The sequence below is a fragment of the Sporomusaceae bacterium genome (genome assembly GCA_031460455.1).
GTDB lineage: Bacteria > Bacillota > Negativicutes > Sporomusales > UBA7701 > Anaeroselena.
This window is the reverse complement of the sequence record JAVKTQ010000013.1, coordinates 57,672-108,428: the sequence shown is the minus strand read 5'-3', so window position 1 is coordinate 108,428 and position 50,757 is coordinate 57,672. Positions and strand designations below refer to the sequence as shown.

Sequence of the window (50,757 nt, the reverse complement as noted above, 5' to 3'; positions counted from 1 at the left end):
GTGACCAATCTGGCTGTTTTCATCCGCGACAAGCGGGGCCTGGTGCTGACCGAGACCGCCCCCGGCGTCACCGTCGAGGAGGTCAGGGCCGCTACCGCAGCTGCCTTTACCGTCGCGCCGGACGTGAAGGAGATGGCTGTATAAACTGCGCCATGATGCAAGGATAACGCCGGCCCGCGGCTCGAAACAGACCGCGGGCCGGCTGTTTTTTTGCGGCTGCCGGCGGGGTGAATTAATAAGGTTTTTAAAGTGAAGCCGCACTCTTGACAGTGAGCGAATCCGATGATAAGTTGAATGTAACCGTTTCCTACGGAAAACAATTTAGGAGGCTGTCAAAGGGAAATTTTAGAACAAGGAGTCAAAAAATGGAGTTCTTAGTCGCACTATCCAAAATCATGATGGTAAACATCGTTCTCAGCGGCGACAACGCGGTAGTCATAGCCATGGCAAGCCGCTGCCTGCCGTCCAAGCAGCAGAAGATGGCCATCCTGTGGGGCAGTGCCGGGGCGATAGGGCTTAGGATCATCCTCACTATCGTTGCGGTTGTCTTGCTGCAGATTCCTTATCTCCAATTCGCCGGCGGCCTGCTGCTCGTCTGGATCGCCGCCAAGCTCCTCGTTGAAGACAGCCACTGCGACAATATCAACGCTTCCGACAATCTCTGGGCGGCGGTGAAGACGATCATCATCGCCGACATTGTGATGAGTCTCGATAATACGCTGGCGATCGCGGCGATCGCGAACGGCGATTATCTCCTGCTCGGCGTCGGCCTGGCGCTGAGCATCCCGCTGATTATTTTCGGCAGCAAGATTCTTGTCTTGCTTATGGACAGGTTCCCGATCATCGTTTATATCGGCGCCGCGCTCATCGCCTGGACGGCGGGGGAGATGATCAACGCCGACCCCATGATCGGCCCCCATGTCGTCGCCTACACGCCCCACTGGCTTGTGCCGACGGTGATCACCGTCGGAGTAGTCGGCTTCGGCTACTGGAAGCAGCAGCAGCGCAAGCAGGCGAAAGCCGCGGAGCCGGAAAACGAAGGCTGAGTGAAACGAGAAAAGCGAGTCTGAAGAGACTCGCTTTTTTGACGCGGCGCTAAAGGAACACCGGGCTAAGGCCGTTTAGAAGCGCCCAGATGCTAGGCAGCCCGAGGACGCGAAGCGACGCGTACTCGGAACGTACGCTAGCAAGCGCCCGGAGGGCTAACAACGCAGATGGGCGCTTATCAACGGCCGTGTTAATCGGTGTAGGCGGCGACGATTTCGCCGACGTATACGGTATGATGGTCGCCGTCCTTGTACCACTGGGCGTTGAAGTTCTTGTCGAGCTGGCCGGGAACCATGTCGTACTGGTAGGCGACCCGGCATTCGTAGTAGAGGCCGCAGCCGTCGACGACCGGCGTGGCGACCTTGCTGCCTGCCCGGAGGGTGAGGCCGGCCGCCTTGACTTTGTCGATATCCCGCCCCGATTTGCTGCCGCAGAGGGCAAGGGCGTCTTTCATGCCGGCGAGCGGCAGGCTGACGGTGAATTCGCCGCCGGCCATGAATTTGTGGGTGTGGCGGGACGGCCGCACCATTACGGTGAAGACGGGTTTGCCCCACATGAAGCCTATGCCGCCCCAGGCGATGGTCATGACGTTGTTTTGGCCGCTGTCGCCGGCGGTGAGGAAGGCGCCCTGGCTGAGCACTTCCATGGCTTTGTTCGCCTGGTCGCTAAAGCTGATTTCTTTCATGACAAAACCTCCTTGTCGGCGGCCCGCTGGCTGAATACGCCTGCTGCGCGCCGTTTATTCAGTTATATTCTGCCCGCAGGGCGCGTTTCCTGGCGCGGGGAGATAAGGATATAAAAATTTTCCGTCTGGCTTGCTCCGGGACTCGGCAGTATAATGATTATAGCTTGTTACTAGGGGAGTATGATCTGTGGCCGATTTTAGCACCGCGAAGGAAAAATATGTTCACGGCGTGTTTGCCGCGATTGCCCGCCGGTACGATCTGATGAATACGCTGCTGAGCTTCAACCGCGACAAGTACTGGCGGCGGTTCGCGGTCGCCAGGACGGGTCTGGCGGCGGGGGGGCGGGCGCTCGATGTGTGCTGCGGGACAGGCCTCCTTTCTCTGGAGCTCGCCAGGGTAGCGGGACCGGACGGACGGGTGACGGGCCTGGATTTTTGCCGCGAGATGCTGGAGGTGGCCGCGGGCAATGTCGCGGCCAGCCCCTTCGGCCGGTCTGTCGAGCTGGTGGAGGGCAACGCGATGGCGCTGCCTTTTCCTGACGACAGTTTTGACTGCGCCACGATCGGCTTTGCGCTGCGCAATGTGCCGGATATCGCCGCCGTGCTGGCGGAGATGCGGCGGGTGGTGCGGCCGGGCGGCATGGTGGTTTCGCTGGAGCTGGCCAAGCCGGGCGCGCCGGTGTTCAAACAGCTTTATTATCTGTATTTCGAACAGCTTCTCCCCTTGCTGGGCAAGGCTGGGGTCGGCGTGGACGGTCCGTACCGCTGGCTGCCCGAGTCGCTGCGGCGTTTCCCCCATCAGGCCGAGGTCCGCGAGATTTTCCGGGCGGTCGGTCTTAAGGAAGCCGTTTATCACGAGCTGACGGGCGGCATCGTCGCCGTCCATACGGGCAGAAAATAGGGGGGAGAGTGCGTGCGCCTGGGGAAGCTGGCTGTTTTCCTGGAAATGATCAAGTTCGAGCATACCGTTTTCGCGCTGCCGTTCGCTTATATCGGCGCACTGCTCGCGGAGCTGCGGCTGCCGAGTGTTCACGATTTTGTATGGATAACGCTGGCGATGATCGGCGCCCGGACGGCCGCGATGTCGCTCAACCGCATTATCGACCGCCATATCGACGCCGCCAACCCCCGCACGGCGGCGCGGGCCCTGCCCCGCGGCCTGCTGCCGCTGGGGACGGTGTGGCTGTATACTGTCCTGTCGCTGCTGCTGCTGGCGGTGGCGGCTTATAATCTCAGCGAGCTGGCTTTCCGGCTTTTCCCGGTGGTGCTGGTTGCGCTCACTTTTTATTCGTATACCAAACGGTTCACGTGGCTGTGCCATCTTTTTCTCGGCGGCACGCTGGCTCTCGCGCCGCTGGGGGCCTGGGTGGCGATTACCGGCGCGGTGGATGCCGCGGCGCTGACGCTGGCTGCGGCGGTGATGGTGTGGGTGGCGGGGTTCGATATTATTTACGCGTGCAACGATTATGACTTTGACCGCACGGCCGGTATTTACTCCGTCCCGGCGCGCTTCGGGATCGCCGCCGGGCTGCGGCTGGCGAAGGTTCTTCACTTGTTCGCCGCCGGGCTGTTCGCCCTCTTCGGCCATATGCTCGGCCTCGGGCTTTTCTACTGGCTGGGAGTGGCCGTCGCCGCCCTGCTGCTTTTTTGGCAGCATCGCCTGATAAGCCCGGCCGATCTTTCCCGCGCCGGGGTGGCGTTTTTCAGTCTGAACGGAAGCCTGAGCGTGGTGATGCTGGCGGCCGTTTTTTTGGATGTTGCGCTGAGGTGATTTATGACTGCCGTGGAACAATTAAGGGCCGGACTAATTAGTCCGGCCCTTAATTGTTCTTACGCGTCGGCTTTGAGTTTCTGAAGGGCGAGGTATTTCTTCTGGAGCTCGTTTTCGAGGACGCCGATCTCCTTGAGGAGGGAGTCGACGGCCGGGCCTTCGCACTGGCCGGTCAGGAAGACGGTTTTGCCGTATTCCTTGAACAGCCGGTCCTGCTTGGTCTCGAGAAATTCCATTTGCAGGCGGATTTCGGTGACTTCCTTGGCCCATTTCACTTCGTCGCCGAGGTCGTCCCACATTTCCCGGGCCTTTTTCGCGAAGAGGTCGCGGTATTCTTTGATGCGGTCCTTATCCATGGTCATTCCTCCTTTTTTGGCGTTAAATAAGTATTCTGGGCGGCGCTGGCCGTATTCCTGCCAAAAGCGGCCGCTATGTCGCGCGGCGGGGAAAATTTTTCTTTCTTTCGCGACAAATGTTTTCGTCCAAAATACACTTGACTTTGCCGGAGGGATGGACTATAATCAAAACTAAATTTATACGGCAACGCGTTGAAAGGGAAGCCAAGTGTTGTGTGCCTACAGAGAGCCGGCGGATGGTGCGAGCCGGTGGCCGGGCAGGCGGTTCCGCCCCGGAGCGGCTGGTGAAGAATCATGACGGGCGCCGCCCGATAAAGCGGCATAAGTTGGCTGTATGGCAATGTGGGTGGCAACGCGGGAATTCCTCTCGTCCCTGGCGGGATGAGGGTTTTTTGTTAGCCGGATCACGGCGTCGGCTTAAGCTGGGTGGCACCGCGGGAAAATCCCGCCCCAATTTTGGGGCGGTTTTTTTATAACCAAGAATATTTTTCTGGAGGGAATACACATGAAAATACTCGTATCCGACCCGGTATCCGATAAGGGTGTAGCGATCCTGCGCAAAGAGCACGAGGTGGATGTGAAACTGAAGCTGGCGGCCGAGGAGCTTGTCGCTCTTATCCCCGGCTACGACGCGCTGGTTGTGCGCAGCGAGACTAAGGTCACAAAAGCCGTTATCGAGGCGGCCGATAGTCTCAAGGTCATCGGCCGGGCCGGCGTAGGCGTGGATAATATCGATGTGGAGGCGGCGACGAAGAAGGGCATTATCGTGCTGAACGCCCCGGAGGGGAATACGATCGCCGCGACCGAGCACACGATGGCGATGATGCTTTCCCTGGCCCGTAACATCCCCCAGGCCCATCAGTCGGTGAAAAGCGGCGAGTGGCAGCGGGGCAAGTTCGTGGGCGTGGAGATGCGGGGCAAGACGCTCGGTGTGCTCGGTCTCGGCCGCATCGGCACCGGCGTGGCCAAACGGGCGCTGGCGATGGAGATGAAGGTGCTGGCGTATGACCCGTTTATCAGCGCCGAACACGCCCGGACTCTCGATATCGATCTCGTGGAGCTCGACGAGGTGCTGGCCGGCGCCGATTTTATCACGCTGCACCTGCCGCTGACCGCCGATACGAAGGGGCTGTTCGACAAGGAGCGGTTCAAGAAGGTCAAGCCGGGGGTGCGGATCGTCAACTGCGCCCGCGGCGGGGTGATCGACGAGGCGGCGTTGGCCGCGGCAATCAATGAGGGGATCGTGGCCGGCGCGGCTATCGACGTTTTCGAGAAGGAACCGATTGACGCCGCCAACCCGCTGCTCGGCGTCGACAAGGTGGTGCTTACCCCGCATTTGGGCGCTTCGACGGCCGAGGCTCAGGTGGGCGTGGCGGTGGATGTGGCGGAGGGCATTCTTGTCGCCCTGCGCGGCGAGCCTGTGACGACGGCGGTCAACATTGCCCCCGTGCCGGCGCATGTGATGAAGGTTATCAAGCCGTACCTGGGTGTGGCCGAGAAGATGGGCTGCCTGGCCGTCCATCTGGCCGACGGGCGCATCGAGACGGTCGAGGTGGAGTATAACGGCCAGATCAGCGAGGTGGATACCCGCATGCTTACGACGGCCGTGCTGAAGGGCCTGCTCGGCCCCATCCTCCAGGAGACGGTGAATTACGTCAACGCTCCCGGCGTAGCCAAGGCGCGCGGCATAAAGGCGAAGGAGATCAAGAGCAAGGAGACGGCTAACTTCGCCAATCTTCTTACCGTCCGCATCCGCACGGATAAGGGCGCCCATATGGTGGCCGGCACGCTGTTCGGCAAGGAGGAGGCCCGCATCGTGATGATCGACGGCTACCGGGTGGATGTCGACCCGACAGGCTGGCTGCTGATCGGTCCGCATATCGATAAGCCGGGGATCATCGGCAAGGTGGGCACGATCCTCGGCGAAAGCGGCATCAATATCGCCGGCATGCAGGTGGGCCGCACCGCGACCGCCGGCACGAGCATTATGGTTATGACGGTCGAGGCCGATCTGCCGACGCCGGTTATGCTGAAGATCAAGGCGGTGGACGGTATCCTCGGCGCCAAACTGGTCAATTTCAACCTCGGCTGAACGAAAGGAAGGTCCCGATGGCAACAGTAAAACCGTTCCGCGGCCTGCGGCCGGCCCCCGAACTGGCCGCCAGCATCGCCGCTCTGCCCTATGATGTGATGGATTCCGAGGAGGCGCGGCGGATAACGGCCGACAACCCTTACAGCTTCCTGCGGGTGACGAAGGCGGAGGTCGATCTGCCGGCCGATGTCGATCATTATTCGCCGGCGGTGTATGCCCAGGCGCGCGCTACGCTGGACGATTTCGCCGCCAAGGGGTACCTGCGGCAGGATCCCGCTCCCTGCTTTTATATCTACAGGCAGAAGATGGGCGACCATACCCAGGTCGGCCTGGTGGCCGCGGCGTCGGTCGACGAGTATGAGCAGGGTATCATCAAGAAGCACGAATTCACCCGTCCCGACAAGGAGCTCGACCGGGTGAACCATATCGCCGCGACGGGCGCCCAGACAGGGGCGGTGTTCCTGACTTACCGGGCCGACCGGGGCATCGACGCGCTGATCGAGCGCTGCCGCCGGAAGCCGCCGGTGTATGATTTCACCGCCGCGGACGGGATAAGCCACACGCTGTACGTGGTGGACGGGGCGGCCGATATCGCCGCTCTCGAAGAGGCGTTCCGCGCGGTGCCGGCCTTGTATATCGCCGACGGCCACCACCGTTCGGCGGCGGCGGCGCGGGTGCGGGAGAGGTGCCGGGCCGCGAACCCCGGCCATACGGGGGACGAGGCTTATAACCGCTTCCTGGTGGTGATCTTCCCCCACGAGCAAGTGCGGATAATGGATTACAACCGCGTGGTGGCCGATCTTGCCGGCTTTACGCCGGACGGGTTTCTGGCCGCCGCCCAAGAGAAGTTCGCCGTCGAGGAGCACCCCGCCGGCGCCTTGAAGCCGACCGCGGCCCATACGTTCGGCATGTACCTCGGCGGCCGCTGGTACCGGCTGACCGCCCGGCCGGGGAGCTTCGGCGGCTCCGACCCGGTGGCTTCGCTGGATGTCAGCATTCTCCAGGATAATCTGCTGGCGCCGCTGCTGAAGGTGGGCGACCCCCGCACCGACAAGCGGATCAATTTCGTCGGCGGCATCCGCGGCATGGCCGAGCTGGAGCGGCTGGTGGACGGCGGTAGGTACGCCGTGGCCTTCTCCCTCTTCCCCACTTCGGTGGCGGAGCTGATGGCGATTGCCGACCGCGGCGCGATCATGCCGCCGAAGTCGACGTGGTTCGAGCCGAAGCTGCGGGATGCGATGGCGGTGCATCTGACCGGCTGCCGGTAAGCCTGCGCGGGACTGCGTAGATTACGCCCTGTTTTGACAATCGGGAGGCAAAGCAATTTTGCCTCCCGATTTTTGCCCTAAACGCGCCAAAAAACAGGAACAATCCACCACTACGTCGAATTTTTTTGAAAAATAGCATAATTGTCCGCTCCAGTCGGATGGGGAGGCACCCTGATGAGAACGAATGCTTTCCTGATTGCCGCCAGAGTCGCTTTTTCGTATGCTGTAATCGCCGGTTTATGGATTGTGTTTTCGGACACTGTTCTGTTTTCGGTCGCTCGGGATCCGGCTACCATCACCGCCCTGCAGGTCGCCAAGGGCTGGTTTTTTGTCGCCGCTACGGCAGTCCTGCTTTTTTGGGTCATCCGCAAGAACCTCGATTCGATCGTCCGCGCGGAAAGGGATCTGCAAGAGCGCAACGAAACGCTCACCCAGACGAACGAGGAACTTACCGCCGCGGAGGAGGAACTGCGCCAGCAGTTCACCGAGATCGTGGCGAGCCAGGACAAGATCCGCCGCCAGAACGAGTGTCTCCTGATGTTGCGGGAGACGGCTTTTTCTCTTATGCACGAGCGCGATGTGGACGCCCTGCTGCGCCTGATCGTCGAGAAGGCCGCCACGCTGGGGGAGTCTTCGCACGCTTACCTTTACACTCTGGACGACGACGGCCAGACGATGGAGCTGAAAGTGGTGATCGGCACCGCCATCCGGGAGATAGGCTTTCGCCAGCGCCGCGGCGAGGGTGTGGTCGGCCAGGTATGGAACTCCGGTATGCCGCTCGTCATTCATGACTATGACAAGTGGGACAGCCGGATGGGCGACAAGGGCTTCGACATCATCCGGACCTCGACCGGTTTTCCGCTGATCGTCGGCGGCGAGGTGGCAGGGGTGTTCGGCGTGAATTATTTCGACCACCGCGAGCTGGACGAACACGCCCGGGATCTGCTCGCCAGCTTTGCCGAGCTGGCTTCGATCACCCTTGCGAACGCCCGCCTCAACCGCTCGCTGCGGGAGGAGCTGACGGAGCGCGCGCTTATGGAGGCCGACCTGGAGCTGCAGCGGGCCCGTACCCAGGCTGTCCTGGACGCGCTGCCGGATATTATTCTCCGCCTTAGCCCGGACGGGTTCCTGCTGGAATTCAAACAGGGCGGCAGCATCGAGTCGGTCGCCCCGCTGGACGACTATATCGGCAAGCACCTCCGCGAGTTCACCCCGCCGTATCTTGGCGAGAAGATGACTTTCGGCATAGCTGAGGCTGTCAGGACGCGGTCCGTCCATGAGTTCGACTATGAGATCGTAGCCCCGGAAGGCAGGCTGCTGTATCGGGAGATGCGCCTCGTGGCCTCAGCCGACGACGAGGTTATCGCGATCGTCCGCGATATTACCGAGCGCCGCGAGATGGAGCGCGAGCTGAAAAAGATGAGCCTGACCGACCAGGCCACCGGGCTTAGCAACCGCGCGTTCTTTGAGACCGAGCTGCGGCGGCTGAACGACGGGCGGTTCCTGCCGGTAGGGGTGATTGTCGGCGATATTGACGGCCTGAAGTTCATCAACGACACTCTCGGCCACGACACCGGCGATAAGCTGATCGTCACCGCGGCGGAGATGATTGCCGGCTGCTTCGGCGACGGCGACGTGGTGGCCCGCATCGGCGGCGGCGAGTTTGGGGTGATTATGGCCAACAGTGACGCGGCCGCGGTGAAGAAGGCCTGCGACCGAATCCAGCAGGCGGTCGCCGCCTATCGTGAATCGACCCGGACGCCGCTCTCCATATCGCTCGGCCGCGCCCTCCGTTTCTGCGTCGACGAGACGCTGGCCGACACCTTCAAGACGGCCGATCGCAATATGTACCGCGAGAAACTCCACAGCAAGCAGAGCGGCCACAGCGCCATTGTCGCCACTCTCGCCCAGGCTCTCGAGGCGAGGGATTTCGTGACCGACGGCCACGCCGACCGCCTCCAGGAGCTGATGGAGCGGCTGGCCGTAGCCGTGGGGCTGCCCAACAGCGAGCTGCCCGACCTGCGGCTGCTTGGCCGGTTCCACGATATCGGCAAGGTCGGCATCCCCGATCATATCCTTTTCAAGCCCGGCCGGCTGACCGCCGAGGAGTTCGAGGTGATGAAGCGGCACTCGGAGATCGGCTACCGTATCGCTTTGGCTTCCCCGGAGCTGGAGCCGATCGCCGACTGGATTTTGAAGCACCAGGAATGGTGGAACGGCGAGGGCTACCCGCTCGGCCTGGCCGGCGAGGATATCCCCCTCCCCTGCCGCATTCTCGGCATTGTGGACGCGTATGACGCGATGACTAACGACCGCCCCTATCGCAAGGCGATGACGCACACCGACGCGGTGAGCGAGCTTGTCCGCTGCGCCGGCCGCCAGTTCGACGCCAGCCTGGTGGCGTTGTTCGTGAAGCTTTTACAGCCAAATTGACGCCTACAGCCCGTGCGCAACGCACGGGTTGTCTTTTTTGCGGCCAGGCCGGCGGCGGTCTGTGCATAATTTTCTTCCGCCCATATAAAGCTAGCATTGGCAAGACTCCGGTGCAAGGCCATTAAGAAAACCGATGGCACCGGGGGAGGATTGTCCGGGCCGCAGACCGAAATAAAATCGGGAAGGGGTGATAATTTTGGAAAAAAGAATTCTCGGCCGCACCGGCCTGGAAGTGACCGCCATCGCTTTCGGCGGCCTGCCCATGCAGCGCTGCACGCTGGCTGAGGCTGGTCCGGTGCTTAACGCGGCTCTGGACGCGGGGATTAATTTTATCGATACGGCCCGCGCCTATACCGACAGCGAGGAGAAGATCGGCTGCCACGTTTCGTCCCGGCGGCGGGAGTATTATCTGGCTACCAAGAGCATGGCCCGCGACCGGGCGAGCATGGCCAGGGATATCGATATAAGCCTGGCGACCATGAAGACGGATTATATCGATCTTTATCAAGTCCACAATGTTAAAAACCGCCCCGATCTCGATAAGGTTATGGGGCCCGGCGGCGCGCTCGAGGCGCTGCAGGAGGCGCAGGCGGCCGGCAAGATCGGCCATATCGGCATCACCGGCCACAGCATGGAGTTGCTTACCGAGAGCCTCAGGACCGGCCGGTTCAGCACTGTGCAGGCACCGTTCAACTGTATCGAGTCCAAGGCGGAGGAGGAGCTCTTTCCCCTGGCGAGGAAGGAGAATATCGGCATTATCGTGATGAAGCCGCTGGGCGGCGGTCAGATCGACAAACCGGACCTGGCCCTCAGGTACATCCTGGAGCACGACATCACGACCGCGATCCCCGGCATGGACGAGGTAAAGCATGTCGAGGAGAATCTGGCCGCGCTGAAGAATTTCCGGCCGCTGACCGCCGCGGAACGCGAGGAGCTGGGTCGCCTGGCCGCCGAGATCGGCGCCAATTTCTGCCGCCGCTGCGGCTACTGTATGCCTTGCACCGTCGGCATCGATATCCCGCAGTTGTTTATTTTCCATCTGCAGTACACGCGCTATAACATGAAGACCGCCATCCCCGGCCGCTACGCGGGGGTGCCGGTGAAGGCGTCGGCCTGCACCCAGTGCGGGGCGTGCGAGAAGCGTTGCCCTTACGATTTGCCCATCCGCGAGCGGCTGAAGAAGGTGGCCGAGGACTTGGGCTAATCGGCAGGCTGTTGTCCGGGAGGTTCGGCGGGGTCCGGCGGGACTGCGGGGACGGGATCGAGCCACACCGCGACGCCGCCAAGATATGGGACAAGCAGGTTGAAGACGACCGCGCCGGCGAAGGCAAGGGCTCCTGCGCCAAGGCCGACCGCCAGACCGAGGAAGGCGCCGCCGAAGATGCCGACGGCGCTGCGCTCAAGGATACCAAGCGCGACGCCGCAAATTCCGCCGATGCAGACGCCGGCCGCGAACGCCATCCGGAATACGGCGCCACAGGCTATTTTGGTGAGCATATGGTTATACATGCCGTCACCCCTTGTTCCGAAGGAGGTATTTAAAATGGCCGAGAAAGTATTCGATATCGCCGTGATCGGCGGCGGGCCGGCAGGCCTGTCGGCCGCGCTGACCGGGCGCATCCGCAACAAGAGCGTGGCCTTGTTCGAGCATCTCGATTTCAGCCAGAAGCTGCAGAAGGCTCATCTGGTGGACAATTATCCCGGCTTGCCTCAGATCACCGGCAAAGGCCTGATGCAGCAGATGTCCGCCCATTGTCTGGCCCACGAGCCAACCCTTATCAAGGAGAAGGTCCTTAATATCTACCCCGGCGAGGTGTTTACGCTGCTGACGCCTGCGGCCACTTACGAGGCGCGGGCGATCATTCTGGCGACCGGCGTGGTGGCGACGGTGCTGTTCGCCGGCGAGAAGGATTTCCTCGGCCGCGGGGTGAGCTATTGCGCGACTTGCGACGCGATGTTTTACAAGGATAAGAATGTGGCGGTGATTTCTTATACGACGGAGGGCGAGCATGAGGCGACGTATCTCGGCGAGCTGTGCCGCCAGGTTTATTATCTGCCGCAGTATAAGGGCGAGCTGCCGCGCTTTTTGGACAATGTGAAGGTGGTGAGCGACAAGCCGCGGGCGATCAAGGGCGACACTCAGGTGGAGTCGCTTGCGACCGAGCAGGGGACGCTGGATGTCGACGGCGTGTTCATCCTCCGCCAGTCGGATCCGGTGGAGAATGTGCTCCCCGGCATCGAGCTGGACGGCGAGGTTATAAAGGTTAACAGGGATATGTCGACAAGCATTCCCGGTGTGTTCGCCGCCGGCGACTGCACGGGCAAGCCCTGGCAGATCGCGAAGGCTACCGGCGAGGGCCTGGTGGCGGTGCTCAGCGCCATCGGCTATCTCGAAGCGAAAGCCAGGCAAGCCGCGCCGTGAACCACAGCGTCGCGTAGCCGAACACAGGGAAGAGCACTTTGATAAGTTTGGCAAAACCGAATTGACCGCATATGACGGCGGCGACGGCGACCAGCACTACGGCTACGGCCGGGTGGAGGCCCGTCGCCGCCGCCGCTTTGCCGGCACAGCCGTAGAGGCTGGCGAGGGCGGTGGTGTACATTGCCGCGAGCAATATGGCGGTGTAGATTATGCTGGCGAGGGGGTGCTGGCGGCTGGCGATTTCGAGGATGGGCACTTCCTGGGTGAGGCTGACAGGGTGGTGGAGCATGACGACGAGGGTGAGGAACGCCGCCAGACCGCCGAGGATGAGGCCGCCGAGCGCCCCGCCGACGGCACGGGCGGCGTAGCGGGCCACGGTGCCGCCGAGCGGGACGAGCACGGTGGCGCCGACCATGAGGTTGTATGAGACGTAGATGAGGGTGGCGAGCAGCCAGTGGGGGGCGGATTGGCTGGCGGGGGCGGGCGGCGCCGCGAGGGGCCCCGGGTCGGCGGCGTGGTAGGCGAGGGAGTAAAGGCCGACGGCGGCGATGCAGAGAATGAGGAGCGGCGCGATGGCCATGTTGGCGACGGCGACGCCGCGGATGCCGCCGAGTACGGTGACGGCGACGGCCGCTCCGGCGGCCGCGAGGCCAAGGTAGTAGGGCAGGCCGAGGTAGTCGCGGCCGACGGTGGCGATGCCGGCGATCATGACGGACAGCATGACGAACAGGAAGAGGGCGGTGAGGACGTCGAGGACAAGGGCGGCGCGGCGGCCGCATACGTGGTAGATGGCCTGGTGGTAGGCGGTGGCCTTGAGGCGGTAGCCGATTTCGAGCAACCGGCCGCCGAGCCAGGCGAACAGGAGGGTGGCGACGGCGATGCCGGCAAGGCCGGCTTTGCCGAAGCTGGCGAAGAACTGGACGATTTCCTGGCCGGAGGCGAATCCGGCCCCGATGACGGTGCCGGCGTACGTCGCCCCCACACGGATGGCGTCGGCCAGTGTCCTGGAGCAACGCACGGCGGTCCCCCCTCTCTTTCGCTAAATTCTATGAGAGTGTGCGCTTTTTCTGACATGGTTTTTTCTGGGAAGACGACCGCGATGATGGTAATGAAATAAGGATATTGCCATATATAAAAGCTGCACCCGCCTGATCGAGGCGGGTGCAGCTTTTATGTTTCAGCCATTATTTCTCCGGTGCGGCTGAGGTCGTAGCCGCCCATGCCGGCGACCTCGTTGCGGAAGGCCGGCGAGCGCAACACTGTCAGCAGAATCTGGAAATGGGGCTTATCCGCGTCTTCGCGGCGGATGACCAGGTCGTACCGTTCCTTCTGCAGGGGGACGAAGTCGATTTCCCGCACCTGCAGGGCGGTCTTTTCGATGCCGAGGCCGACGTCGGCTTCGCCCCGGCCAACACTGCTGGCCACCGCCAGGTGGCTGGTCTCTTCCTGATTGTAGCCGACGATGTCGCGTTGGTCGATGCCGAGGGAACGCAGCTGTTCGTCGAGCAGCACCCTGGCGCCCGAACCGCGCTCGCGGTTGACGAACCGTACGCCATGTTTGGTCAGATCGCGCCAGCCATGTATTTCTTTGGGGTTGCCCTTGGCAACGTAGAAGCCTTCCATCCGGTAGGCCAGATTGATTATTAGCGTGCGGTGGCCCGGCAACAGCCGCCTGACATAGGGGACGTTGTAGGTGTCGCTGTCGCTGTCCCACAGGTGGGTGGTGGCGGCGTTGGCAGTGCCGCGGTAAAGGGCCATAAGGCCGTCGATGCTGCCGGCGTAGTTGCGCAGGAAGCGGACGTACGGCATCATTTTCTCCAGGTGGCGGGTTAAGATGTCGAGGATGACGTCCTGACCGCAGATGATCAGCCCCTCCGGCTGCGCCGGGGCGGCCGGGTCGTGTGGCCGCGCGGCCTGCGTCTGGGCCGCCGGCGAGAGGCTTTTCGATTTCTTGATATAGCTGTCGAGGTCGGGGGCTTCGACACGGACCTTGCGGCCGATGCGGTAGGCGGTGAGGTCGCCGCGCTTGATCATTTCGTACACGGTAAAGCGCGAGATTTTGAGGATATTGGCCACTTCTTCGGGAGTATAGGAGATCGTATCGGTCATCGCTTCACCCCATTAAATCAATATCGCAATGCAATAATTGGCAAATCCTCTTGCGTTAATCATACTGCAAAATATATAATAACACCATAGAGATTTTGTTAGTTTTTGTTTGGTTATATTTGTTTATCCTTGCAATGGTGCGTTTATCGAGGGTTGTACTAGATGTTGAACATGTTTTAAATGCTTTTGAGCTAGTTTTAATTTGTTTGTGTTTGTTTAATTTTGCGGGTTGATCAAGGGGGAAGATAATGATGCTGCTCGGTACAAGCTCTAAGCTGTTCGCTTGCCTGGATACGGGGCTGAAGCCGACGAGGTTCAGGCAATGAGGAGGAGAGCACAATGAATAAACGGACATCAGCGATTATCGCCGGCCTGCTGGCGGCGGCCCTGCTGGCGGCGGGCTGCGGCGGCGGGGCGAAACAGGCGCCGCCCGCTGCGGCCGTCCAGCCGGTGGAGCTTAATATCTCCGCCGCCGTAAGTATGAAGGACGCGCTGACCGAGATCCAGACCAACTACCAGAAGAAGAACCCCACCGTAAAGCTCGTCTATAACCTTGGCGCGTCCGGGACGCTGCAGAGGCAGATCGAGCAGGGCGCGCCGGCCGATATTTTTATCTCGGCCGCCCCCAAGCAGATGAACGATCTTGAGGCCAAGAACCTGGTGAACAAGGGTACCCGCAGGAACCTTGTAGAAAATAAGCTCGTGCTGGTGGTGCCGGAGAACTCGACCCTCGGACTGAGCAAATTTGAAGACATAACTAACGCCAAGGTGCAGAAATTCAGCATGGGCGAGACGGCCACCGTGCCGGCCGGCCAATACGGGCAGCAGGTGCTCCAGAAGCTGGGCCTGTGGGACAGGGTCAAGGATAAGGCGGTGTTCGCCAAGGATGTGCGCACCGTGTTGACCTATGTGGCGACCGGCAATGTCGAGGCTGGCATCGTGTATAAGACCGACGCCGCGTCCCCCGGCGCCAAGGTGAGAATCGCCGCCACCGCCCCCGAAGGCTCGCACCAGTCGATCCTATACCCGGTCGCCATCCTGAGCGGCGCCAAGCAGGGTAAGGCGGCGGAGGAATTTCTCGCCTATCTCGTCGGGACGGAGGCCAAGGCGGTGTTCGAGAAACACGGCTTTACGATGAGCAAGTAGGCGGGGGAGGATTGAACTCAACGTTTCCGCGGCCCTCGGCCTTAAGGATCCCCGGCGCAGTGCTGATAGGAACCAAGCAGCCCCAGGACACTCAAGCCTTTCTCAATTACCTCTCCGGACCGGACGCGGCAAAGTGCTTTCAGAAATACGGATTCAATGTGATAAATACGCAGAAATAACAGTGTGGTGAACATCGTGGTTGAATGGCAGCCGGTCATTCTGTCAATCAAAGTAGCTCTCTGCTCACTAGTGTTTGTCGCCATTTTCGGTGTACTGGCCGCCCACCTGATGCGGCGCTGCGACTTCCCCGGCAAGGCGGCGGCGGAAGCGCTCTTTACTATGCCGCTGGTGCTGCCGCCGGTCGTCACCGGCTTCCTGCTCCTCATCCTCATCGGCAAACAGGGACCGGTGGGTCGGCTGCTGGACGAATATTTCCACACCCAGATCATTTTCACGCCGTACGCCGCCATCCTCGCCGGCACAGTGGTCGCTTTCCCGCTGATGTACCAGAGCACCAAGGCTGCTTTTCTCGCCGTCGAAACCAACCTCGAAGACGCCGCGCGGACGCTCGGCGCCGGCGAGTGGCGCGTGTTCTGGACGGTGACTCTGCCGCTGGCCTGGCCCGGTCTCGTCGCCGGCCTGATACTGTCGTTCGCCCGCGCCCTGGGAGAATTCGGGGCGACCATCATGGTGGCGGGCAATATCCCCGGCAAGACTCAGACGATACCGCTGGCGATATATTTTGCCGCCGAGTCCAACGACCTTACCCAGGCCGGCCTGTATGTGGTGATAATCAGCCTCATCACTTTTTCGCTGATTTTCTGGCTCAACAGTTGGTCCAAGACAAAGGGCAAGCCGGCATCGGCCAAGGTGGTGTCGTGATGCTGGCGGTCGATATCAAGAAGAATCTTCCCGATTTTACCCTCGAAGTCAAGTTTACGGTCGAACGCAACGTGCTTGTGCTGTTCGGCCCGTCGGGCAGCGGCAAGACGACCGTGCTGCGCTCGATCGCCGGGCTTGTCCGCCCGGACGGCGGCAGCATCGTCCACGACGGGCGGGTGATCTACGCCGCGGAAACCGGCGTCTTTGTGCCGCCGCGGGAGCGCAACGTCGGCTATATGTTTCAGGAGTTCGCCCTTTTTCCCCATATGAACGTGAAAAAGAACATTTGGTACGGCGTCAAAAAGCGTAACCAGGAGGCGGCGCAAATGTACGGGCGGCTGATGGAGCTGCTCAAGATCGGGCAGCTCGCAGACCGCTACGTGGGGCAGCTGTCCGGCGGCGAGAAGCAGCGGGTGGCCCTGGCGCGGGCGCTGATGGCCGAGCCGAAAATCCTGCTGCTCGACGAACCGCTGTCGTCGCTTGACAGCGGCACCCGCCTGGAACTGCAGACGGAACTGAAAAGAATGCAGGAGCTGTGGGGCATCCCGTTTATCCTCGTCACCCACGATCCGGATGAGGCCAAAGCCCTCGGCCACCAGATCCTGTTTCTCGATAAGGGCCGGCAGGCAGCGCCGCAGTGGCCGTAATACCGCCAAGGCGGGCGGCGCAGGGCGGCGATAGCTGACAAAGGAGCAAAGCCCCTGGGAAGTGTATTCCCAGGGGCTTTTACGCCCAACGGCCCAGCAACCCCATTCCCGATTATGGTTGCCACGATGTCTGCGTGCAGGAAGTGACCATGATCGGCTCGCTGGCGATTCACCGCAAAAACGATGCTCCGATTTGTACCGGAGCATTGGAGAACTAGCTTAACAAAACGGCTCCCGCTGGCGGCTTTCAGGTGATCGGCGCGGGGTTGAACAGGCAAAGGGCGTTATGGAGCTCCCACCGCTCAGCCCAAGTCTGCTTTCGTCCGCTGGCCACGTCGAGGATGAAGCGAAAAATCTCATGGCCCACTTCCTCGATCGTCGCCTCGCCGGTGGCGATCCGCCCTGCATTGATATCGATGAGATCGGGCCACTGCTCCGCCAGCCAGTCGCGCGTCGCCACCTTGACGACCGGGGCCATCGCCAGCCCGTACGGCGTCCCCCGGCCGGTGGTGAACACCTGCAGGTGCATGCCTGCCGCCAGTTGCAGTGTGCCGCAAACGAAATCGCTCGCTGGCGTGGCGGCGAAAATCAAGCCCTTCCGGGTCGCCTTGTCGCCAGGGGCAAGCACGCCGTCGATCGGACCGCTGCCTGCTTTGGCGATTGAGCCGAGTGCCTTTTCGACCACGTTGGCCAGCCCGCCCTTCTTGTTGCCGGGCGTCGGGTTGGCGCTCCGGTCGGCCTCGCCGGCGGCCAGGTATTCGTCATACCATTTCATCTCGCGGATGAGCGCCCGGCCTACTTCCGGGTTTGCCGCGCGCGGCGTCAGCAGATGGATGGCGTCCCTGACCTCGGTTACTTCTGAGAACAACACCGTCCCGCCGGCGCGCACCAGCAGATCGGCCGCAAACCCCACCGCCGGATTGGCGGTCACGCCGGAGAACGCATCGCTGCCGCCGCACTGCACGCCGACGACAAGGTCGCTCGCCGGGCAGGCGACCCGCCGCCGGCGGTCGAGCCTCGACAGCCTTTGCCCGGCCTCCGCCATGATGGCTTCAACCATGTTCGCGAACCCGCGATGGTCCTGCAGCACAACGGCCGAGCCGCCGCCCTGCGTCAGACGCTCGGGCGCCAGCTTCTCGCAGCCCAGGCCCACCACCAGCAACTCGCCGCCGAAGTTGGGGTGGCGGGCGAGATTCTGCAGCGTGCGGATGGGGATGACCGCCTGCGGGGCGTTGATCGCCACGCCGCAGCCGTAGCTGTGGTTGAGCGCCACAACATCGTCGACATGCGGGTAGCGGGGCAAAAGCTCGGCTTTGATCCGTTTCACCGCCTGGTCGAGCACGCCGGCCACGCACTGCACGCTTGTCGAAATCCCCAGGATGTTCTTCGTGCCGACGCTGCCGTCGGCGTTGCGGTACCCCGCGAACGTGTAGCCTTCAAGGGCCGCCGCCGCCGCGGGCACTTTCGTCGCCAGCGGCAGACCGCCCAGCTCTGGCGGCGCCGGCAGCTTTACCAGCGACTCGTCGACCCAGCTCCCTTTCGCCACCGGGCCGGCCGCATAGCCGATCACTTCGCCGTAACGCACGATTGCCTCGCCTGCGGCCAGGTCGGCCAGCGCCACCTTGTGCCCCTGAGGCACCGCCTCCCGCAGCGTGAGGCCGCAGGGAAAAACGGCGCCAGCCGTAAGTCCTCCCTCGTTGACGATGATCGCCACGTTATCCGCCGGGTTCACCTTGATATACAGCGGCGCCTCTTGCGGCGTTCCCTTCTTGTCCATAGCCTATTCTCCTTTATCGCCCTGCCGGCCGGATCGCCAGGCTGTCCACGCGCCGCATCGCGGCCACGACCATGTCCGCGCTCACATCGAAAGGCATACACTTCATCGCCGCCGCCCACGCGGCAGCGGCAGCCGCTGCGGCCATCTGCTCCTCCGTCAGGTCGGCGATTTGCGCCAGGGTAACCGGGATGCCGCAGCTTTCGGCCAGCGCGATCTCGGCCAAAAGCTCCGCGTCGCCGCGCTCTTCCAAGGCCAGCAGGCACAGGTTGCCGTAGCCGACAATCGCCCCGTGGGCGACCGCATGGGTTGCCGGTATGGTCGTAAAGCCGTTGTAAATGGCATGAGCCGCCGCGTTGCGCAGTTTGTCGCCGCCGAAAATCGACGACAGGCCGGCTGTCAGTACGATCGCCTCCACCGTCGACGCAAACGCTTCGCCGAGCGTCTTCGTTTCCGCCGACCGGCGCGCCTCGGCGCCGAACCGCCTGATAATATCGTAGCATATCTGGCCGTTCGCCACCGCCGATATCGTCAGGCTGGTCGGCGTCAGCTTCGCCGCCGCCGCCCTCAGCTCGTACAGCTTCGCCAGCGTGTCGCCCATCCCGGCAATCAGCCATCTAGGCGGCGCATCGACGAGGATCGCCGTATCCACGACGGTCGCGGCCGGGCAATCCTCCAGGAACAGATTGCGGACAAACGCGCCCGCGTCGTTATACAGCACTGTGAGCGGCGTAACCGCTGCGCAGGTTGCGGCGATCGTCGGCACGGTAATCACCGGCAGCCCGCACTTCGCCGCCACAGCCTTCCCGGTGTCGAGCGCCTTGCCGCCGCCGACGGCGATGATCACTTCCGCCCTGGCCGCGACCGCTTCGGCGGCCCGCTGCCCGATGATCTCCTCCGTGCATTCGCCGCCGTACCACGCTACCGCCGCCGCCTGAACACCATGCCGCGCCAAACTGGCGAGCAGGCGCTCATTAGTCTTGGCCAGCGCTGTCCGGCCGCCCAGCACATAAGCCCGGCCGCCCCGCGCCTTGCATAACGCTCCCAGCGAATCGACAGCCCCCGGCCCTCGCAGCGCCTTCCCCGGAAAGCTAAGCCCCACCAATGTCGCAGTCAAAAAACCACCCCCTTGAACAGCTTACCCTTTATAATTGACAGATTCGTTCACACAGGCCGGCAGCGGTTTGCCCGCCAGCCCAGCCAGCATATTGTCGGCGGTCAGCATCGCCATCGCCGTCCGCGTCTCCGCCGTCGCGCTGCCGATATGCGGCGTGACCAGCACATTAGGCAGCATGAGCAGCGGGTGATCGGCCGGGATAGGCTCGGGGTCGGTCACATCGAGGGCGGCATAGGCAATCCGCCCTGTCGCAAGAGCTTCGGCGAGCGCTTCGGTATCGACCACCGCGCCCCGCGACGCGTTGACGAAATACGCCGTCGGCTTCATCAGCGCGAACTGTTCCGCGCCGAAAGCCCCCCGCGTCGCCGCCGACAGCGGCAGCAGCACCACCACGAAATCGGCCGCCCGCAAAAGCTCGTCCAAGGCCGCGTAGCGCGCTCCGACATCTCCGTCGTCCGCCCGCCGGGTGCGGTTGTGATAGATCACCCGCATCCCGAACGCCGCCGCCCGTTTGGCCACCGCGGCGCCAATCCTACCCATGCCCGCGATGCCCAGCGTCTTGCCGGCGAGGTCGACGCCCAGGCCCATGCCCTTGTTGGCCCGCCACTTGCCCTGGCGCACGTAATCCCAACCCTCGTGGATGCGGCGGGCGGCGCACAGCAGCAGGCCGAAGGTCAGGTCGGCCGTCGCGTCCACCAGCACACCCGGGGTATAGCCGACCGGTATGCCGCGCCGCGTGCAGGCCGCAACATCGATATTGTTGCAGCCCACCGCCGTCTGGGCTATCACCCTGAGCTTGGGGGCCTGGGCGAGGAGTTCGCCGTCAATCTGGATGTTGGGCGCCGCCACAAGCCCGTCGGCGTCTGCCAGCCATTCGGCCAACACATCGCGCGGCATTACTTCTTCCTTGTCCCACACCCGCGCGTCGCAGCGCTCCAGCAGTATCCGCTGAGCCTCCGGCAGCAGCGCGCGAGTCATAACCACCTTGTACATTCGTCTATCTTCCTTTCCGCTGCCGCGGATATGCGCGGCCGGTAGAGCGAAGCCTCTTATCGGGTCGATAAGAGGCTTCGCGGTTGTCAGCGAACCAAGCAAGGCCGCTTGTTGTCGAACTTCCAGTCCGGGATGAGATATTGCATGGCCATCGCGTCGTCGCGCGCCCCCAGCCCCATCTTCATATACAGCTGATGCGCCTTTTCCACCTGGTCCAGGTCGATCTCCACCCCCAGGCCGGGGCGCTCGGGCACGGCCACCTTGCCGCCGACGATCTTCAGCGGCTCTTTGGTAAGGCGTTCCCGTCCCTCCTGCCATATCCAGTGAGTGTCGAGGGCGGTGATCTTCCCCGGCGCCGCCGCGCCGACGTGGGTGAACATCGCCAGCGATATGTCGAAGTGGTTGTTGGAGTGCGAGCCCCAGGTCAGGCCCCACTCGCGGCATAACTGCGCCACGCGCACCGAGCCCTGCATCGTCCAGAAGTGCGGGTCGGCCAGGGGAATATCCACAGAGTGAAGCTGGATGGAATGCCCCAGCTGGCGCCAGTCGGTCGCGATCATGTTCGTGGCAGTCGGCAGACCGGTCGCCCGGCGGAACTCAGCCATCACCTCGCGGCCGGAGAAGCCGTTCTCCGCCCCGCAGGGGTCCTCGGCGTACGCCAGCACGTCATGCTTGCCGCGGCACAGGCTGATAGCCTCGTCCAGCGCCCACGCCCCGTTGGGGTCGATGGTGATGCGCGCCGCGGGGAAACGCCTGGCCAGCGCCGTCACCGCCGCGATCTCCTCTTCGCCTGCCAGCACGCCGCCCTTGAGCTTGAAATCGTTGAAGCCGTAGCGTTCATACGCGGCTTCGGCCAGCCTCACGACCGCCCCGGGAGTCAGCGCTTCCTCGTCGCGCAGCCGCAGCCAGCTATCCTTGGCGTCCGGATCGCTCGCATACGGCAGATCGGTCCGGCGGCGGTCGCCGACATAGAAGAGATAGCCGAGCATCTCCACCTCGCTGCGCTGCTGCCCGGTGCCCAGCAGCGCGGCCACCGGCACGCCGAGGTATTGCCCCAGGAGGTCCAGCAGGGCCGCTTCGACGGCTGTTACGGCGTGGATTGTCGTGCGCAGGTCGAAGGTCTGCAGGCCGCGGCCGCCCGCGTCACGGTCGGCGAACCGGTCCCGGATCGAGTTCAGGATGTTGTTGTATTTGCCGATGGTCTGACCCACGATCAGGTCCCTGGCGTCTTCGAGCGTCTGGCGGATCTTCCCGCCGCCGGGAACTTCGCCGATTCCGGTATGCCCCGCGCTATCTTTGATTATTACAATGTTGCGTGTAAAGAAAGGGCCGTGCGCGCCGCTGAGATTGAGCAGCATGCAGTCGCGCCCCGCCACGGGGATGACCTGCATCCCCGTGACAACCGGCGCATCCGAGCGTCCCGCCGCGGTCATTACTTCGTTCATTGTCCTTCTCCTACTCCCGCGGGCTTATTTTTTATCCAGGCCCAGTTCCTTCACCAGCTTGGCATAATCGTCGCTGGCCTGGCGCATGAACTTGGCGAATTCTTCCGGACCCATGTACTGGATGGGCTGCAGCATGTCGCCCATCGCTTTCTTGAAGTCGGGGTCCTCGGAAATCTTCTTGAGCACGTCGGCGTAGTAATCGACGATCTCCTTGGAGGTGCCTTTGGGGGCGCCCACGCCCTTGACCGAACCCCAGGTGTAGAAGTTGATTCCCTGCTCCTTGAGGGTCGGGACGTTCGGCAGCGACGGGTCGCGGTCCGGGGTGGCGATACCGATGGGACGGACCCTGTTGGCCTTGAGCTGGCCGATGACTTCGGCCGGGTGGCCGCCGCCCATGATCGTCTGTCCGCCGACAAGCGTAGTGATCGACTGCGAGCCGCCGGCGTGCGGGATTGGCGTCACTTCGATGCCGGCCGACTTGCCGATGCCTCTCATGACCATATCGACGGCGCCGGCTTTAACAGACACGGACGCGGTCACCGGTTTGTTCTCTTTTTTGGCCCATTCGATAACGTCCTTCATCGACTTGTGCGGCGAATTCTCGGGGACCAGGACGACGACCGAGTGGATCGACAATCGCGAAATGAATGTCAGGTCTTTGAACGGATCGTATTCGACCTTCTGGATGTGGGGCATTACGAGGTCATGTCCGGAGCCGACGCCCATCAGCAGGGTATAGCCGTCCGGCTTGGCGCGGGCCACGAAGGTCGAGCCTTCGATGCCGCCGCCGCCCGGCTTATTCACGATCTGCAGAGGCTGCGGGCAATACTTCGACCAAACTTTTTCCACGGCGCGGGCCAGCATGTCGGTCGACCCGCCGGCCGCCATCGGCACAACCATCGTCACCGGCTTGTCAGGCTTGAACGCAGCCCCCTGCTTCGCCTTGTCCGGCGCCTTGGCGCCGCAGCCGGCGAGGGCGGCCACCATAACCATAACCAGCGCGACACTCAACAGAATCTTCCCCTTGCCCTTCCCAAACATCTTTTCTCCTCCTTTAAATGATTTATACTTTTCGGCTATTCGCCGTTATCCGCGCACTTGACGTCTTTACGCTTCCTGACGGCCTTATACGCCTGGGCCGCTACAATCGCCGCGAACAGCGCCATCAGCGTGCCGGAAATCGGCCTGGTCACGAAGATCGCCATACTCCCGGCAGACAGCAGCAGCGACTGCCTGAGCGAATTCTCGATCAGCGGCGCCAGCACGAAGGCCATGATCAGCGGTCCGGGGTCGAAACGCAGCTTTCTGAGGATATAACCGATTACGCCAAAAGCGATGAATACATAAACGTTGAACATATCGTTCGCCAGGCTGTAGCAGCCGACAACTGTGAACATGACGATCAGCGGCCCGAGGATGCCGAACGGCACCTTCAGCAGCTGTACCCACAGCCCGACCAAGGGCAGATTGAGCACCAGCAGGATGACGTTGCCCAGGTACATCGAGGCGATGACCCCCCAGAAAAGGTCGGGGTGCTCCTGGATGAGGAACGGCCCCGGCGTCACCCCCTGGACGAGCAGGGCGGCGAATATCATCGCAATCGAGGCGTTGGCGGGGATGCCCAGCGTCAGCAGGGGGATGAAGGATGCGCTCGACGCGGCGTTGTTGGCCGATTCGGGGCCAGCCACGCCGGCAATCGCCCCCTGGCCGAATTCTTCCGGGTGCTTGGCGAACTTCTTTTCCAGCGCGTACGAGGTCAGCGACGCCACGACGGCGCCGCCGCCGGGTATGACCCCGGTGAAAAACCCGATGAACGAGCCGCGGAGGATTGCCCATCTGCTTTCGGCCCAGTCCCTGGCGGTCGGCATAATCCTGCCGATTGTGGCGGTCACGAACTCGGCCGCGCCCTTCGACTCAAGCGTCAGAAAAACTTCGCTCAGGCCGAACAGGCCCATGGCCAGGGTCACGAACTCGAACCCGTTCTGCAGCGACACGATGCCGAAGGTGAACCTCTCTTTGCCGGAGATCGGGTCGATGCCCACGTTGGATAGCAGGATGCCGAGAAACAGCATGATCAGTCCCTTGAGCGGCGAATCGCCGGAGAGGAACACCGCCAGCAGCAGCCCTATCAGCATCAGCGCGAAGTATTCCGGCGCTCCGAACCGCAGCGCGAACTCCGCCAGCGGCGGCGCCACGAACGTCAGGCCGATGACTCCCACCGTGCCGGCGACGAACGAGCCGATCGCGGCGATGGCGAGCGCCGCCCCCGCCCGGCCCTTCTTGGCCATCTGGAAGCCGTCGATGCAAGTGACGACCGACGCGGCCTCGCCGGGAATCCTGAGAAGAATCGATGTCGTCGACCCGCCGTACATCGCCCCGTAGAATATCCCCGCCAGGAAAATGATCGACGTGGCCGGCGAAGACATCGAATACACCACCGGCAGCAGCAGGGAAATGGTCGCCGCCGGCCCTAGCCCCGGCAAAACCCCGACCGCCGTTCCCAGTAGCGCTCCAAGGAAACAGAACAGCATATTCGTGCCGCTTAAAGCAATGGAGAAGCCGCCCAGCAAGCCCTGAAAAATGTCCATATCTCAAACCACCTTTATTCGACGAACATGCCTTCGGGAAGCGGTACGCCCAGCAGGTACATGAACAGCAGATACATGACCGCCGTGCCGCAGACTGCGATGACGCCGGTCTTCAGCCACTTCTCGCGCTCGATTGCCTGCTGCCAGGCGACGAGGAAGATGACGGTCGACAGCAGATAGCCCAGCGGCTCCATCGCCGCCGAGTAAGCGACAATCAGCACGGTGGCCGTCACCGGCGCCGCAAGCTCGCCCTTCGCCCACAGCGGCGCCCAGGGCTTGACCGACTTCAGACTGGTGACGAGCCAGTACCCGGCCAGGGCGACGATGCCGACCCCGCAAATCACCGGGAAAAACGCAGGACCTGGTTCCTTCAGGGTGCCGAGCTCCAGTTTCGCGAGCGCGTGGCCCACCACCGCCACGCCGAGTATGACAAAAAACACCGCGGCGTTACGTTCTTGTCTGGTCATAATCCTTCCGCCTTCTGCAAGATTGGCTACCGCCGGACCTCGACGCCGGCCAGCTTTTCGTAATACCTCACCAGGCTGCCGTGGTCAAGGTCGCCCATGCCGTCAACCTTGAGGGCCTGCATCATCTCCATCACCGCCGCGGTCAGCGGCAGCGGCACGCCCACCTCATGGGAAGTCTCCAGCACATTGCCCAAGTCTTTTATGTGGAGGTTGATGCGGAAACCGGGGTTGAACTTACGGTCCATCACCAGCGGCGCTTTGGCGTCGAGCACGGTGCTGCCGGCCAGCCCGCCGCGGATCGCCTGGTAAACCAGTTCAGGCTCCACCCCGGCCTTGGTGGCCAGGACGAGCGCTTCGGACATGGCGGCGATATTGAGGGCAACGATGATCTGGTTGGCGAGCTTGGTCACGTTGCCGGCGCCGACGTCGCCGGTGAGGACGACCGAGCCGGCCATCGCTTTCATCACCGGATAGCAGCGGTCGAAAACTTCTTTCTTGCCGCCGGCCATCACCGACAGCGTTCCGTCAATGGCTTTTGGTTCGCCGCCGCTTACCGGCGCGTCCAGCATCTCGACTCCCTTTTCCGCCAGCTTGGCAGCTATCTTTCTGGCCACCAACGGCGCGATCGAGCTCATATCCACGACAACCGCGCCCGGCTTTGCGCCTTCGATAACGCCGTTCTCGCCCAGCACAACCTGATTGACGTGGGGGGAATTGGGCAGCATCGTCACGATGATATCCGCCTGCTCGGCCACCGCCTTCGGCGTCGCCGCCGCCGTGGCCCCGGCCGCGACCACCTCGTCGACCGCCGCTTTGACCACATCGCAGACGACAAGCTGATAACCCGCTTTCAGCAGATTCTTGCTCATCGGCTTGCCCATTATGCCGAGGCCGATAAATCCTATTTTCATTACACACACTCCTTGTTATTTCAGCAGTCCCATCCCCGTCAGCACCTGGCGGAGCTTCTCGCGCTCCTCGGCCGTCATCGGTCCCGCCGGCGCCATGCACGGGCCGGCTTCGATGCCGAGCAGGGTAAGCGATTCCTTGATAACCGCCGGGAAAGTGCCCAGCGTGAACGCGATCCTAAGCGGCGCGAGCGTAAACTGGGCATCAAGCGACCCCATCAGGTCGCCGGCCATGTACTTCTCGTAGATGTCGGCGCACAGCCGGGGAGCGACGTTGGCGCACGAGGCTATCGAGCCGACGGCGCCATAGCAGAGTGCCCCGTAGATAAGCGTGTCCCGCCCCATCATTACCGAGAAATCTTCCCGGCCGCGCGTCAGGCGGATGTACTCGGCCGTCAGCGTCAGATCGCCGCTCGAATCCTTGATACTGACGATATTAGGCACCTCGGCCAGTTTTGCTACCGTTGCCGCGGCCAGGTTGACGCCCGTCTTGGGAGGATTGTTGTAAAGCACCACCGGCAGGGAGGTGGCGGCCGCGATCGTCTTATAGTGCTCGATAAGTTGCTCCTGGCTGGGGGCCAGGAACATCGGCGTCAGCACCGACACCGCGTCGACCTTGCACTCCTCCGCCAACTGGGTCAGCATTACGCTCTCGCGGGTCGTAATGCCGTTCGTCCCGGCATAAACCGGCACCCGGCCTTTGGTCTCGTCCACCGTCACGGCGAATATTTCCCGCTTCTCCTCCGGGGTAAGACCGTAGAATTCGCCTGTCGTGCCCACGACGAACAGGCCGTGGACGCCGCCGCCTATAAGGTAATTGATAAGCTTGCGCATCGCTTTTTCGTTAAACTTGCCTTCGGGAGTAAGCGGGGTAATAACCGCCGGGATTATCCCCCGCGCCTTGAAAGCCTGTTTGCTCAACTTCAGTCCCTCCGTTTCCGCCGGCGCTGCCGGGCTGCCGCCTCCGCCGGCCATGCTTTTTCTAAACTGCAATTAGCGTGCCAATTGCCAATACCGCGAATCTTCAGCCTTTTTACCGCAAACCGCTGCACCATATGTTGCGTTCTCCATCACGTGTTGCAACTATCGCAACACGTGATGCGCATTCTCACCATGGGTCGGCTATATTGCCGGCGGAATCGAACGCCATCTCCCGCGGGGCGCCGAGCAGGTCAACGGCGGGATTCGCTTCGGCCTCAGGCACCAGCGCCGCGGATATATAGATTTCGTCGAGGTGGAGGGAATTCTTTATCCTCACCACCCGCACCGCGGACAGGTCCCCCGCCCCGCAAGTCTTCAGCGCGGCCCGCACGGCGTCCCGTTCGGTTTCCGCCACCAGGGGGATGCGGGCGGTCTCCAGCACCGTCGACGTCAGGGCGTTGGTATACAGGGCGGCATAATCAATTTTGTCCACCAGCCGCCGGGTGGTCACATCCGCCATGCCGACGCCGGCGGCATTGCCGCGGCTTTTGTCGGTCACGTCGAGCACCGCGATCCGGCTTGTCCGCGGTCCGCCGGAAATGAACGGCGTCGGGTGGCGGCCGGTTATGTTGCCGTCCATTCCGCCGCCGGAATACTCTTTGCCGATCCGGTCGACGATCAGCACGTCGATCGGGTCGAACATTATCCGCGGCATATTGGCCTTGGCGGCGGTCAGCAGTCGCTGATCGGCGGCGATCAATTCCGCCGCCGGCACCGCCTCGACCAACACCGCCCTGTCGTAGGCGTTCTCCACCGTCGCGACCCCGAACAGCACCCGGCAGGCGGCCAGCTTGATCGCCGCCATCGCCACGATAAACTCCGCCATGCGTCCGAAACCGTAAGCATGACACGAATCCGCCCCCTGCTGCTTGCCGAGGCCGATGGCCAGCATCTTGACCAGGCCGCTCTCGCTCGGCCCGCGAAAGGCGTTGTGGGGCTTTACCCTGTTTATGACCACGATCCCGTCCGCTTCGTGCGCCAGCCTGTCGATCAGCACCGGCAGGCCGTTGTCCAGCCGCCCCACCGCTATGGTGTCCATGCATGAACAGACCGGGCAGCCGGCGCTCTCGGCGGTGACGCCCAACGAAGCCAGCACCGCCTCCTGTCCGGCGGCCGTCGCCCCCCCGTGGCTGCCCATCGCCGGCACCACGAACGGCAGCGCGCCCAATTCTTTCAGGGTTGCCGCCGTCTCCCGGACAAGCGTCGCGATCCCGTCCACGCCCCGGCTGCCCACCGCCAGAGCGATCCTCATGCCCGGCCTGACCGCCCCGGCGATGCCCGGCTTCGCCAGCTCCCTCCTGAGCACGGCCGCGACATCCACCGCCGGCGCGGCGGCAAACGACTGCCGCACCTTGACCATCCGCGGCAGAGGCACTTCTTTAAGCAACTCGCCGACTACATCCACCTGCACCAGCCACCCTTCAAAGCATCTTCACACAATAACAAGTGCAAATACCGTGCCAGGAACAGGACCCTCGTTCTCCCCACACACGAAAAAAGTTTGCAAGATGCATTGCAAACTTTTCAAACCAGGCAACTATCGCAGCGCAGGCTGCAGATTTTTGCCGACCTCGATATTCATCGCCTTCAGCCGGCGGTATAGCGTGCTGCGGTCGATCCCCAGGCGCCTGGCCGCCTCTTTCTGGTTATAGCCGGCTTCCTCCAAAACGCGGATAAGCCGCGCCCGTTCGGAATCGTCCCCGTCCTGCGCGACAGGCAGCCTGACCGATGCCGGCTCAAGCGTGCCGAGCATCCGCGCCACCGTCTCGCCGGTAATCACCCTGTCCTTGGCCGTGACCACCAGCCGCTCGGTGAAATTCCTCAGTTGGCGGATATTGCCCGGCCAGCCGTAAGCGTTGATCGCCGCTTTTGCCGACTCGTCCAGCTCCGTCTGCCGGCCGAACTGGGCGTTGTATTTCGCCAGGAACTCCCCGGCGATCAGCATCGCGTCGCCGGGTCGCTCCTGCACGGTCGGGAGCGCCAGCGGCAGCACATTGATGCGGTAATACAAATCCTCGCGAAACTTCCCTTCCTCAATAAGCCGGGCCAGATTCCTGTGGGTCGCCGTTATTATCCGCACATCGACCGGCAGGTAGCGGTTGCCGCCAAGGCGCATCACCCGCCGCTCCTGGATGACCCTCAGCAGGCTGGTCTGGGCCATCTTATCCATCTCGCCGATCTCGTCGAGAAAAATCGTCCCGCCGTGAGCCAGCTCGAACAGGCCCGGCTTGCCCTTCTTGGTGGCGCCGGTGAACGCTCCCTCCGCGTAGCCGAACAATTCGCTCTCCAGCAGGCTGGCAGGGATGGCCCCGCAATTCACGACCACGAACGGCCGCTTGCTGCGCCCGCTGGCGTTGTGGATGCTCTGGGCGAACAACTCCTTGCCGGTACCGGAAGCGCCTATGATCAGCACCGTCGAGTCGATGCCGGCATAGTCGCGCGCGACGCGTTTGGCCTCCACGATCTGCGGCGATTCGCCGCGGATGTCCTCGAAACGGTACTGGGCGGTAAGACCCTTGCTGTACATCTCATTGCGGATGGCCGCCTCCATCTCCACGATCTGGCCGACATCCTCGAAGGTTATCATCGCCCCGGTAACCGTCTGACCGGCCTCGATGGGGGTTATATTGGCCATAAGGCGCTTGCCGCAAATCGTCATCAGCTCGCCGAGCGCCATCCTCGCTTCCTTCATGCAGGCGGCGACAGGCAGTCCGGGCAGAACAACCTCCACCGGCTCCCCCACCGCCTGTTGGGACCGCTTGTTGAGAAGCCTTTCGGCGGCCTTGTTGAAAACAGTGATCTTCCGGCCGCTGTCTATGCCCACGATGCCCTGCACCGAATAGTCGACAAGCCCCCGGAACTTTTCCATCCGTTCTTTTTCCAGCGTCCGCGCGTACGACACCTTCTCCGCCTGGAGGATAGCCGACCGGTACGAGTCCTCGCCGGAGGCGAGCAACAGCGTCTTCGCCCCCCTGTCTGCCGCCAGCGCCGTAGTATGGATGCCGCCGAGCAGCACGTCGACTTTCTCCTGTAGAGCCCGCTCTACGGTCACCTCGATATCTTCCGCGGCGCTCATCGGGTATATCAATAGGTTGATGTCCATAACCCGCGCGAAAACCTCGATACTGCGGATCATATTCTTGAACGCCAGCACGGCAATCCGGGGATTGGCCAGGCCCGTAACCTGCTTTGCCTTCAGCAGGCTCTCAGCCAGATCCTGAAAGGTTATCGGTATTTCGATGACCGGCACCTGGATGCCGGAGTTTTCGATCAGCTCGGCCGTCCCGCCGCGGGCGACGATCACATCCGCCCCGCCGGCCTCGGCTCGCCGGGCGATCTCCACCCCTTGCTTCAGCCACCCCAGGTGGCATTCCACCTTGTCGGCCATACCGAGCTCAGCGATGACCCGCTTGCCGTTAACGAAGATTTCCTCGTATGGAGCGATAAAAACGATTTTGCCCATAGTTCCTCCCCGCCCCTGGCCCGTAGTGCTTCTGTCACTGTAATAATTATAGCATCCTGACGAGCAATCAGACAGCGTGATCCCAACTTACACCTTACAAGGCTTCGAACCTTATCGACCTTATCGGCCTTTTCGCCAGTTGAGGGCGCAGATCCGTCCTTCTTCGACGGCGGGGGTGCGGTTGCTTTTGGGGAGGCATTTTATATAAGGATATAAAAAGGCAAGCAGGAAAAAAAAAAGGTTTGTTGAATAAATATTTCGGAACACCTTTTCAAATAGTGCAATACCATATCTCGCAAATAGGGCAAGCGTGGGGGTTGTGAAATGGATAAAGCGGAAGGGCCGATTCAATCTGTGGCCAGGGCCATTTCTATTATGGAGGCTCTTCTCAGGGAACCGGAACTTGGGGTGTCTGAATTAAGCGCGGAGTTGGACCTAGGTAAGAGCACCACCTACCGGCTGCTGCAAACGATGAAAATGAACGGGTTCATTGATCAGGCTGCTTCCGGCAAGTATCGGCTGGGTGTGCGTCTGTCCATATTCGGCGATACGGCGGTAGCGCGGCTTGACTTGCGGAAAGAGGCGGCGCCGTTTCTGAATACGCTGGCCAAGCTTTCGGGGGAAAATGTTAGCCTAGCCATATTGGATGAGTTTAATATTTTATATATCGACCGTATTGATAGTAACGAGCCGTTGCGAATGGGGGTCAGAATAGGGGAGCGGCTGCCGGCGTTTTGCACAAGTATGGGGAAAGTGATGTTGGCCGGAATGCCCAAAGATGAGTTGGACGCCCTTTTCGAAAACCCGAAATTTCTCGCAACGATTGTGCGCCACACTGAAACAACCGTCACGGAGACCGGGGCGTTGCGCTTACAATTGCATACCATAAAAGAACAGGGCTTCTCGATCGACGAAGAGGAATACAATAGGGGCGTACGATGCGTGGGAGCACCTATATTCAATCATGTTGGTAAGGTTATTGCCGCAATAAGCGCTACCGGCCCGTCGATACGCATGACTTACAACAAGATCCATGAACTGATACCCCATGTAAAGGAAGCGGCGCTCGATATTTCGCGGCAGCTTGGGTATCGTAAGTAAACCACGGATGCCAAGCCGCAGGTTTATGGTATTGATATGTCCGGGCTTGACGTCCGTTCAGATTTTCGCAATATTTGAATTATCCGCATAAAAACGGAAAAACAAGCAGGGATTATGAAAATAAAAGCGAAAGAAATTATCTGTAGCTATAATACGGAACGTCGTTCCACATAGTGCGAAAAACTTTAATTTCCGAGAAAAAACAGGGCAATATTGCGCGACAAAGAAACGGTGTGCCGTAATAAGGACCATCGAGTTAAAAAATTGCATTGGGAGGCACGTAATGATTTCCGAAGAGATCAAGAAATCACTCAGAAGGGCTGTTGGAGCGGAAAACGTCCTAGATTCTGATATCGACCGCTTCGGCTATTCCTACGATTCTTCCTCCATGCCTATTCTGCCGGCGTATAAGCCGGATGTCGTCGTTCTGCCGACAACCGCGGAGGAAGTATCGAAAGTAATGGCAATTGCGTTCGCACATGGGATTCCAGTTACACCGCGCGGCGCGGCAAGCAATCGCACTGGCGGCAGCGTGCCTCTCGAAGGCGGTATAGTTTTGTCGCTCGATCGTATGACCAAAATCCTTGAGCTGGATGAAGATAATATGATGGTGACGACCGAACCGGGTGTCAGGACTATCGATCTCTATAATTACTGTGCCGCCAAGGGCCTTTTCTTTCCGCCGGATCCCGCAAGCTGGAAGGTATCCACAATCGGCGGCAATATCGCCGAAAACGCGGGTGGCATGCGGGCGGTAAAATACGGGGTTGTCAGCGACTACGTGATGGCCCTCGAAGTTGTGCTGGCGGACGGCACGATACTCAATACCGGCGGAAAAGCAATTAAAAACGTGACCGGCTACGATCTGAAGCATCTCTTCACCGGCTCGGAGGGAACCCTTGGCATTATAACTAAGGCAACTCTTAAGCTCATTCCGATGCCGAAACAGCGGGGCACACTGCAGATCATGTTCAAATCGCTCGATGCCGCCTGCGCAACGATCCAAAAGATGCTCCAGGAAAACATCGTGCCTGCGGCGGCGGAAGTCATGGATAAGACCAGCCTGGATATAGTGTCTAAGAAACGCAAGGTTATTCTCGATCCAGTGATCGAATCATGCGCCATCATAGAGATCGACGGTGAAGATCAGGATGCGTTGGATGCCCAGGCCAAACGTATCGAGGCCGTTGCGAGTGCGCTCGGAGCGGTGAATTTCCAAGTCGCCCAGTCCCAGAGCGAGTCGGATGAGCTGTGGGCGATGCGCCGCGGCCTGAGCCAAGCTGTGGCCGCTCTCGCCCCTAACCGAATCGGCGAGGACATAGCGGTACCCCGGGGCTCATTCCCGGAGGTTGTGCGGAGGATCAAGAAACTGGGCGAAAAGTATGATCTTACGATAGTTGTTTACGGCCATGCCGGCGACGGCAATCTCCATCCGACCGTACTATGCGATTATACGGATGCCGAACTGATGGAGAGGGTGCATAAGGCCATCGACGGGATTTTCGAAGCCGCGTTGGCGGTTGGCGGCACCTTGTCCGGTGAACACGGGATCGGGATCAGCAAAAAGCCGTATATTGTGCAGGCGCTCGGCCAAGCTGGCGTCGAGACAATGAAAGTAATCAAACAGGCGCTTGATCCCAAGGGAATTTTAAACCCCGGCAAGATATGGTAATGATCGGGGAGGAGGTTTCCCATGCTTACAAACAAGTCTGAAGAGTTGCTGCGTGAAGCCGAACAGATTGTAGCCCAGTGTGAACGCTGCGGCAATTGCCTTACAGCATGCCCGTTGTTCAAAGTGGTCAACATCGAGCGGGTGGGCCCGCGCGGCAAAAATATCCTCACCCGCGCGTTAGCCCAGGGAGGTGTGGAGCCGGATTCCAAGGCACTGGACGTAGTGAATTTCTGCCTTTTATGCCGCTCCTGCGTCGAAGCTTGCCCGAGCAAGCTCAAAACGGACGCCGCCATGGTCAACGTCCGGCAGTATCTGATGGATAAGGCCGGCGGACCGGGTATCAAATATAAAACCCTCGGCAGCGTGATGAAGAGCCGAAATGTCGTGAAAATGGCCGCCGGCATGCTGGCGGTACTGCGGAAAACCGGTCTCAACTGCCTGGTGCCTTACGGTATGGCGCCTGAAGAATACACCAGGGAGCAACTTCCTGGTGCGTCTTCAGGGCCGGCTGCCTTCGGCAAGCAGGCGGCGCCTGCGGAAATCGAGCTTACGGCTGCGTCGAAAGTAGCCTATTTCTACGGGTGCGGGATGAGGATGATGTTTCCCGAAGCCGCCGCTCAGACGGTAGAGATACTCAAAAGCGTAACCCGACCGATGCTGAAGGACAATCACTGCTGCGGCCTGCCCCATCTGGGCCACGGTTTGCGCGGCGATTTCCTGGAACTGGCGAAGAAGAACATCGCGCTTTTCGAGGATGCCGACGTTGTGGTCAGCGACTGCGCCAGTTGCAGCGGGACGCTCAAGCACATCGCCGAATATTTCGCCGACGATGCGGAGTGGAAAGATAGGGCGGCCGCTTTTAGCCGCAAAGTCATGGACCTTTCCGAGTATTTGGTGAAGGCCGGGTACAGGCCGCGGCAGAGGGTGGAAGCCAGGCTTACATATCACGATTCCTGCCATCTCGGGCGGGGACAGGGCGTTAAGACGCAGCCCCGCGAGCTGCTGAAGGCGGCGGGGAATTTCGTCGAGATGACCGACGCCGACACCTGCTGCGGCGGAGCCGGCTCGTTCCATATGGATTATCCGGATATTGCCGCCAAGATCCTGGCCTCAAAAAGGGGAAACATCGAAAAGACCGGCGCCGACGTGGTTGTGGCAAGCTGCCCCGTTTGTCTTGTCCAGATGACCAAAGCAGCCGAGGCGAGCGGGGGCAAGTTCAAGGCGATGCATATCAGCCAGGTTATTTAGGTTGGCCGTGTTACGGGGCGAATATCGCTTTATACATTAATGAGAGGGTGTGCCAAATGACAGACAATGCTCAGAAATTGCTCAACGCCATCACCGCCTATATCAGGCCGACGACCTTCCCTGTCGCGGTGAAATTGGTCTTTGATGGCGAGGAAGCGCAAAGACCGGCGAAGGCCAAAAAACCGATGGAGACATTGCGGCACCCGCTCGCTTTGTGCCAGGGCGTGGCTTTGGCGCGGCGGTACGGATGGAATGTGGTCTTTGACAGACAGGATCATGCCTGTCCGGTAAGCATAGTGCTGATGGGGTATGAGCCGCCGGAGATGCTTGACAGCGGGAAGATCGCTTGTCCCGGCTACGCCGGCTCGGTAGAGGCCGGGGCCGTGATGGAGCAGGCTAATGTCAAGCTGCCCAACGGGCCGAAGGAAATGTGGTTTGCACCGCTGGATAAGGCCGAGTTTTCGCCGGACGTGGTATTGGTTTACGGCAATGCCGCCCAGATTGCCAGGATGGTTCAGGGGGCCAACTACAAAACCGGCAAAGGCGTTTCCAGCAAGTCGTTCGGCAGGTTGGCGTGCAGTTCTTACATTGCCCGCACATACCTCGAAGGCGAATGTTCGATGATCGTCCCCAGCGGCGGGGAAAGGATATTTGCCATCTGCCAGGATGACGAGCTGATCTTCTCCATCCCGGCAAGTCAGTTCGAAGATGTGGCATATGGCATCGAGGCGGTTCACAAACAGGGGCTGATCCGTTACCCGACCCCGTTCTTCGGTCTTCTGGCGGAACCGAAGTTTCCGGACTATTACTGGTCGATCATCGAGAGCGAGAACAAGGCAGCTCCGGCCAAATAAAGAGATTTCTTTCGGAAGCAATCGGTCTATCACTGAATCATAAAGGGGGAGTACATGTCAGGGGAAGGGTTGTCTGTCAGGAACGCAACTGATCCGAGTTCCGGATTGACAAAAGTGATATGAATATTTTGGAGGGGTAATGATGAAAAAGACAATCAGTATTATTCTTTGCCTGGTGCTGCTCAGTTCGCTGTTCGTGGGCTGCGGCGGCAAGAAGGAAACCGCTCCCAAGGCCGACGGCAAATTAACTATCAGGATCGCCACATCGAACTCCAACAATCCGAACCATCCTTCGATCGCGCATCTGCTGAAGTTCAAAGAAGAAATGGAAAAACGGCTCGGCGACAAGGTTCAGGTCAGGATCTTTTACGGCGGCCAGCTCGGCAAAAGCGCCAACGACGTAATCGGCGGCCTGCAGCACGGCTCCTTCGAGATGGCCACCTGGGCGCTGGGCAACTTCGGCGAGTACTCGAAAGCGTTCGATCTGATGGATGTCCCCTATCTGTTTCTCAACCAGGACGTCGTCTACAAGTTCGTCGACGGACCGATGGGCCAGGAAATGAAAGACCGTCTGCTCAAAGACACCAACATCATGCTGCTTGCTTACACGCCGCTGGGGTTCCGGCATTTCACCACCGGCAAGAAAGAGATAAGCGCGCCGGATGACCTGAAAGGTCTGAAGATCCGGACCATGACCAGCAAACTCCAGATGGCCGGCGTCAAACAACTGGGCGCCGCGCCGACGCCGATACCCTATTCCGAAGTATTCACGTCGCTCCAGCAGGGCGTTATCGACGGCCAGGAAAACCCCATCATGAATATCTATGATTCCAAGTTCTACGAAGTCCAGAAGTTCATGACGTTCACCAATCACAACTACACCTTCACGTCGCTGCTCATGAACAAGAAGTTCTTCGATTCGCTCGCTCCGGATGTCCAGAAGGCCATCATGGAAAGCAATGCCATCGCCGACAAGCAGGCGCGGAAAACCCTGGCCGACAAAGAGGACGAGATGCTGAAGAAGCTGGCCGAAAAGATGAAGATTACGAAGCTGAGTACCGAAGACCTTAAGAAGTTCCGGGATGTCGCCAAGGGATCCTGGACGGAGGCCAAGAGCGTCATCGGCGAGGCAACGTTCAACAAAGCGGTCACCGAAGTTGAAAAAATCGAAAAACAGTTAGGGCTTTAATCTGGAGCTGCCTACCCAGGGGTAATATGACTGCAAGGCGTGTCCTATTATCCCTGGGTAGCCAATTTATTGTAGGCAGAGGTGATAGGAAAAATGCAAAAAGCCAAGTGGGTGTTTGATAACCTCGAAGTCATTTTCGGCGTCTTGACGACAGTGCTGCTGGTTGTCCTGATGTTCATCCAGGTTATATCGCGCTATGTATTCAATTACGCTCTCCCCTGGACCGAGGAACTGGCGATAATTTGCTTCATCGTTTCGGTGTATTTCGGCTGTGCGCTGGCGGTCACCCGCGACCAGCACCTTACGATCGACCTGTTTCTTCACTATATGCCCTTCAAGGTGAAAAAAGTGTTGGCGCTTGCTTCCAACATCTGTTTCATCGGTTTTTGCCTCTACATAATCGGCCCGATGTCCGAGCTTCTTGAAAAGTTATATACAGGCAAAACGAAGATGATCGTCACGGGCGTGCCGCACTACATCGTTTACAGTATCGTCGTTTTCTGCCTGATGCTGACCGTAGTCAGGCTGATCCAGAAATCGATTTCAATATACCGTCTGAAGGACGAGATGAAGAAAGCCAAACCGATACTGGACATCGAAAATCTGTAGGCCGGCATCGGTACAAATCTCTGAATAGGTGGTGCGCGCTGGATGATAACAGTTTTGCTGGTCGTATCCGCGATCATGTTGCTTATGGGCGTGCCGATCGGCATCGGTCTGGCTATCGGCATTCTTGTCGCCCTTCTCGTTGACCCCGTAACCACACCGGTATTTTTTGCGCAGGTGATGTATTCCGGCTTCGGCGAGTACGCCTTGACGGCGCTCCCGTGCTTCATCCTCGCCGGCAGCGTCATGGAGACCGGGGGCTTATCCCGGCGTCTGGTCGACGTGGCCCAGAAAATGGTCGGCAACACCGTGGGTGGGCTTGGCTCGGTCACGGTGCTGGCCTGCATGTTCTTCGGCGCCATCTCCGGGTCTTCGCCGGCCACGGTGGCGGCCATCGGCATCATCATGATCCCCGAGATGATAAAACGGGGTTATGGCAAACATTACGCGACCGGCCTGGTGGCAGCGGCCGGCGGCCTCGGCATCGTCGTGCCGCCGAGCATCCCGCTAATCCTGTACGGGATCGTCAACAACGTCTCCATCGGCAATCTCTTTCTGGGCGGCTTCGGGCCGGCGCTCGTCATCGGCGCTTTGCTGGTGCTAGTTAATATGTACCTGTCGAAAAAGAAAGGCTACGTCGGTACAAACGAGCCCTTCAATATTGCAACACTCGCCAAAGCCGCCTGGGAAGCGAAGTGGGCGCTGGCTATGCCGCTGATCATCCTGGGGGGCATCTACGGCGGTGTGTTCACCCCCACGGAAGCCGCCGTCGTAGCGGTCGTCTACGGGGTTATCGTCGGCCGCTGGGTTTACGGGGAACTGACGTGGCCAAGCATCTGGAAGGCGTTGATCAATAATGTCTCGCTCACCGGCGGGATCATGATGACCCTGGCGCCGTCCATGGTTCTGGGGACCGTCTTCTCCTTCACCGGCGTTCCCGAAGCCATCCAGGAAACCATGCAGCAGATTTCCAACAACAAATATGTCATCCTAGCGCTGATCGATTTCATTCTTCTGATTATGGGCATGTTCCTGACGACCTCGCCGGCGATGATAATCGTGTCGCCAATCCTTCTCCAGGTAGTTACGCCGTACGGCGTCGATCCCATCCACTTCGGCCTGGTGATGACGATCGGCCTGGAGCTGGGTTTCGTCACGCCGCCGGTGGCTCTCAATCTCTTCGTGGCCTCAGGTATGACAGGCTTAAGTGTGGACAGCATCACCCGGGCGGCCATCCCCTTCATCTTATGCACCTTGCTCGGGCTGATAATAGTCACTTTCTGCCCGGAAGTCACTTTATACCTTTTGCGGCTGTTGGGAGCGATGTAGCTACGGTAGTCCATGCCGGATCATTAGTTGTAACAAGGAGGGGCTGACGGTGGGCATTCTCACCGAACTGCTGCAGGACGTTGCCTTGCCTAAAATGGTGAAGGTCAGACAGCATTTTACCGTCAACGAACTGCAAGATGCAGCCGGCGCATTGCGGAAGGGCATATATGAGGCCGGCGTAACCGGACGGATAAAACCGGGCATGCGGGTCGCCGTAGCGGTCGGCAGCCGCGGAATGGCCGAGCTTCCCCTGCTGGTGAAAGTCGTCGTCGAGGAGCTAAGAAGCTGCGGAGCGGAGCCGTTCGTGGTGCCGGCGATGGGCAGTCACGGCGGCGCTACCGCCGGAGGGCAAACCGAGATGCTGGCCAGCCTGGGCGTAACAGAGTCCAGCGTCGGCTGCCCCATAGTATCCTCGATGGACGTAGTGGAAATCGGCGTTCTGGACAACGGACTTGCGGTACTCTTGGATAAGAATGCCTTCGATGCCGACGGCATTGTGCTGATCAACCGGATAAAGCCGCATACCGCCTTTGTCGGGACATACGAAAGCGGCCTGGTCAAAATGATGGCGATCGGACTTGGCAAACACCAAGGCGCGGCTTCCTGCCATGCGCTCGGCTTCAAGCATATGGCGGAAAACATATTCCAGATGGCGCGGGTCCATCTAAAGAAGGCCAATTATCTGTTCGGCATCGCGACAGTGGAAAACGCCTACGACCGGCTCGACCGAATCGCCGTCGTCCCGGCCGCTGACATCCTTGCGGTCGAGCCCGGCCTGCTTGCCGAAGCCAAGAAAAATATGCCCAGGATCCTGCTGCAGCCTATCGATGTCCTCATCGTCGACCAGCTTGGCAAAGAATTTTCGGGCGGCGGGATGGACCCGAATGTCACCGGGGGCGGGCCGCTGCCCTCCCAGCATCGCCCTGCGCGGCTGGTGGCGCTGGATTTGACGGAGCGCAGCCACGGCAACGCCATAGGGGTGGGCAACGCCCATTTCACTACCCGCCGGTTATTTGAAAAAGTCGATCTCGCTGCAACCTATGCCAATTGTATTACGGCGACGATCGTCGAGTCGGGGCGGATACCATTGATCATGGATTCGGACAGCCTGGCGATCAAGGGCGCGGTCAAGACTTGCAAGGTCGCCGCTCTGGAAAAGGTCCGCATCGTGCGTGTTTCCAATACCCTGCATCTGTCCGAAATATACGTGTCGGAAAATATGACTGCCGAGGCCGAGCAGCACCCTGACGTTACCGTCGCCGGGCAGCCGGCCGAGTGGCTATTTGACGCGGACGGCAACTTGCCCGACATCGGCAGCTGGTGAGGGGTGCCTGTACGCGGCGGAGACGCCGGTAATCATGAGGAGGTCAAGATGGCTAGAATCGATGTGGCGCAGGAACTATGCAAGGGCTGTGGCTTCTGCGTCGAATATTGTCCGCAAAAAATCGTCCAGATGAAAAAGGAAACCAATTCCAAGGGATATACCTATGCATATCAGACGGATGGAGATAAATGCACCGGCTGCAAAATCTGCGCGGTCGTTTGCCCCGAAGCAGCTATTGAAGTCTACAAGTAGCTTTCACAGGAGGCTAGAACTATGGGTAAGCAGTTCATAAAGGGATGCGAGGCGATCGCCGAAGCAGCCATCCGGGCAGGATGCACGTTTTATGCCGGATACCCGATCACCCCTCAAAACGAAATACCGGAATACATGTCGGCCAGGATGCCGGATTTGGGAAGGACCTTCATTCAAGGGGAAAGCGAAATAGCGTCGATCAGCATGCTCTATGGCGCGTCGGCGGTCGGTGCGCGGGTCATGACCTCTTCCTCGGGTCCAGGGATGGCGCTCAAGGCGGAAGGAATATCCTACCTCGCCTCCGCCGACCTTCCGGCTGTCATAGTCAACGTCAGCCGCTCCGGCCCGGGGATGGGCAAAATTTCCCCGGCGCAGACAGACTATTGGTTCTCCGTGAAGGCATCAGGCCATGGCGGCTACAAGACCATGGTATTTGCCCCGGCCAACGTGCAAGAAGCCGTTAACCTGACGTACGAAGCTTTCGATTATGCCGACAGGGACCGGAACCCGGTCATTGTCCTCGCCGACGGCATTATCGGTGCGATGATGGAATCCGTTTCGTTGCCGGAATTCAAGACGGTTTTCCCCGACAAGAGCGGCTGGGTCGCCGACGGCTGCGAGGCACGCGAGCCGAGAATCATCAAGAATTCGGCGGTCGATAATGAGACCTGGGAAAAGTATAAAATTTCCCGGGCCGGAATGTACGAAAGCTGGCGGAAGAACGACGTGCGCGTGGAGGAGTATCTGGTCGAAGACGCCGAGTTCATCCTCACCGGCTACGGGACATGCGCCAGAATAGCCAAAACCGCCGTCCGCGAACTCAGGGCCGAGGGTATGAAAGTCGGCCTGATCCGCCCAATCACCTTGCAGCCGTTCCCGTATGAGAGCTATCGGCGGCTCGACCCTGCGAGAGTCCGCGCCATACTCGACGTCGAGATGAGCATCCCCGTCCAGATGATCGAAGACGTCCAACTGGGGGTATGCAATAAAATACCGGTATTTCCTCTGGGGCGCGACGGCGGATTCACCCCTTTGCATCAAGACATCATCACCGAGATGAAACGAATTTCCGCCGGCCAGGGGGGCGAGTAGCATGCAAAAAATCTACGCGAAACCAGAATCACTCAACAAGGTAAGCAGTCCCTACTGCCCGGGATGCCTCCACGGGGTCGCCCAGAAGCTCATGGCTCAGGCTCTCGACAGCCTGGGGCTGCGAGAGAAGTCCATCATCGTCATGGGGGTCGGCTGCGTCAGCCTGGGCCGCACATATTTCAACATGGACATGGTTCCCGCCGCCCACGGGCGGGCGCCCGCCGTGGCGACGGGAGTCAAACGCATCCGGCCGGACAGGTTTGTTTTCACATATCAGGGAGACGGGGACCTGGCGGCGATAGGGACGTCCGAGATTATCCACTGCGCCAACCGCGGCGAGAACATCACGACGTTATTCATCAACAACGCCACCTACGGCATGACCGGCGGACAGATGGCCCCCACCACGCTGGTCGGGCAGACCTCCACCACCACCCCCGCCGGCAGAGACCCGAAGACGACGGGATACCCGCTCAAAATGGCGGAGATAATCGCGACCCTGGAAGCGCCCGCCTACGTCGCCCGCTTTGCGCTGAATTCGCCGGCGAACATTTTGAAAGCGGCTAAGGGCATCGAGACCGCCTTCAGAATGCAGGTGGAGAACAAAGGCTTTTCGTTCGTGGAGCTGTTGTCCAACTGCCCCACCAATTGGCATATGAAACCGCTGGACGCGCTGGCGACGATTGAGAAGAACATGATCCCTTATTACCCGCTCGGCGAGTTCAAGGTGCGTAAATAGTGCCCATTAGGTCAACCGGAGGTGAAATATCGTGGAGAAGAGTGTACTTATCGCCGGCTTCGGCGGGCAAGGGGTAATGCTTATCGGGCGGTTACTCGGCCACGCGGCCGCCGGCGGCGGCAAAAGCGCCACCTTCTATCCGTCGTACGGTCCGGAGCAGCGCGGGGGCACGGCCAATTGCACCGTCGTCCTGTCCGACGAAGAAATCGGCTCGCCCATTGTCAAGCAGGCCGACATCGTCATCGTGATGAACGAGCCGTCGCTGGCCAAGTTCGAAAACAGCGTCAAGCCCAACGGCACTTTGATTGTGAACAGTTCGTTGGTCGAACGGCGCGAAGTCAGAAAAGATATAAAGACGATCTGGCTCCCCGCCAACGAGATCGCCGAGGCGATCGGCTACGGCAAAGCCGCCAACATGGTCATGATGGGTTGCTGCGTGGCCGAGAGCAAAGTGCTTGACCTCGAAATGGCTGTCGGGGCGATAACCCAGCGGATGAACAGCGACAGCGGCGCCCTTGAAAAAAACATCAGCGCCCTCAGGAAGGGCTTGGAGTATTCCGGCTGAAGATACCGGGTGGCGGAGTCGGACGTCATCCCGACGATGTGACGTCCGGCCGACAATCGAAAAGGAAGTGCTATTAAAGTCATGAAAATTACCAGCGTTGACGTTTTTCAGGTCACTACAGGCAAGCCCCCGCTGAAGGGCGATTACTGGAAGCCGGTCGTGGTCCGCGTGAACACCGACGAGGGCATCAGCGGTTTCGGCGAGGTCGGTCTGGCATACGCGATCGGCGCGGAGGCCGGTTTCGCGATGAGCGTCGAATTCGCCAGGCTGATCATCGGCCGCGATCCGATGAACAACGAGCAAATCTGGGACAAACTGCACAAGAAAACTTTTTGGGGCCAGGGCGGCGGTACCGTTATCTTCGGCGGCATCAGCGGCCTGGATATCGCCTTGTGGGATATCAAAGGCAAGGCTTTGGGGGTTCCCGTGTATCAGTTGCTTGGCGGGAACACGCAGCGGAAGCTGCGGACATATGCCAGTCAGCTGCAATTCGGCTGGGGCAAGGAGGCCCGTGTCCTGACGGAACCGGAGCAATATGCGCAGGCGGCTTTGGATGCCGTGCGCGACGGATACGACTGCATCAAGGTGGACCCGATCGCCTTCGACCGCGAAGGCAAATGGGCCAGGTGGAATTTGAACGGAATACTGTCGGACGTGCAGGTGAAAACCGCGTATAACCGCCTGAAGGCCATGCGCGAGGCGATCGGCCCCGAAAAGGACATAATCTGCGAACTCCACGCCTATACGGATGCCACCGCTGCTATCCAGCTGGGGCGGGCGATCGAAGATCTGGGCATTTTTTGCATCGAGGAACCTGTCATGCCACTCAACCCGGAGATGATGAAACTGATCGCCGATAACGTGAAAATACCGCTGGCCAGCGGCGAAAGAATATACACCCGCTGGGGGTACAAGCCGTTTTTCGACAACCGTTCGCTACGGATCATTCAACCTGACCTAGGCCTTGTGGGAGGGTTCACGGAAGGCAAAAAGATCTGCGATTTCGCCCACCTACACGATGTCACCGTCCAGGCCCACATCTGCGGCGGGCCTATAGCTACCGCGGCCGCTCTACAACTGGAAGCCGCCATCCCGAACTTCATCATTCACGAACACCACCAGGCGGCTATGCTGGAGGAAAATATCGCCATTGGCAAGCATAACTATCAACCGGTGAACGGTTATTTCGACATCCCCAGTCTGCCGGGGATCGGGCAGGAAATGAGCGAAGAGGCGATGAAGGCGGCAATTTGCGTCACTGTCAAGTAAATGCCCCGCGGTAAGAACCCAACATAATATGGAGAGGTGAAAGTGGTGAAGATTACCAGCGTCGATATTATCGAGGTCGCAAACGATTTTTATTCCGGCATGAGCAAGTGGCGTCCGATCGTGGTTCGCATCAACACCGACGAGGGGATATCCGGTTTTGGCGAAGTCGGGCTGGCTTATGGGGTCGGTGCGTCGGCGGGCTTCGGGATGGCCAAGGACCTGGCGAAAATCATCATCGGCATGGACCCGATGAAGAACGAAGCCATCTGGGACAAGATGCAGAAGAAAACTTTCTGGGGCCAGGGCGGCGGCACGATCTTCTCCGCCGGCATGAGCGGCATCGATATCGCGCTATGGGACATCAAGGGAAAAGCTTACAACATGCCGCTATACCAGTTGCTGGGCGGGAAAACGCGGGACAAGATAAGGAGCTATGCCAGCCAGCTCCAGTTCGGCTGGGGCGAAGGCAAAGACAAGTCCATGCTCGTCGAGCCGAAAGAGTATGCGGATGTGGCTCTCGCCGCCGTAGCGGAAGGCTACGATGCTATCAAGGTCGACCCGATAGGGATGGACGAAAAGGGGAACTGGAACCAGCGCAACCTGTTCGGCGTCCTTTCCGACAAACCCCTGCGGATGGCTTACGACAGGCTCAAAGCTATGCGCGAGGCCGTCGGCCCCGACGTGGACATTATCGTGGAGATGCACGCTTTCACCGATACCGCCGCCGCCATCCAGTTCGGCAGAATGATCGAAGAATTAGGGGTGTTCTACTACGAGGAACCGGTGATGCCGCTCAACCCCAAGCAGATGAAGAAGGTGGCGGACAGCGTCAACCTGCCGATCGCCGCCGGCGAGAGAATCTACACGCGCTGGGGTTACCGGCCGTTTTTCGAGGACGGTTCGCTTGACGTCATCCAGCCGGACATCTGCACCTGCGGCGGGCTGACCGAAGTGAAGAAAATTTGCGATATGGCGCATGTCTACGACGTGACCGTCCAGATCCACGTCTGTGGCGGGCCGATTTCCACCGCCGCCGCCCTCCACGTCGAGGCCGCTATCCCGAACTTCATCATCCACGAACTGCATCGGTACGCCCTGCTGGAGGCGAACACGAACAGCTGCAAATATAACTACATGCCCAGCGGCGGCATGTACGAAGTCCCCGACCTGCCCGGGCTGGGGCAGGAACTGACGGCGGAAGCAATCAAAACCTCGATCGTCGAGACGGTGAAATAGCAAATGGCCACGATCAATATCCCCTATGGCAAAAGCCATATCGAGGCGGTAATCCCCGATGCCCGTCTGGAAGGCGTCCTGGAGTCGCACGCGCACCATTATAAACCGGCGGCGGGCGAAGAAGAACTTGTCCGGGCGGCGTTGGCCGCCCCGATCGCCTCGTCTCGCCTGCGCGACCTTGCCAAAGGGCGCAGAAACATCGTCATCATCACCAGCGACCACACCAGGCCGGTACCGACGAAGATCATGGCCCCGCTGCTGCTGGACGAAATCCGCAGCGGCAATCCGTCAGCCAAGATAACCTTCCTCGTGGCCACCGGGTTCCACCGCGCGACCACCGGGGAAGAACTGGTAAACAAGTTCGGAGAGCAGTTGTACAAAAACGAAAAGATTGTCGTCCACAACTGCTGGGATAAATCTGCCATGACCAACGTCGGCAAGCTGCCGTCAGGCGGCGACCTGGTCATCAACAGGCTGGCCGTGGAGGCCGACCTGCTAATTGCGGAAGGTTTCATCGAACCGCACCTGTTCGCCGGGTTTTCCGGCGGCCGCAAAAGTGTGCTGCCGGGCATCGCCAGCGAAGTGACCGTCCTTGCCAACCACTGCGCCGAATTCATCGCCCACCCGAAGGCAAGGGCGGGGATCCTGGACGGCAACCCCATTCACACCGATATGGTTTACGCCGCCAAACAGGCCAAACTGGCTTTCATCCTCAACGTCGTCATCGACGCCGATAAGAAGATTATCCAAGCGTTCGCCGGCGATATGGAGCAGGCCCACCTGGCGGGCTGCAAATTCGCCGGCGACCTAGCCGACGTCACCGCAAAACCGGCGGAAATTGTCATCACTACCAACGGCGGTTACCCGCTCGACCAGAACGTTTACCAGCACGTCAAGGCGCTGTCGTCGGCCGAGGCTACCTGCAAGGAAGGCGGCGTGATTATCGTTTGCGCCGCCTTGAGCGACGGGCACGGCAGCGAGGACATGTACAACTGGCTGCGGGGCGGCGCCCGCGAGGCGATGGACAAAATCATGCGGATCGGCAGGGAATCGACCATCCCCGACCAATGGGCGACGCAGATCATGGCCCGCATCCTGCTAAAACATAGGGTTATTTTCGTCACCGACCAGTGTGACCACCGGATCATCGAAGCAATGGGCTTCGCAGCGGTAACCACCCTGGCGGAAGCGCTCGCCGCCGCCGATGCGGCCGTCGGCGCCGCTGCCAGAATCACCGTCATCCCGGACGGGGTGGCGGTAATCGTGAAATGATGCTGCAACGCGATTAGATTGGGGGAGAGAGAATGGCCATCGACGCGATTGTGTTGAACGAAATAGACAACGTCGCGACCTCGGTGCAGGAACTCAAGGCCGGCCAGCAGGCTCAGGTCCGCCTGGGGCGGGAGATGCACCAGGTCGCCGTGCAGGAAGACATCCCTTACGGGCACAAGTTCGCCTTCCGGCCGATAACCCGCGGCGACGACATCCTCAAATACGGCGAGGTGATCGGGCGGGCCACCGGCGATATCCCGGCCGGCCATCACGCTCATGTGCAAAATATCGAAAGTCTGCGCGGCCGCGGCGACCTGCGGAAGGAGGCGTAATCATGGAGTTTCTCGGCTATCGCCGCGCCGCCGGCACGGTGGGCACCCGCAACTACGTCGGCGTGCTGTCGGCCGTGGTCTGCGTCAACGAAGTGGTCGAAGCCATCGTCCGCCAGGTGCAGGGCACGGCCCGGTTCACGCATCATCAGGGCTGCTGCCAGACCCCGCTCGACATCGGGCTCGTTAACAAAGCGTTGATCGGTCTGGGGCGTAACCCCAACCTGCATTCGGTGATAATCGTCAGCCTCGGCTGCGAAAGCACCGATCTTTCCGGCGTAATCGAGGGCATCAGAGCCAGCGGCAAAAGGGTGGAGCACCTCGTCGTGCAGGAAGTAGGCGGTGCGGCCCGCACCACTGCTCAGGGCATCCTGCTGGCCCAGGACATGGTGCGGGAGGCCTCGCTGCAGCAGCGCGAGCCTTTCCCGATCAGCGAACTGGTCATGGGGATGAAATGCGGCAGCTCGGACACCACCTCCGGGCTGGTGCCCAACCCGGCCATCGGCGTGGCTTCCGATCTGCTGGTGGCAGCCGGCGGCGTATCCATCCTCGGCGAAGTCACGGAGTTCATCGGCGCCGAGCACATACTCGCCCGCCACGCCGCCGACGCGCAGGTCGGCCAGGCCATCTTCAACCTCGTGGACCGCATGGAGAAACGGGCTATGGCGGTTGGCGAGGATATCCGCGGCGGTCAGCCCACCGGCGGGAACATCAAAGGCGGGCTGACTACCATCGAGGAGAAATCGCTCGGCGCCATCGCCAAAGCCGGGTCGGCGCCCATTCAGGCGGTCTACGAATACGGCGAACGTCCCGCGGTCAGAGGGCTGGTGGTCATGGACTCCCCCGGCCGCGAGCCGGAGATCCTCACCGGCTTGGCCGCCGCCGGCTGCAATGTCATTGTCTTCGCGACCGGCAGAGGGGCGCCGCAAGGTTTTCCCTTCGTGCCGGTGCTGAAGATCACCGGCAGCCGCACCGCCGCCGAGAAGATGAGCGACCACATCGACATGAACCTTAGCGCGGTCATCGACGGCGGGGACACCATCCCCGACGCCGGGCAGCGTATCTTGGAGGAACTGACGCGCATCGCTTCGGGGACCATGACGAAGGCGGAAATTTCCGGCTACACCAACTCGATGGACATCTACATGCAAGGACCGGTTATCTGAGAGAAACGATAGCAAGGAGGTACGAATGTTGAATTTCACCCTTACCCCTGAACAAGAGGACATCCGTAAATTAGTCGCCGATTTCGCCGCCAAAAAAATAGCGCCGACCGCGGCAGAACGCGACGAAAAGGAAATTTTTCCCCGCACGCTGTTTGACGAGATGGGCAAACTGGGCTTCCTCGGCCTGCCGTATCCCGAAGAATTCGGCGGCGGCGGCATGGACTTCGTCGCCTACGCCCTCGCCGTCGAGGAGATTTCCAAGGCCTGCGCCTCAACAGGCATCGGCGTGTCTGTCCATGTGTCCCTGTGCGCCTGGCCGATTTTCAAATACGGCACCGAAGAGCAGAAACAAAAATACCTCACCCCTCTCGCTGAAGGTACGAAACTTGGCGCCTTCGGCCTCACCGAGCCCAATGCCGGCACCGACGTCGGCGGCGCCACGACCACGGCGGTAAAAGACGGCGACAGCTACATCCTCAACGGCACCAAGGTGTTCAACACCAACGGCGGCGAAGCCGAGATCGAGGTAGTGTTCGCCAACACCAACAAAGAGGCCGGCCCTATCAAGGGCATGAGTGCCTTCATCGTCGAAAAGGGCACCCCCGGCTTCAGCTTCGGCAAGAAGGAAATAAAGATGGGCATCCGCTCCTCGGTGCAACGCGAGCTCATCTTCGAAAACTGCCGCGTGCCCGCCGTCAATTTGCTCGGCAAGGAAGGCGAAGGCTTCAAAATCGCCATGACCACGCTCGACGGCGGCCGGATCGGTGTCGCCGCGCAATCGGTGGGCATCGCCCAGGCGGCCATGGAGGCGGCCATCAGATACGCCAAGGAACGCGTCCAGTTCGGCAAACCGATCGCCAGCCAACAGGCCATCAGCTTCATGCTGGCGGACATGGCCACCCAGGTCGAGGCCGCCCGCCTTCTGACCCTGCGGGCCGCCTACAGCAAGTCCAACCATCTTCCCTACGCCAAGGAAGCGGCGATGGCCAAGATGTTTGCCTCCGACACCGCGATGCAGGTCACTACCGACGCCGTACAGGTATTCGGCGGCTACGGCTTCAGCCGCGAGTATCCGGTCGAGCGCCTGATGCGCGACGCCAAGATCACCCAGATCTACGAAGGCACCAACCAGGCCCAGCGGATGGTCATCGCCGGCAACATCCTGCGGTAAATAAGCAAGCTAAGACGGCGCGGGCCGGCTGTGAAGCCGGCCCGCCGTCTTAGCTTGCTATCAGGAGGGCGCCGCATTCGGGAAATCAGGCGGAGCAGCGTGGTATAACCGGAAGGGATGAGTGTCATATATGCAAGTGGCGCTGGTGCAGATGAAGGTGACGGCAGGCGATGTGGCGGGTAACAGGCGCCGGGGTGCGGAACTGGCGCGGACAGCGGCGAAGAATGCCGAGGTTGTCGTGCTGCCTGAGTTATGGACGACAGGGTTTTCGCTCAACAACCTCGACAGGTGGGCGGAGGAAGTGCCCGGCCCTTTGATCGCCGACCTTGCCGCCATCGCCCGAGACGCCGGCGCTTCGATCATCGCCGGATCGATCCCCCGCAAAAGTGGCGGACGAATATACAACAACGCCCTTGTCATCGATGCAGCTGGGAATATAGCCGCCGACTATCGGAAGCTGCATCTTTGCAGCTACTTGGGCGAGGACCGTTACTTCGCCCCCGGGAGCAAGCGGACGGTATTTGATCTCGGCGGAACGAAGGCGGGACTGGCGGTATGCTATGATCTCCGTTTTCCCGAACTATTCCGCGCCCTGGCAATCGACGGCGCCCAGATAATCTTTATTCCCGCCGAATGGACCTCATGCAGAGCCCGCAACTGGCGGCTGCTGAATCAGGCCAGGGCCATAGACAACCAGATCTATATCTGCGCGGTAAATTGCGTAGGCAGGCACAGGGAATTCGAATTCTACGGGCATTCGATGGTCGTGGCGCCTGACGGCGATATTATTGCCGAAGGCGGGGCAGATGAAGAGATAATCTATTGCCAGTTAGAACCGGCGATGGTCGGAACGGTGCGGGCCGCAAGGAACGTGTGGAACGACCGCCGCACAGACATGTATGATTGAAAAAAGACCGGAGATACGGGGGGGGTGTAGGCATATGGCGATTAAGGCGGTATATTTTAGCCCTACGGGTACGACGAAAAAAATAATCCTCGGTATAGCTGAGGCACTCGCCGGCAGCATCGGCGGGGCGGTACATCGCTTCGATATTACCTTGCCGGATTCCCGGCGACATCCGGCGACGTTTTCCGCTGGCGATATCGTCGTCCTAGGCGTCCCTGTCTATGCCGGCAGGGTTCCCAACATACTGCTGAAATATCTGAACTCGCTGGCCGGCAATGGCGCAACGGCGGTTGCCGTCGCGCTATACGGGAACCGCAATTACGACGATGCCCTGATCGAACTGGCGGATATTCTTTCTTCGACCGGTTTTAAGGTTATCGCGGGCGGCGCATTTATCGGCGAGCACGCATTTTCCAAAACTTTGGCCCAGAACAGACCGGACGACAAAGACATGGCGATTGTAAGGGAATTCGCCGGCAGTCTGTCGATGAAGATAGCCGCGGGAAATACCGCGAACGTTGCGGTGAAAGGCAACAGGCCCTACCGGAAATACTATATGCCGGAAAATGAAAACGGCCAGCCTGTCGATATCAGAAAAGTGACGCCCAAAACAGCGGACCACTGTATTGACTGCAAGTTTTGCGCGGCCAAATGCCCCATGGGTTCGATCGACCCCGACAACGTATCGCGTATAAGCGGGATCTGCATAAAGTGCGGTGCTTGCCAAAAGCTTTGCCCGGTGCAGGCGAAATACTATGATAACGACGATTATCTCCGCCATAAACAAGAACTGGAACGGGATTTTGCGCTCCGGCGGGAACCAGAATTATTTTTATAAACAT

At 60.4% G+C, this 50,757-nt stretch carries 48 protein-coding genes; 32 read left to right on the top strand and 16 right to left on the bottom strand.

What is annotated here, in order from left to right; genetic code table 11:
• Positions 1–365: 365 nt before the first annotated feature.
• On the top strand, positions 366–1,046 hold the full coding sequence (locus RIN56_16480) for a TerC family protein (protein ID MDR7868397.1): 681 nt from the start codon (positions 366–368) through the stop codon (positions 1,044–1,046).
• Positions 1,047–1,237: 191 nt separating this feature from the next.
• Here the strand turns inward: RIN56_16480 and RIN56_16475 are convergent, their stop codons facing one another.
• Positions 1,238–1,732 carry a flavin reductase family protein gene (locus RIN56_16475; protein ID MDR7868396.1) on the bottom strand — a complete coding sequence of 165 codons (495 nt, stop codon included), beginning with the start codon at positions 1,730–1,732 and terminating at the stop codon, positions 1,238–1,240.
• A gap of 187 nt (positions 1,733–1,919) precedes the next feature.
• Between RIN56_16475 and RIN56_16470 the strand changes: the two genes are divergently transcribed.
• Positions 1,920–2,633: a demethylmenaquinone methyltransferase gene (locus RIN56_16470; protein ID MDR7868395.1), complete on the top strand. Its 714-nt coding sequence runs from the start codon at positions 1,920–1,922 to the stop codon at positions 2,631–2,633.
• Between the two features lie 12 nt (positions 2,634–2,645).
• Positions 2,646–3,503, top strand: coding sequence for a UbiA-like polyprenyltransferase (locus RIN56_16465; protein MDR7868394.1), 858 nt, complete (start codon positions 2,646–2,648; stop codon positions 3,501–3,503).
• 59 nt (positions 3,504–3,562) lie between these two features.
• Here RIN56_16465 and RIN56_16460 read toward each other — a convergent pair whose 3' ends face one another.
• Positions 3,563–3,859: a hypothetical protein gene (locus tag RIN56_16460; GenBank protein MDR7868393.1), complete on the bottom strand. Its 297-nt coding sequence runs from the start codon at positions 3,857–3,859 to the stop codon at positions 3,563–3,565.
• A 505-nt stretch (positions 3,860–4,364) separates the two neighbouring features.
• On the opposite strand from RIN56_16460, the gene serA reads away from it, so the two are divergent.
• From serA to RIN56_16440, 4 genes are all read left to right on the top strand, one after another.
• Positions 4,365–5,951 carry a phosphoglycerate dehydrogenase gene (gene serA, locus RIN56_16455; GenBank protein MDR7868392.1) on the top strand — a complete coding sequence of 529 codons (1,587 nt, stop codon included), beginning with the start codon at positions 4,365–4,367 and terminating at the stop codon, positions 5,949–5,951.
• A 17-nt stretch (positions 5,952–5,968) separates the two neighbouring features.
• Positions 5,969–7,219, top strand: a complete 1,251-nt coding sequence (locus RIN56_16450) for a DUF1015 family protein (GenBank protein ID MDR7868391.1) — start codon at positions 5,969–5,971, stop codon at positions 7,217–7,219.
• Positions 7,220–7,393: 174 nt separating this feature from the next.
• Complete coding sequence (locus RIN56_16445; protein MDR7868390.1) at positions 7,394–9,652, top strand: diguanylate cyclase; 2,259 nt, start codon at positions 7,394–7,396, stop codon at positions 9,650–9,652.
• A 196-nt stretch (positions 9,653–9,848) separates the two neighbouring features.
• Positions 9,849–10,856: an aldo/keto reductase gene (locus RIN56_16440; GenBank protein MDR7868389.1), complete on the top strand. Its 1,008-nt coding sequence runs from the start codon at positions 9,849–9,851 to the stop codon at positions 10,854–10,856.
• Here RIN56_16440 and RIN56_16435 read toward each other — a convergent pair.
• Positions 10,853–11,161 carry a hypothetical protein gene (locus RIN56_16435; protein MDR7868388.1) on the bottom strand — a complete coding sequence of 103 codons (309 nt, stop codon included), beginning with the start codon at positions 11,159–11,161 and terminating at the stop codon, positions 10,853–10,855. The genes RIN56_16440 and RIN56_16435 overlap by 4 nt on opposite strands.
• Positions 11,162–11,195: 34 nt before the next feature.
• Here RIN56_16435 and RIN56_16430 point away from each other — a divergent pair, with 34 nt between their 5' ends.
• A complete protein-coding gene (locus tag RIN56_16430; GenBank protein ID MDR7868387.1) occupies positions 11,196–12,074 on the top strand; it encodes an NAD(P)/FAD-dependent oxidoreductase in 879 nt (292 codons plus the stop codon).
• Here the strand turns inward: RIN56_16430 and RIN56_16425 are convergent.
• The gene (locus RIN56_16425) at positions 12,025–13,092 is read right to left on the bottom strand and encodes a hypothetical protein (protein MDR7868386.1); all 1,068 of its coding nucleotides are present in this window, start codon (positions 13,090–13,092) and stop codon (positions 12,025–12,027) included. The genes RIN56_16430 and RIN56_16425 overlap by 50 nt on opposite strands.
• Positions 13,093–13,244: 152 nt before the next feature.
• Positions 13,245–14,183 (bottom strand): helix-turn-helix transcriptional regulator, encoded by a 939-nt coding sequence (locus RIN56_16420; GenBank protein ID MDR7868385.1) that lies wholly within the window; start codon positions 14,181–14,183, stop codon positions 13,245–13,247.
• Between the two features lie 339 nt (positions 14,184–14,522).
• Here RIN56_16420 and modA point away from each other — a divergent pair, with 339 nt between their 5' ends.
• Genes modA through RIN56_16400 form a run of 4 tightly spaced genes read left to right on the top strand, consistent with a single transcriptional unit; the run spans position 14,523 to position 16,858 of the window.
• Entirely contained in the window at positions 14,523–15,329 is an 807-nt protein-coding gene (gene modA / locus RIN56_16415; GenBank protein ID MDR7868384.1) for a molybdate ABC transporter substrate-binding protein, read from the top strand.
• Positions 15,330–15,340: 11 nt separating this feature from the next.
• Positions 15,341–15,508 (top strand): substrate-binding domain-containing protein, encoded by a 168-nt coding sequence (locus RIN56_16410; protein MDR7868383.1) that lies wholly within the window; start codon positions 15,341–15,343, stop codon positions 15,506–15,508.
• A gap of 7 nt (positions 15,509–15,515) precedes the next feature.
• On the top strand, positions 15,516–16,211 hold the full coding sequence (gene modB, locus RIN56_16405; GenBank protein ID MDR7868382.1) for a molybdate ABC transporter permease subunit: 696 nt from the start codon (positions 15,516–15,518) through the stop codon (positions 16,209–16,211).
• On the top strand, positions 16,211–16,858 hold the full coding sequence (locus tag RIN56_16400; GenBank protein ID MDR7868381.1) for an ATP-binding cassette domain-containing protein: 648 nt from the start codon (positions 16,211–16,213) through the stop codon (positions 16,856–16,858). The genes modB and RIN56_16400 overlap by 1 nt, the downstream gene beginning before the upstream one ends.
• 247 nt (positions 16,859–17,105) lie before the next feature.
• Here RIN56_16400 and garD read toward each other — a convergent pair whose 3' ends face one another.
• From garD to RIN56_16345, 11 genes are all read right to left on the bottom strand, one after another.
• Positions 17,106–18,635 (bottom strand): galactarate dehydratase, encoded by a 1,530-nt coding sequence (gene garD, locus RIN56_16395; protein MDR7868380.1) that lies wholly within the window; start codon positions 18,633–18,635, stop codon positions 17,106–17,108.
• Positions 18,636–18,648: 13 nt separating this feature from the next.
• Positions 18,649–19,749, bottom strand: a complete 1,101-nt coding sequence (locus tag RIN56_16390; GenBank protein MDR7868379.1) for an iron-containing alcohol dehydrogenase family protein — start codon at positions 19,747–19,749, stop codon at positions 18,649–18,651.
• Positions 19,750–19,770: 21 nt separating this feature from the next.
• A complete protein-coding gene (locus tag RIN56_16385) occupies positions 19,771–20,742 on the bottom strand; it encodes a D-glycerate dehydrogenase (GenBank protein MDR7868378.1) in 972 nt (323 codons plus the stop codon).
• 86 nt (positions 20,743–20,828) lie between these two features.
• Positions 20,829–22,187 (bottom strand): glucarate dehydratase, encoded by a 1,359-nt coding sequence (gudD, locus tag RIN56_16380; GenBank protein MDR7868377.1) that lies wholly within the window; start codon positions 22,185–22,187, stop codon positions 20,829–20,831.
• Positions 22,188–22,211: 24 nt separating this feature from the next.
• Positions 22,212–23,228 carry a tripartite tricarboxylate transporter substrate binding protein gene (locus RIN56_16375; protein MDR7868376.1) on the bottom strand — a complete coding sequence of 339 codons (1,017 nt, stop codon included), beginning with the start codon at positions 23,226–23,228 and terminating at the stop codon, positions 22,212–22,214.
• Positions 23,229–23,263: 35 nt separating this feature from the next.
• Positions 23,264–24,775, bottom strand: coding sequence for a tripartite tricarboxylate transporter permease (locus RIN56_16370; GenBank protein ID MDR7868375.1), 1,512 nt, complete (start codon positions 24,773–24,775; stop codon positions 23,264–23,266).
• Between the two features lie 14 nt (positions 24,776–24,789).
• The gene (locus tag RIN56_16365) at positions 24,790–25,242 is read right to left on the bottom strand and encodes a tripartite tricarboxylate transporter TctB family protein (protein ID MDR7868374.1); all 453 of its coding nucleotides are present in this window, start codon (positions 25,240–25,242) and stop codon (positions 24,790–24,792) included.
• Between the two features lie 26 nt (positions 25,243–25,268).
• A complete protein-coding gene (garR, locus tag RIN56_16360) occupies positions 25,269–26,153 on the bottom strand; it encodes a 2-hydroxy-3-oxopropionate reductase (protein MDR7868373.1) in 885 nt (294 codons plus the stop codon).
• Between the two features lie 15 nt (positions 26,154–26,168).
• The gene (gene dapA / locus RIN56_16355; protein MDR7868372.1) at positions 26,169–27,077 is read right to left on the bottom strand and encodes a 4-hydroxy-tetrahydrodipicolinate synthase; all 909 of its coding nucleotides are present in this window, start codon (positions 27,075–27,077) and stop codon (positions 26,169–26,171) included.
• Positions 27,078–27,258: 181 nt separating this feature from the next.
• Positions 27,259–28,536, bottom strand: a complete 1,278-nt coding sequence (locus tag RIN56_16350; GenBank protein MDR7868371.1) for a lactate racemase domain-containing protein — start codon at positions 28,534–28,536, stop codon at positions 27,259–27,261.
• A gap of 132 nt (positions 28,537–28,668) precedes the next feature.
• Positions 28,669–30,594, bottom strand: coding sequence for a sigma 54-interacting transcriptional regulator (locus RIN56_16345; protein ID MDR7868370.1), 1,926 nt, complete (start codon positions 30,592–30,594; stop codon positions 28,669–28,671).
• Positions 30,595–30,918: 324 nt separating this feature from the next.
• Between RIN56_16345 and RIN56_16340 the strand changes: the two genes are divergently transcribed.
• From RIN56_16340 to RIN56_16245, 20 genes are all read left to right on the top strand, one after another.
• Complete coding sequence (locus RIN56_16340; GenBank protein ID MDR7868369.1) at positions 30,919–31,695, top strand: IclR family transcriptional regulator; 777 nt, start codon at positions 30,919–30,921, stop codon at positions 31,693–31,695.
• 283 nt (positions 31,696–31,978) lie between these two features.
• Positions 31,979–33,367: an FAD-linked oxidase C-terminal domain-containing protein gene (locus RIN56_16335; protein MDR7868368.1), complete on the top strand. Its 1,389-nt coding sequence runs from the start codon at positions 31,979–31,981 to the stop codon at positions 33,365–33,367.
• A 21-nt stretch (positions 33,368–33,388) separates the two neighbouring features.
• Positions 33,389–34,615: a (Fe-S)-binding protein gene (locus RIN56_16330; protein MDR7868367.1), complete on the top strand. Its 1,227-nt coding sequence runs from the start codon at positions 33,389–33,391 to the stop codon at positions 34,613–34,615.
• A 56-nt stretch (positions 34,616–34,671) separates the two neighbouring features.
• Complete coding sequence (locus RIN56_16325; protein MDR7868366.1) at positions 34,672–35,469, top strand: DUF169 domain-containing protein; 798 nt, start codon at positions 34,672–34,674, stop codon at positions 35,467–35,469.
• Between the two features lie 142 nt (positions 35,470–35,611).
• Positions 35,612–36,658, top strand: a complete 1,047-nt coding sequence (locus RIN56_16320; GenBank protein MDR7868365.1) for a TRAP transporter substrate-binding protein — start codon at positions 35,612–35,614, stop codon at positions 36,656–36,658.
• 93 nt (positions 36,659–36,751) lie between these two features.
• Positions 36,752–37,267, top strand: coding sequence for a TRAP transporter small permease (locus RIN56_16315; GenBank protein ID MDR7868364.1), 516 nt, complete (start codon positions 36,752–36,754; stop codon positions 37,265–37,267).
• A 42-nt stretch (positions 37,268–37,309) separates the two neighbouring features.
• Positions 37,310–38,593, top strand: a complete 1,284-nt coding sequence (locus tag RIN56_16310; GenBank protein ID MDR7868363.1) for a TRAP transporter large permease — start codon at positions 37,310–37,312, stop codon at positions 38,591–38,593.
• A 49-nt stretch (positions 38,594–38,642) separates the two neighbouring features.
• Positions 38,643–39,917 carry a lactate racemase domain-containing protein gene (locus tag RIN56_16305; protein MDR7868362.1) on the top strand — a complete coding sequence of 425 codons (1,275 nt, stop codon included), beginning with the start codon at positions 38,643–38,645 and terminating at the stop codon, positions 39,915–39,917.
• Between the two features lie 48 nt (positions 39,918–39,965).
• Positions 39,966–40,169 (top strand): 4Fe-4S binding protein, encoded by a 204-nt coding sequence (locus RIN56_16300; protein ID MDR7868361.1) that lies wholly within the window; start codon positions 39,966–39,968, stop codon positions 40,167–40,169.
• 21 nt (positions 40,170–40,190) lie between these two features.
• On the top strand, positions 40,191–41,261 hold the full coding sequence (gene vorB, locus RIN56_16295; protein MDR7868360.1) for a 3-methyl-2-oxobutanoate dehydrogenase subunit VorB: 1,071 nt from the start codon (positions 40,191–40,193) through the stop codon (positions 41,259–41,261).
• A 1-nt stretch (position 41,262) separates the two neighbouring features.
• Entirely contained in the window at positions 41,263–42,000 is a 738-nt protein-coding gene (locus RIN56_16290; protein MDR7868359.1) for a thiamine pyrophosphate-dependent enzyme, read from the top strand.
• Between the two features lie 31 nt (positions 42,001–42,031).
• On the top strand, positions 42,032–42,565 hold the full coding sequence (locus RIN56_16285; GenBank protein ID MDR7868358.1) for a 2-oxoacid:acceptor oxidoreductase family protein: 534 nt from the start codon (positions 42,032–42,034) through the stop codon (positions 42,563–42,565).
• Between the two features lie 81 nt (positions 42,566–42,646).
• Positions 42,647–43,834 carry a mandelate racemase/muconate lactonizing enzyme family protein gene (locus tag RIN56_16280; protein ID MDR7868357.1) on the top strand — a complete coding sequence of 396 codons (1,188 nt, stop codon included), beginning with the start codon at positions 42,647–42,649 and terminating at the stop codon, positions 43,832–43,834.
• 45 nt (positions 43,835–43,879) lie between these two features.
• The gene (locus RIN56_16275; GenBank protein MDR7868356.1) at positions 43,880–45,070 is read left to right on the top strand and encodes a mandelate racemase/muconate lactonizing enzyme family protein; all 1,191 of its coding nucleotides are present in this window, start codon (positions 43,880–43,882) and stop codon (positions 45,068–45,070) included.
• A gap of 3 nt (positions 45,071–45,073) precedes the next feature.
• Positions 45,074–46,342, top strand: a complete 1,269-nt coding sequence (gene larA / locus RIN56_16270) for a nickel-dependent lactate racemase (GenBank protein MDR7868355.1) — start codon at positions 45,074–45,076, stop codon at positions 46,340–46,342.
• Positions 46,343–46,374: 32 nt separating this feature from the next.
• Positions 46,375–46,674, top strand: a complete 300-nt coding sequence (locus tag RIN56_16265; GenBank protein ID MDR7868354.1) for a UxaA family hydrolase — start codon at positions 46,375–46,377, stop codon at positions 46,672–46,674.
• A 2-nt stretch (positions 46,675–46,676) separates the two neighbouring features.
• Entirely contained in the window at positions 46,677–47,837 is a 1,161-nt protein-coding gene (locus RIN56_16260; GenBank protein MDR7868353.1) for a UxaA family hydrolase, read from the top strand.
• A gap of 28 nt (positions 47,838–47,865) precedes the next feature.
• On the top strand, positions 47,866–49,008 hold the full coding sequence (locus RIN56_16255; GenBank protein ID MDR7868352.1) for an acyl-CoA dehydrogenase: 1,143 nt from the start codon (positions 47,866–47,868) through the stop codon (positions 49,006–49,008).
• Positions 49,009–49,138: 130 nt separating this feature from the next.
• Positions 49,139–49,915 (top strand): carbon-nitrogen family hydrolase, encoded by a 777-nt coding sequence (locus RIN56_16250; protein ID MDR7868351.1) that lies wholly within the window; start codon positions 49,139–49,141, stop codon positions 49,913–49,915.
• Positions 49,916–49,949: 34 nt separating this feature from the next.
• A complete protein-coding gene (locus tag RIN56_16245) occupies positions 49,950–50,753 on the top strand; it encodes an EFR1 family ferrodoxin (protein ID MDR7868350.1) in 804 nt (267 codons plus the stop codon).
• The last annotated feature ends 4 nt before the right edge of the window (positions 50,754–50,757 follow it).

What these genes read in the sequence shown, in the direction of transcription:
- RIN56_16365 (MDR7868374.1), bottom strand. Translation starts at nt 25,242, where the DNA reads ATGACCAGACAAGAACGTAACGCCGCGGTGTTTTTTGTCATACTCGGC.
- larA (MDR7868355.1), top strand. Translation starts at nt 45,074, where the DNA reads ATGGCCACGATCAATATCCCCTATGGCAAAAGCCATATCGAGGCGGTA.
- RIN56_16445 (MDR7868390.1), top strand. Translation starts at nt 7,394, where the DNA reads ATGAGAACGAATGCTTTCCTGATTGCCGCCAGAGTCGCTTTTTCGTAT.
- RIN56_16385 (MDR7868378.1), bottom strand. Translation starts at nt 20,742, where the DNA reads ATGTACAAGGTGGTTATGACTCGCGCGCTGCTGCCGGAGGCTCAGCGG.
- modA (MDR7868384.1), top strand. Translation starts at nt 14,523, where the DNA reads ATGAATAAACGGACATCAGCGATTATCGCCGGCCTGCTGGCGGCGGCC.
- RIN56_16435 (MDR7868388.1), bottom strand. Translation starts at nt 11,161, where the DNA reads ATGTATAACCATATGCTCACCAAAATAGCCTGTGGCGCCGTATTCCGG.
- RIN56_16315 (MDR7868364.1), top strand. Translation starts at nt 36,752, where the DNA reads ATGCAAAAAGCCAAGTGGGTGTTTGATAACCTCGAAGTCATTTTCGGC.
- RIN56_16335 (MDR7868368.1), top strand. Translation starts at nt 31,979, where the DNA reads ATGATTTCCGAAGAGATCAAGAAATCACTCAGAAGGGCTGTTGGAGCG.
- RIN56_16330 (MDR7868367.1), top strand. Translation starts at nt 33,389, where the DNA reads ATGCTTACAAACAAGTCTGAAGAGTTGCTGCGTGAAGCCGAACAGATT.
- RIN56_16280 (MDR7868357.1), top strand. Translation starts at nt 42,647, where the DNA reads ATGAAAATTACCAGCGTTGACGTTTTTCAGGTCACTACAGGCAAGCCC.
- RIN56_16450 (MDR7868391.1), top strand. Translation starts at nt 5,969, where the DNA reads ATGGCAACAGTAAAACCGTTCCGCGGCCTGCGGCCGGCCCCCGAACTG.
- RIN56_16400 (MDR7868381.1), top strand. Translation starts at nt 16,211, where the DNA reads ATGCTGGCGGTCGATATCAAGAAGAATCTTCCCGATTTTACCCTCGAA.
- RIN56_16325 (MDR7868366.1), top strand. Translation starts at nt 34,672, where the DNA reads ATGACAGACAATGCTCAGAAATTGCTCAACGCCATCACCGCCTATATC.
- RIN56_16320 (MDR7868365.1), top strand. Translation starts at nt 35,612, where the DNA reads ATGAAAAAGACAATCAGTATTATTCTTTGCCTGGTGCTGCTCAGTTCG.
- RIN56_16430 (MDR7868387.1), top strand. Translation starts at nt 11,196, where the DNA reads ATGGCCGAGAAAGTATTCGATATCGCCGTGATCGGCGGCGGGCCGGCA.
- RIN56_16375 (MDR7868376.1), bottom strand. Translation starts at nt 23,228, where the DNA reads ATGTTTGGGAAGGGCAAGGGGAAGATTCTGTTGAGTGTCGCGCTGGTT.
- RIN56_16345 (MDR7868370.1), bottom strand. Translation starts at nt 30,594, where the DNA reads ATGGGCAAAATCGTTTTTATCGCTCCATACGAGGAAATCTTCGTTAAC.
- RIN56_16290 (MDR7868359.1), top strand. Translation starts at nt 41,263, where the DNA reads ATGCAAAAAATCTACGCGAAACCAGAATCACTCAACAAGGTAAGCAGT.
- RIN56_16250 (MDR7868351.1), top strand. Translation starts at nt 49,139, where the DNA reads ATGCAAGTGGCGCTGGTGCAGATGAAGGTGACGGCAGGCGATGTGGCG.
- vorB (MDR7868360.1), top strand. Translation starts at nt 40,191, where the DNA reads ATGGGTAAGCAGTTCATAAAGGGATGCGAGGCGATCGCCGAAGCAGCC.
- RIN56_16475 (MDR7868396.1), bottom strand. Translation starts at nt 1,732, where the DNA reads ATGAAAGAAATCAGCTTTAGCGACCAGGCGAACAAAGCCATGGAAGTG.
- RIN56_16245 (MDR7868350.1), top strand. Translation starts at nt 49,950, where the DNA reads ATGGCGATTAAGGCGGTATATTTTAGCCCTACGGGTACGACGAAAAAA.
- RIN56_16260 (MDR7868353.1), top strand. Translation starts at nt 46,677, where the DNA reads ATGGAGTTTCTCGGCTATCGCCGCGCCGCCGGCACGGTGGGCACCCGC.
- gudD (MDR7868377.1), bottom strand. Translation starts at nt 22,187, where the DNA reads ATGAACGAAGTAATGACCGCGGCGGGACGCTCGGATGCGCCGGTTGTC.
- RIN56_16340 (MDR7868369.1), top strand. Translation starts at nt 30,919, where the DNA reads ATGGATAAAGCGGAAGGGCCGATTCAATCTGTGGCCAGGGCCATTTCT.
- RIN56_16310 (MDR7868363.1), top strand. Translation starts at nt 37,310, where the DNA reads ATGATAACAGTTTTGCTGGTCGTATCCGCGATCATGTTGCTTATGGGC.
- garD (MDR7868380.1), bottom strand. Translation starts at nt 18,635, where the DNA reads ATGGACAAGAAGGGAACGCCGCAAGAGGCGCCGCTGTATATCAAGGTG.
- serA (MDR7868392.1), top strand. Translation starts at nt 4,365, where the DNA reads ATGAAAATACTCGTATCCGACCCGGTATCCGATAAGGGTGTAGCGATC.
- RIN56_16460 (MDR7868393.1), bottom strand. Translation starts at nt 3,859, where the DNA reads ATGGATAAGGACCGCATCAAAGAATACCGCGACCTCTTCGCGAAAAAG.
- RIN56_16370 (MDR7868375.1), bottom strand. Translation starts at nt 24,775, where the DNA reads ATGGACATTTTTCAGGGCTTGCTGGGCGGCTTCTCCATTGCTTTAAGC.
- RIN56_16480 (MDR7868397.1), top strand. Translation starts at nt 366, where the DNA reads ATGGAGTTCTTAGTCGCACTATCCAAAATCATGATGGTAAACATCGTT.
- RIN56_16265 (MDR7868354.1), top strand. Translation starts at nt 46,375, where the DNA reads ATGGCCATCGACGCGATTGTGTTGAACGAAATAGACAACGTCGCGACC.
- RIN56_16420 (MDR7868385.1), bottom strand. Translation starts at nt 14,183, where the DNA reads ATGACCGATACGATCTCCTATACTCCCGAAGAAGTGGCCAATATCCTC.
- RIN56_16300 (MDR7868361.1), top strand. Translation starts at nt 39,966, where the DNA reads ATGGCTAGAATCGATGTGGCGCAGGAACTATGCAAGGGCTGTGGCTTC.
- garR (MDR7868373.1), bottom strand. Translation starts at nt 26,153, where the DNA reads ATGAAAATAGGATTTATCGGCCTCGGCATAATGGGCAAGCCGATGAGC.